This is a genomic window from Rhodopseudomonas palustris (genome assembly GCF_003031265.1).
GTDB classification, from domain to species: domain Bacteria; phylum Pseudomonadota; class Alphaproteobacteria; order Rhizobiales; family Xanthobacteraceae; genus Rhodopseudomonas; species Rhodopseudomonas palustris_H.
In genome coordinates this window covers 3469376-3527046 of sequence record NZ_CP019966.1, presented here as the reverse complement: position 1 = coordinate 3527046, position 57671 = coordinate 3469376, and the positions used below count along the sequence as shown (strand labels likewise).

The following is a 57671-nucleotide window of genomic DNA, read 5'->3' as shown; positions in this document are numbered from 1 at the left end:
CGGCGCGTTGTGCGCATCGGTCTGGCCCGGGGGCGGCGGTGAGGTCTGGGTCGCGACCGAGGGATTGTTCGGATCGGTCGACGGTCCACTCATGCCATAGAACACGGCGGCGAACGCCAGCACGATGGCGACGGCGAACAGCGCGAGCCGGCCGGACGTCACCGGGCCTTCGCGCATCTCCGGATCGGCCTGCAACTGCGCATCGAGCTGCGACGGCGTGCGGGGATCGTCGGGCGCCGTGTCGCGCCGGTAGGGATCGTCAGGATTGCGTTGCGCCATGGAGTCCTCCTTTCGGCTTCCTCCACCAATCCATCGCCTAACCTTCCGTTCCCGCGCCGGCCTTGGTTCCCCGGCCGAATCAAGATCACCACCGGTGGAACGTGTTGCGGTGCACCGGACATGATCGTTCGCCGAGCCGCGACGTGGCGGCACTTCATGCAAGCGGGATGCGGCTTTTGAGACATCAAAATGCGAACAGGCGGAATGCCTTGAACGCGCGGCTTTTTGTGGTGCGCGAGGCGGAAAAACCAGCTTAGACTGTTTCGAAACAGAGACCGCTTCAGCGGCCGAATGGCCCTTGCGGTCCAATGCCTTTCGCGAGGGCCGGATGGGAATCGACCAGGGACCGATCAGTCTCGATCAGAAATACACGCAGCACTCAGGACACGTCTTCCTCACCGGCATCCAGGCGCTGGTGCGGCTGCCGATGGCGCAGGTCCGGCGCGACCGCGCGGCCGGCCTCAACACCGCCGGCTTCGTCACCGGCTATCGCGGCTCGCCGCTCGGCGGCTACGATCAGCAGCTCGTCGCCGCGCGCCATCATCTCGAACAGTACAACGTCAAATTCCAGCCGGGCGTGAACGAAGACCTCGCCGCCACCGCGATCTGGGGCACGCAGCAGCTCAATTTGTCGCCCGGCGCCAAGTACGACGGCATCACCGGCATTTGGTACGGCAAGGGCCCAGGCGTCGACCGCTGCGGCGACGTGTTCCGCCATGCCAACGCCGCGGGCTCGGCCAAGCACGGCGGCGTGCTGTGCCTCGCCGGCGACGATCACGGCGCCAAGTCGTCGACCGTGCCGCATCAGTCCGACCACGCCTTCATCGCCGCCTTGATGCCGTATCTCTACCCGTCCTCGATCCACGAGATGATCGAGATGGGTCTGCTCGGCATCGCGATGTCGCGCTACTCCGGCTGCTGGGTCGGCATGAAGGTGATCACCGAGACGGTGGAGACCACCGCGGAGATCAATCTCGCCGACGAGATGAAGCCGTTCGTGATTCCGACCGACTTCGAGATGCCGCCGGGCGGACTCAATCTGCGCTGGCCCGACGACCGCTACGATCAGGACCGCCGGCTGCAGGACTACAAGGGCTTCGCCGCGATCGCGTTCGCCCGTGCCAATAAGGTCAACCGCATCACCATGGATTCGCCGAACGCGCGGTTCGGCATCATGGCGTCGGGCAAGAGCTACGAGGACGTGCGCCAGGCGCTGCGCGAGCTCGGTGTCGACGAGCAGGTCGCCGCCCGCATCGGCCTGCGGCTGTACAAGATCGGCATGCCGTGGCCGCTGGAGCCCGAAGGCGTGCAGGAATTCGCCCGCGGGCTCGAAGAGATCTTCGTCGTCGAAGAGCGCCGCGAGATTGTCGAGAACCAGGTCAAGCAGCTGCTGTTCGGGATGCGCGAGCGGCCGCGCGTGATCGGCAAGATGGACGACCGCAACCATCGCTTCCTGCCGTTTGCCGAGGAGCTGAGCGTCGCCAAGGTCGCGACCTCGATGGTCGACCGGCTGCTGGCGATGGAGATCGATCCGACGATCGCCGAGATGCTGCGCGCCAAGGCCGACTGGTTCCACGGCCGCGACGCCTCGCAGGTCCAGGCGGTGGTGCCGATCGCGCGCACGCCGTATTTCTGCTCAGGCTGTCCGCACAACACCTCGACCAAGGTGCCGGAAGGCAGCCGCGCGCTCGCCGGAATCGGCTGTCACTTCATGTCGCTGTGGATGGATCGCTCGACCGAGACCTTCACCCACATGGGCGGCGAGGGCGTGCCGTGGGTCGGTATCGCGCCGTTCACCGACGAGAAGCACATCTTCGCCAATATCGGCGACGGCACCTACTTCCATTCCGGCAGCCTCGCGATCCGGCAGTCGATCGCCTCGAAGGCGAACATCACTTACAAAATCCTTTACAACGACGCGGTGGCGATGACCGGTGGTCAGCGTCACGACGGTGATCTGTCGCCGCAGCAGATCACCTACCAGCTGCATTCCGAAGGCATCCGCGAGATCTATCTGGTCTCCGAAAATCCCGAGGCCTATCCGGCCGACAGCATTGCGCCGGGCGTGCATCTGCGCCACCGCGACGAGCTCGACGCGGTGATGAAGGAATGCCGTGAGATCAAGGGCGCGTCCGCGATCGTGTTCGTGCAGACCTGCGCGGCCGAGAAGCGCCGCCGCCGCAAGCGCGGCCTGATGGAGGATCCGGCGCGCCGGGTGATGATCAACGCCGCGGTGTGCGAAGGCTGCGGCGATTGTTCCGTGCAGTCGAACTGCATTTCGGTCGAGCCGCTCGAGACCGAGCTGGGCCGCAAGCGCGCCATCAACCAGTCGACCTGCAACAAGGACTACTCCTGCCTCAAGGGCTTCTGCCCGTCCTTCATCACCATCGACGGCGGCAAGCTGCGCAAGCGCGCGGCGGTCGATCTTGGCGACCTGGGCGCGTTGCCTGAGCCGGCGACCCGGCCGGGGCTGGATAAGCCGTACAACGTCGCGGTCGGCGGCGTCGCCGCCGGCGGCGTGCTGACGATCGGCGCGCTGCTCGGCATGGCGGCGCATATCGAAGGCAAGGCGTCGATGATCCTCGACATGTCGGGCCTGGCGCAGAAGGGCGGCGCGGTGCTCAGCCACGTCCGGCTGTCGGACAAGCCGGAGGACGTCACTTGTTCGCGGATCGTCACCGGCACCGCGGACGTGCTGATCGTCGCCGACGAGGTGATGGCGATCTCCAAGGAGACGCTGTCGCTGTGCGAAGCCGGCCGCACCCACGGCGTCGTCAACACCCATCTGATCCCGATCGCCGACTTCATCCGTAACCGCGACTTCGATTTCCAGACGCGCAAGGTCAACAGCGTGCTCGAAGCGGCGCTGCGCAAGGATTCGGCGTTCCTGGACTTCACCAAGGCGGCCGAGACGCTGCTCGGCGACTCGATCGCCACCAACATGATGATGATGGGCTTCGCCTATCAGCAGGGTCTGCTGCCGCTGTCGGCGAAAGCGATCGAGCAGGCGATCGAACTCAACGGCGTGTCGATCAAGATGAACACCCAGGCGTTCCGGCTCGGCCGGCTCGCCGCCGCCGATCCGGCGCGGCTGGCCTCGCTGCTGCACGGCGCCGATCATGCGACGGTCGGCAAGACCCAGGGCGAGATGTCGCTTGACGAGATCATCGCGCATCGCAGCGCGCTGCTCACCTCGTATCAGGGCAAGCGGCTCGCCAAGCGCTACGCCGATTTGGTCGCCAAGGTGCGCAGCGCCGCGGAGGCCGGCGGCTACGGCGAAGCGCTGCCGCGCGCGGTGGCGCTGAACTACGCCAAGCTGCTCGCCTACAAGGACGAGTACGAAGTGGCACGGCTGCTGACCGAGCCGGGCTTCGAACAGCAGATTCGCGACCAATTCGAAGGCGACTACAAGATCAGCTTCAACCTCGCGCCGCCGATCCTGCCCGGCATCGATCTCACCGGCCGGCCGAAGAAGCGGCAGTTCGGCGAGGCGATGCGGCCGGTTTTCCGGACGATGGCGAAATTCAGCTTCCTGCGCGGCACGCCGCTCGATCCGTTCGGCTATCATCCCGAGCGCAAGCTGGAGCGAAAACTGATCGCCGACTACGAGGCGGACGTCGCCAGCGTGCTGCAGCATCTGTCGCCGGCGACGATCGACACCGCGGTCGAGCTGCTCGCGATGCCGGACCGGATTCGCGGCTACGGCCCGATCAAGCAGAAGTCGGTGGACGACACCGCGCCGCGCTTCGCCGAACTCCGCGCCAATCTGCGCGACCCGCAACCCGCTCCGCCGCGGCAGATGGCGGCGGAGTAGGTCGGCCAACATCCTCTCCACGTCATTGCGAGGAGCGCAGCGACGAAGCAATCCAGGAGCCCAGTTCATGGAGCCCCTGGATTGCTTCGCTTCGCTCGCAATGACGGAGAGGTCTTTCCCTCTGGCTCACTGTGACGATGTGGCCTCAAGACATTCCGCGACGTGGTAATTGTCCCCGCGCGCGAACACGCTTGCCAAGGTCGCTTGGAGCGGTCACAAAAACCGTCCGACCAAACGCCAGCGGAGAACTGCGTTGACAATAAGAGGCAAGGCTTACATTGCCGGCATCTACGAACATCCCACGCGCCACGCGCCCGATAAATCCATCGCCCAGCTCCACGCCGAAGTCGCCAAAGGTGCGCTCGACGACGCCGGCCTGACCAAGGCCGACATCGACGGCTACTTCTGCGCCGGCGACGCGCCCGGCGGCGTGATGGCGATGGTCGATTATCTCGGCCTCAAGGTTCGCCATTTCGATTCGACCGACACCGGCGGCTGCTCCTATCTGGTGCATCTCGGCCATGCCGCGGAAGCGATCGCCGCCGGCCGCTGCTCGGTCGCGCTGATCACGCTGGCCGGCAAGCCGCGGACCGGCGCGCTGCCGCCGCGTCCGGTCGGCGCCGAAGGTGACTTCGAACTGGCCTATGGCGCCACCACGCACAACGTCTATGCGATGTGCGCCGCGCGTCACATGCACCAGTACGGCACCACGTCCGAACAGCTCGCCTGGATCAAGGTCGCGGCCTCGCATCATGCGCAGTACAATGAGCACGCGATGCTCCGCGACGTCGTCACCGTCGAGGACGTGCTGAACTCGCCGCTGATCGCCGATCCGCTGCACCGGATGGATTGCTGCGTCGTCACCGACGGCGGCGGTGCGCTGATCGTCACCACCGAGGAGATCGCGCGCAGCCTGAAGAAGCCGCTGGTGCGGATGATCGGCGCCGGCGAGGCGATCAAGGGGCCGCGCGGTGGCCACAACCTCGACCTGACCTATTCGGCCGGCGTGTGGTCCGCGCCGCCGGCGTTCGAGATGGCCGGCGTCACGCCGAAGGACATCAAGTACGCCTCGATCTACGACAGCTTCACCATCACGGTGCTGATGCAGCTCGAAGATCTCGGCTTCTGCGAAAAGGGGCAGGGCGGCAAGTTCGTCGCCGACGGCAACCTGATCTCGGGCGTCGGCAAGCTGCCGTTCAACACCGATGGCGGCGGTCTGTGCAGCAACCACCCGGTCAATCGCGGCGGCATGACCAAGCTGCTCGAAGCGGTGCGGCAGCTCCGCGGTGAGGCGCATCCCAAGGTGCAGGTGCCGAACTGCGACCTCGCGATCGCCCATGGCACCGGCGGCATGCTCGGCATCCGCCACGCCGCCTCGACCTGCATTTTGGAGCGCGTGTGATGAGCAGCCCCGTGAAATATCCCGCGCCTCAGGGCAACGCCGAAACCAAGCCGTTCTGGGATGCTGCGACCGAAGGCAAGCTGCTGATCAAGCGGTGCACCGCTTGCGGCGAAGCGCATTACTTCCCGCGCGCGCTGTGCCCGTTCTGCTTCTCCGACCAGACGGTGTGGGAAGAGAGCAAGGGCGAGGGTGAGATCTACAGCTACAGCCTGATGCGCAAGTCGCCGACCGGTCCTTACGCGATCGGCTACGTCACGCTGAAGGAAGGCCCGTCGGTGCTGACCAACTTCGTCGACTGCGATTTCGCGTCGCTGAAGATCGGCACCAAGGTCAAGGTGGTGTTCAAGCCCAGCGACGGCGGCGCGCCGCTGCCGTTCTTTACGGTGGCCTAGCCGCGTCATTGCGAGCGAAGCGAAGCAATCCAGCGCCCGCGTATGGCGTATGTGGATTGCTTCGTCGCTTCGCTCCTCGCAATGACGGGGAGGCCGGTTTTTTCGTCAAAGAGATAAAACAAAGGAGAAGCCGATGTCGGCCCGCTATGACGAACTGATGGCGCTGAAGAGTGTCGGCCAGAAATACGCCTACACCGACCGCGATGTGATGCTGTACGCCTATGGCATCGGCATCGGCGCCGATCCGATGGACGAGAAGGAGCTCGGCTTCGTCAACGAGGCGACCTACACCGAGCGTCCGTTGAAGGTGGTGCCGACATTTGCGTCGGTCGCGGCCTGGGGCGCGGGGCCAGGCGAGATGAATCTCAACCGGCTTCTGGTGGTCGATGGCGAGCGTGACATCACGTTCCACCGGCCGATGCCGGTGGCGGCGAACATCACCGCCGATTCCAGCGTCGTCGAAGTGTACGACAAGGGCAAGGACAAGGGCGTGGTGATCCGTCACCAGACCATCCTGCGCGACGAGGCCGGCGAGGCCCTGGCGACGCTGCTGGCGTCGCGCTTCGCCCGCGGCGACGGCGGCTTCGGCGGCCCGGCGCTGGAGCAGCCCGAGCCGCACAAGATGCCGGACCGCGCGCCCGATCGCAGCGTCGACATCTCGACCCGGCCGGATCAGGCGTTGATCTACCGGCTGTGCGGCGACCGTAATCCGCTGCATTCCGATCCGGAGTTCGCCCAGAAGGCCGGTTTCCCGCGCCCGATCCTGCACGGCATGTGCACCTACGGCCTGACCTGCCGCGGCGTGCTGCAGACCTACGCCGATTACGACGCGTCGGCGTTCCGGCAGCATGCGGTGCGGTTCTCCTCGCCGGTGTATCCGGGCGAGACCGTCACCATGGACATGTGGAAGGACGGCAACGTGATCTCGTTCGAAGCGCGGGTGAAAGCGCGCAACGTCACGGTGATCAAGAGCGGCCGGACGGTGCTGGGCTGAGTGGAGAACGACGCTTATTCCGAGTGATGCGTCATGCCCGGACATGATCCCGGCATCCGTCGCTTCGAACAAGATGGATTGCCGGGTCGAGCCCGGCAATGACGACAACAGACGCGGTCAGCGCGCAGCAACAACGGGAGGACGCGATGGGATTGCTCGACGGCAAGGTGGCGTTGATCACCGGGGCGGGCGGCGGGCTGGGTGAGGCCTACGCCAAGCTGTTCGCGCGCGAAGGCGCCGCGGTGGTGGTCAACGATCTCGGCGGACCGCGCGACGGTTCGGGCTCCGACGCCGGCATGGCGCAGCAGGTGGTCGATGCCATCAAGGCTGCGGGCGGCCGCGCCGTCGCCAACACCGCCGACATTTCGACGATGGCCGGCGGGCAGTCGGTGTTCGAGGACGCCATCAAGCATTTCGGCCGCGCCGACATCCTGGTCAACAATGCCGGCATCCTGCTCGACCAGACCTTCGCCAAGGTCTCGGAGGCGAACTGGGACAAGGTGATGAAGGTGCACCTCAAGGGCACGTTCTGCGTCACCCAGCCGGTGTTCAAATGGATGAAGGACAATGGCGGCGGCGTCATCGTCAACACCTCGTCGACCTCGGGCCTGCTCGGCAATTTCGGCCAGAGCAACTATGGCGCGGCGAAGGGCGGCATCTGGGGCCTCTCCAACGTGCTGGCGATCGAAGGCCGCAAATACAACATCCGGATCTGGACGCTGGCGCCGGGCGCGCTGACCCGGATGACCGAGGACCTGCCGCGCTACCGCGAGAATCCGGGCGCGGCGCTGACGCCGGAAGGGATCGCTCCGGCGGTGCTGTACATGGTCTCCGGCCTGTCCGGCGACCAGACCGGCAAGGTGCTCGGCGTCTCCGGCCCGCGCGGGGTGCGCGAGATGAAGCTGATGGAGATGGAAGGCTGGAAGCCGCCGCACGACGCCTGGTCGGCGGAGGACATTGTGACCCACGCCGGCGAGATTTTCTTTTCGGAAGAGGCTATCAAGGCGGCCGGGCGCCCGCGCTGAACGGGCGCCGTGCGGCGCCGCCGGGAAATACCCGGCGGCGAGCGCCGGTGCTGCGCAGTTCGATCTGCCGGCATCGGTGAAACCCATCGAAAGGCCCACTTCATGAAGCTCACCCCGGAAGCCGCAGGCACCTTTGCCATCGCGCCGACCCCGTTCCACGACGATGGCAAGATCGACGACGTTTCGATCGACCGTCTGACCGATTTCTACGCGGAGGTCGGCTGTGAGGGCGTCACCGTGCTCGGCATTCTCGGTGAGGCGCCGAAGCTCGATGCGGCCGAGGCCGAGGCGGTGGCGACCCGCTTCATCAAGCGCGCCAAGTCGATGCAGACGATCGTCGGCGTCTCGGCGCCGGGCTTCGCCGCGATGCGCCGGCTGGCGCGGCTGTCGATGGATGCGGGCGCGGCCGGCGTCATGATCGCGCCGCCGCCATCGCTGCGCACCGACGAGCAGATCACCACCTATTTCCGCCAGGCCACCGAGGCGATCGGCGATGACGTGCCCTGGGTGCTGCAGGATTATCCGCTGACGCTGTCGGTGGTGATGACCCCGAAGGTGATCCGGCAGATCGTCATGGACAGCGCATCCTGCGTGATGCTGAAGCACGAGGACTGGCCGGGGCTCGAGAAGATCACCACGCTGCGCGGCTTCCAGAAGGACGGATCGCTGCGCCCGCTGTCGATCCTGTGCGGCAATGGCGGCCTGTTCCTCGATTTCGAGATGGAGCGCGGCGCCGACGGCGCGATGACCGGCTACTGCTTCCCGGACATGCTCGTGGACGTCGTCAAGCTGTCGAAGGCAGGCCAGCGCGATCTCGCCCATAACCTGTTCGACGCGCATCTGCCGTTGATCCGCTACGAGCATCAGCAGGGCGTCGGGCTGTCGGTTCGCAAATACGTGCTGAAGAAGCGCGGGCTGTTGTCGTCGAGCGCACAGCGCAAGCCGGGCGCGAGCCTGACCGACACGGCACGCGAAGAAGTCGATTATCTGCTGTCGCGGCTGGCGCGGGTCGACAAACGCGCCGATCTCGAACCGCGCAGCAAAGCTGCGGAGTAACACCATGACCGTTGAAGCTGCCGCGCGTCCCGCATCGACCATCGTGCTGTTGCGTCAGGCCGCGGCGGGCTTCGACGTGTTCATGATGGTCCGGAATTATCAGGTCGAGTTTGCCTCCGGGGCGCTGGTGTTCCCCGGTGGCAGCGTCGATGCCGGCGACCGCGACATCGTCGGGCGGCCGGAGCTGTATGCCGGCGTCGACGGATCGGTCGGCCCGGCGCTGGAATTCCGGATCGCAGCGATCCGCGAGACCTTCGAGGAAAGCGGCATCCTGCTGGCGCGGCCGCGTGGCAGCGACGCGCTTGTCGCCGCCAGCCGCGCCGCCGAGATCGAAACGGCGCATCGCAAGGCGCTGTGCGACGGCAGCCTCGCGTTTGCGCAGATCCTGGCCGACAACGAGCTGGTGCTGGCGCTCGATCTGCTGGTGCCTTACGCGCACTGGATCACGCCGGAAAAACTGCCGAAGCGGTTCGACACCTGGTTCTTCCTGGCCGAAGCGCCGCCCGAACAGCTCGGCATGCACGATGGCGGGGAGACCACCGATTCGATCTGGCTGTCGCCGCGCGAGGCGCTCGACGGTGGCGACAGCGGCCGCTTCACACTGCCGTTTCCGACCACCCGCAATCTGATCCGGCTGGGCCAGCAGCCGAGCGTCGCCGCAGCGCTCGATCACGCACGTGCACAGAGCATCGTGACCGTGCTGCCGATCATGACCAAGGACGGCGACAAGCGTTTGCTGCGGATTCCGGCCGAAGCCGGTTACGACGGCGAGCTGTTCGAATTCTCCGGCGCGTAGTTCGCAGCCGCGGCATCGCAATGCAGCGCGCGGCGCATTGCATTGCGAGATAATAACTGCGTCTGCATCTCGTCCGCATTCTGGTTGACGCTCTCTCGACTGCGCGCAACACTTCCGCTCGGCCCGGCAAGAGGCCGTGTAGGGAGCGAATGCATGAGGAAGCCTGCTGACGCGGTGCGGACTGCGCACCGACCTGTCCAACATCCAGCGATACGATTAGCTGCGAGGCGTCTCGGCGCCGCGGCGCTGATGGCCGCGCTGCTGTCGCCGGCAATCGCCGTCGCGCAAGACGCCAAAGGCTCCGCCGCGCATATCCGCGCGGTGACAGGTGCGGTCGACAGCGCGGCGATCGTCGCCAACGCCAAGACCACCAAGGACTGGCCGAGCTACGGGCTCGACTACGCCGAGACCCGCTTCAGCAAGCTCGACCAGATCAATGCCGACAACGTCAAACAGCTCGGCCTGCAATGGAGCTATAGCCTCGGCTCCGAGCGCGGCGTCGAAGCGACGCCGGTGGTGGTCGACGGCATCATGTACGTCACGGCGTCGTGGAGCGTCGTGCATGCGATCGACACCCGCACCGGCAAGAAGCTGTGGACCTTCGATCCCAAGGTCGATCACTCAAAGGGGTATCGCGGTTGCTGCGACGTCGTGAACCGCGGTGTCGCGCTGTACAAGGGTAAGGTGTTCGTCGGTGCCTATGACGGCCGGCTGATCGCGCTCGATGCCGCGACCGGCAACAAGGCGTGGGAGATCGACACGCTGATCGACCACGAACATTCGTACACCATCACCGGCGCTCCGCGGGTGTTCAACGGCAAGGTGGTGATCGGCAATGGCGGCGCCGAATACGGCGCGCGCGGTTACGTCACCGCTTATGATGCGGAGACCGGCAAGCAGGCGTGGCGCTGGTTCACGGTGCCGGGCGATCCGAGCAAGCCGTTCGAAGACGAGTCGATGGAGAAGGCCGCCAAGACCTGGGACCCGGCCGGCAAATGGTGGGAGAATGGCGGCGGCGGCACGGCGTGGGACACCATCACGTTCGATCCAGATCTCAACCTGATCTATGTCGGCACCGGCAACGGCTCGCCATGGAATCGCAACCTGCGCAGCCCGGCGGGCGGCGACAATCTGTATCTGGCGTCGATCGTCGCGCTGAATGCCGACACCGGCAAATACGTCTGGCACTATCAGGAGACGCCCGGCGACAACTGGGACTACACCTCGACCCAGCCGATGATCCTCGCGGACATTCCGATCGACGGCAAGCCGCGCAAGGTGATCCTGCACGCGCCGAAGAATGGCTTCTTCTTCGTGATCGACCGCACCAACGGTCAATTCATCTCGGCGAAGAACTTCGTCGATGTGAACTGGGCGACCGGCTATGACTCCAATGGCCGTCCGATCGAAGTGCCGGAGGCGCGCTCTGCGGACAAATCGTTCGACGCGATCCCGGGGCCGTATGGTGCGCACAACTGGCACCCGATGTCGTTCAATCCGCAGACCGGCCTGGTGTACTTGCCGGCGCAGGGCGTGCCGGTCAATCTCACCGGCGAGAAGGCGCTGACCCAGAACAAGATGGAGCCGTTCAAGTTCGGCTCGACCACGGGCTGGAACGTCGGCTTCACGCTGAACGCGGTGCCGCCGAAGAACCTGCCGTTCGGCCGGCTGGTGGCGTGGGATCCGGTGCAGCAGAAGGAAGCCTGGCGCGCCGAATACGTCTCGCCGTGGAATGGCGGCACGCTGACCACCGCGGGCAACCTCGTATTCCAGGGTACGGCTGACGGCCGCTTCGTCGCCTACAACGCCAAGACCGGCGAGAAGCTGTGGGAGAGCCCGCTCGGCACCGGCGCGGTGGCAGCGCCTGCGACCTACATGGTCGACGGCGTGCAATACGTCTCGATCGCGGTCGGCTGGGGCGGCGTATTCGGCATCAGCGCCCGTGCCACCGAGACCGAGGCGCCAGGCACGGTGTACACCTTCGCGGTCGGCGGCAAGGCCAAGATGCCGGAGTTCGCCAAGTATCAGATGGGCAATCTGCTCACCGGCATCGAATACGATCCGAAGGACGTGGCCGAGGGGACGGCGATCTACGTCGCCGCCTGCGCCACCTGCCACGGCGTGCCCGGCGTCGACCGCGGTGGCAACGTCAAGAACCTCGGCTACTCGACCACCGAGCGGATCGCCCACCTCAAGGACATCGTGTTCAAGGGGCCGTTCCGCGACAAGGGCATGCCGGACTTCACCGGCAAGCTGACCGAAGCCGACGTGGTGAAAATCCAGGCCTTCATCCAAGGCACCGCGGACGCGATCCGGCCGAAGAAATAGCCGTCGACACATTGCTGCCGCCCGGCTGATCCCGGGCGGCGATCGCTTCCACCACAACCTGAAGACCCCGGCAGCCCGGGGCTGCTTCGGCGATTGTTGACAGCGCACCGACGCTGTACTGTCGGCGGCGCAAGTGCGGGAGGAGGACGCCCGCACAGGGAGCGCCGGTCTCGTCAGCATGCTAAACGCTGTTTCATCGTTCATCCAGAGCGTGAGGACACGCACGCTCTCGATCGGACAGATGACGTTCGGCAGCTTCCTGTTGCTGCTGACGATCATCGCGGCCACCTCGATCGGCAGCGTGGTGGCAATCCGGCATATCGACCGCACCTTCGGCGAATTGCAGCGGCTGCAGAGCGTCGGCGATCTCGCCGAAGAGATCGAGCGGCGGATGAGCGATCTGCGCTTCGCCGCGCGCCAGGCGGTGACGGAGCCCGGGGCGCAGCCGGCCAGCAAAGTGTTCACCGCCGCATCTGCACTCACCGAACTCCTGAAGAAGACCCGCCTGGAGCTGGCGCCGGATCAGCAGGAGATGCTCGACGGCGTCACCGAGCGGCTGACCAATTATCGCGACGGGCTGCAGCGCATCACCGAGTTGATGCAGCGCCGTGGCGAGCTGGTGGCGAAGATCCCGGCGCTGCGCGAGGCGTTCGAGGCGACGATCGCCGGCCTGTCCGATCGCAAGCTCGCCGGCGAACTGCATTCGGCTCAGATCAAGGTCGGGGCCGCGCTGCTGTCGCGCGACCTGATGGGCGCCAGCGACGCGGCGCGGCGGATGCGCGCGCTGCCGATCGGCGATGCGACTGCGGCCCGGTCGGTGCGCGACTACGCCGAGCTGATCGCCGCGACCGCGGCGGTGGAGCAGGAGATCGCCGATCTCGACCGCGACGTACTCGGTACCGAGGGGCGGTTGATCGGCAAGGTGACCGAACTGCTGCGCGATGCCGCCGCGCGTCGCGGGCGGGTGCTGTCGCGCGATCTCGCCCGCACGCTGGCCGAAGACAAGTGGCAGAGCATCGTGCTCGGCATCGCCGGCGTGTTGCTCGGCTGGATGGCGGCGGCCTTCGTGGTCCGCCGCACCGTCGGACCGCTGACGGCGATTACCCGGGCGATCCGCTCGCTGGCGGCGGGACAGCAATTCACTGCGATTCCGGCGACCGACGTGAAGAACGAAATCGGCGACATCGCCCGTGCCGCCGAAGTGTTTCGCCGTACCCTGGTCGAGGCCGACAACGCCCGCGAAGCCGCGGTGCGGGCGCTCGCCGAGCAGCGGCTCGCCGAAGAGAGCTATCGCAAGTTGTTCGAAGGCTCGATCGACGGCATTTATGTGACGACGCCCGATGGTGCGCTGCTCAACGCCAATCCGGCGCTGGCGCGGATGATGGGCTACGACAGCCCGGCCGAACTGATCCGCGCCACTGCCGACGTCACCACCACGATCTACATCGATCCGGCCAAGCGCGAGCAATATCGCGAGCTGATGCAGCGTGACGGCATGGTGCGCGAATTCGAGTATCAGGCGCGCAAACGCAACGGCGACGAGCTGTGGCTGTCGGACAGCGCCGGTGCGGTCCGCGACGAGGCCGGCAACGTCATCCGCTATGAAGGCGCGGTACGCGATATCACCGATCAGAAGCGCGCCGAGCAGGCGGTCGCCGAAAGCCGGCTGCTGCTGCAGCAGGTCATCGACACCGTTCCGGCGGTGATCAACGTTAAGGATACCGAGCTGCGCTACGTGCTGATGAACCGCTATATGGCTGGCGTGTTCGGCATTCATCCGCGCGACGCGATCGGCCACACCACCGCGGAGCTGATGTCGCGGTTCGGCTCGCACAAGACCGACGCCAACGACAAACGCGTGCTGGAGACCGGCGAGGGGCTCGGCTTCTATGAGGAGGAGTATCGCGACGCCACCGGCGCGGTGCGGCAGTGGCTGGTCAACAAGATGCCGTTGAAGGATGCCGACGGTCAGATCGAGCGGATCGTCACGGTGGCGCTCGATATCGGCGAACGCAAGCGCGGCGAACTCGAGATGCGCCAGGCCAAGGACGCGGCCGAGGCGGCGCTGCGCAACCTGCGCGAGACCCAGCAGTCGCTGATCGAAGCCGAAAAGCTCGCCGCGCTCGGCCGGCTGGTCGCCGGCGTCGCGCACGAGGTCAACAATCCGGTCGGCATCAGCCTGACGGTGGCCTCGGCGCTGGAGCGCAAGGCCGCGGTGTTCGCCACCGAGGTGGCGCGCGGCGAGCTGAAGCGGTCGCGCCTCAACGAGTTTCTGGAGACAACGCGCGATGCCTCGTCGCAGCTGGTCGCCAATCTCAACCGCGCCGCCGAGCTGATCCAGTCGTTCAAGCAGGTCGCAGCCGACCGCAACTACTCGGACCAGCGCCTGTTCGATCTCGGCGATCTCACCGAGCAGGTGGTGATGAGCCTGCGGCCGGGCCTGCGCAAACACAATCTGACGCTGAACGTCGAGTGCCAGCCCGGGCTGATGATGAATTCCTATCCGGGCCCTTATGGCCAGGTGCTGACCAACCTGTTCCTGAATTCGGTGGCGCACGCGTTCCCGAACGGCCGTGCCGGCACGGTCGAGATCCAGGTGCGGGCGGCGGGCAACGATCACGTCGTGGTGGCGTATTCCGACGACGGCTGCGGCATGAGCCTCGACGTCCGCCGCCGCGCGTTCGATCCGTTCTTCACCACGCGGCGCGACCAGGGCGGCACCGGCCTCGGTCTGCATATCGTCTACAACATCATCACCAACCGGCTCGGCGGCCGGCTCGAACTCGACTCCGAGCCGGGGAACGGCACCCGCATCCTGATGACGCTGCCGCGGACCGCGCCGCAGGAGCGCGCCGAGCTGTCGGCGGCTTCGGCCTCATAGGGAAGGGCGCGGACGACCGCCGCTGCGGCGCGTCAGTCGGCGGGCGCGAGCCAGCGCAGCGTGGCGCGAAACAGCTGGCTGGATTTTCCGACCAGCGCGGTGCCGGTCATCACCGCGGATTTTCCGTCCGACGTGCCGGTGACGCCGACCCCGACCGGCTCCTTCTGGCCGCCGAACAGCGGATTGGCGTCGGGGCTCGGGGTGTGCTGGGTGACGGTGACCTCGCCCTTGAAGCTGTCGCCCGAGACCACGTAGCTGCCGACGTAGTACAGATAAGCGTCGCCGCCGAGGATCTTGCCGTCGCGAAACAGCGCCACGCCGCTGCCCTTGCCGGAGCGGCCGTCGAGCAGATCAACGTGGAGCGAATACAGCCCGTTTTTCATCACGTTCCCCGCTGCGCCCACAACTGATCGGACGCACCGTCCCGTTATGCCAAAGCGGGTGAACGGGCGTCAACGTGACAGGATATCCGGTGCCCGCCGGCGAGCCGGCGAGCCTCCTCGCGGATGGAGCCCTCGGCTCGGGGCGCCGAGGGCAGGGGGCGGTGATCAGGCCGCCCGGACGGTGTTGAGGAACTTGGAGACTTCGGTCTTGAGCCGGTTGCTGTCGGCGGACAGCGACTGGGCCGCGGTCAGCACCTGCGACGAGGCCGAGCCGGTCTCGCTCGCCCCGCGCTGCACGTCGGTGATGTTCGATGACACCTGGTGCGTCCCTTGCGCCGCCTGCTGGACGTTGCGGGAGATCTCCAGGGTGGCTGCGCCTTGCTCTTCCACTGCCGAGGCGATGGTGGAGGAGATTTCAGACAGCTTCTCGATGGTCGCGCTGATGTCCCTGATCGCGTTCACCGACTCGTTGGTGGCGCCCTGGATGCTGGAGATCTGCTGACTGATATCACCGGTGGCCTTGGCGGTCTGCTCGGCCAGGGCTTTGACTTCCGACGCCACCACGGCGAAGCCGCGTCCGGCCTCGCCGGCACGCGCCGCTTCAATCGTGGCATTGAGCGCGAGCAGGTTGGTCTGGCCGGCAATGGTGTTGATCAGTTCGACCACGTCGCCGATCCGTGCGGCAGCCTTCGACAGTTCGCTGACGCGGTCGTTGGTCAGGCGCGCCTGGCTGACGGCGTCGTTGGCGATCCGGGCCGAGTCTTGCACCTGGCGGCTGATCTCGTTGACCGACGACGACAGCTCCTCGGTGGCGGAGGCCACCGACTGGACGTTGGTCGAGGCTTCTTCCGAGGCTGCGGCCACCATCGTGGTGAGCTCCTGGGCGCGCTCGGCCGTGCTCGTCAGCGTCGTTGCGGACGCTTCGAGTTCGGTCGAGGCCGACGACACGGTATCGACGATTTCGCCGACCGCGGCTTCGAAGCCGTCCGCGAGTTGGATCATCTCCTGCTTGCGCCGCTGCGCCGCGATCTGCTCTTGTCGGGCCTGGGCTTCGGCTTCCTCGCGCGCCTTCTGTTCGGCATTCTTGCTGATCACCACCACGGTCTTGGCGATGTCGCCGACTTCGTCGCCGCGTGTCGCGCCGGGAATCTCGGTGTTGAGCTGGCCGTCTGCAATGCGGCCGAGCGCGCCGTTCAGACGGGTCAGCGGGCGGGCGACGCCGACGAAGGTGAAGATCACCGACCCGATCAGCGCCAGCATCACGATGATCGCGACCGCGAAGCTGACCCGGTTCGCCTGCACCAGCACCGCATCGGCCTCTTCCTTGGCGGTGCGATAATTCTTGCTGGATTCGTCCACCGCCGCCCGCATCAGTTCAGCCGACCGGTTGGCGATCCCGAGCGCTGCGGCCGCGATCTCGAGCTTGCCGGATTCCAATTTCAGAGCGCTCGCTGTCAGTTCGTTGAACGATTTGCCCGCGTCGGCGAGCTGATCGATCTCGTCGCTCAGCGATTTGTCGGTGACGACGCTGCGCAGCCGGCCCAGCGTATCGTTCAGCTCGTTGCCCCGCGTATCGATCGCCTTCTTTTGGCCGTCCTCGCCGGTGACGCTGAAGCGCCAGGTCGCTGCGCGGATGGCGTTGAAGTGCGAATCCGCTTCGTACAGGATCCGTTCGGCTTCGAGGCGATTGGCGGCGGTCGCGGGCGCGGTCCGGATCGCATCGAGCGCGGTACGCCATTCGCCGCCCAGCGCGTTGCGCTTGCCCGTAATGTCGAAGATCTGCCTGATCGTTTTGACCAGCTCCGTTCCCTGCTTCTCGTAGTCCTTGTTGAGCGCGGCGATCTGGAGCAGGCGGTCCTTGTTCTCCTGCTTCACCGTGCGCTGGGCGGCGTTGTCGATTTCCTTCGCCATCCGTGCCGTCATGTCCGTGAGCGACGCGATCGGCTTGTCGAGATCGCCCGGAGCCTTCGCCAGCCGGATATCGCGGACGGCGAGCTGCATGCGGCGCAGCGCGATATTGGCCTCGAGGGTGTGCTCGTTGATGTACTGCTGCCCGTCGGCAAGCGCATTGGCAGCCTCGATCTTGCGCTCGGCGACGAACTGATTGGCGAGCATGCCGCCGGCGAGGATGACGCCGAGAAGGCCTGCAGCACCGAGCTTGTTACCAATGCGATCGAACTTCATCGTGACACTACCTAATTCGTGGTTGTGTCCGCAAACTGATCGCGGGGCGATTATCAAATGGTGAAAATAGGTTCCAGTAGAACTACCAACCTCGATCTGAATCGTGATGCCGTGCGGCGACGCACGATGCGGCGATGAGTTGAGCGCCACCGTTTCCTGCTCGCTCCGCGAACATCGCGTACGCCTTGTGGATGAAGGGCATAACGTTACTTGGGGGGAGAGGCGCGACCGGGCTGATCCCGTCGGTATTCGCTCATACCAAGGTCGTGTCGCGGGAAGGCGCCAGGGATGTCCCTGCGCGAATTTATCGCATGTGCCGAACGGCAACTTGCGGCGACCCGACCGATCCCGGCGGTCGCGTTTCATCGAAATTCATAGATGGGACGGCGGAGGCGGCCGCCGCATGGAGCGGGGGCGGGAGGGTGTCGGTGGCGCGCTAATCAGAACAAAACTGCGAACTCATATGTTATTGAAATTAAAATGTAGTTTGTGATCATAATTTCGGTTATGACGCCAAGCTCTGTCCCCACATATGCAGTTTTTGGAGAGGTGCCGCTGCATGTCATGCGCCGTCGCCCCCTGGGGGGCTCGGCTTCGCTGTTGTACTGATCCGGATCCAACGGCAAGGAAGCTGGGGCACACTTTTGACTGTTGATCCGGTGCAGAAGCTGATTTTGGTAATGGTGATGCAGCGGCGCCTAGACGGCCCTCGTGCGCTAAAATTGGGTGGGATACAGGCACCTACACCCCCACAAAGATGCCCTGCCGTCAGCGGCAAACGCGAACGCGCCAGCATGAAGGGGCTATCGACGCTCAAAGAAGCAAGAGGAGTGTGGGTATTCTTTCTCTTCAGTTCACAGCCGCCGGAACGCCTTGATCAGCAACAGATCCCGCATCCGTGTTTTTGCTAGTGCGCAGCTTCCGTCCAATATCCCGCCTCACATTTTGAAGCGCGTCGGCGAAGTCGTCCGCTGCCATGCTCAAGCTTTCCGGTGACGACGCTACTTCAAGCGCCTTTTGATCCCATTCCTTGCTGAGCTGCTTTGCCAGCGCATAAACAACGGTTCGGCCGACGCGCAAGATCATCGTGCGCTCCGCATGCTGCTTGACGAGTGTCCGCATCACTTCGGGATCAGGCGCGTCAGCATATTCCGCTTCAAGGATGGACTTGATTTCCGTAATTGACGGGTAGTTCATGTTGATAAAGAGTTGATTAGGCTCCATGACAAAGCGGGCCGCGCGGCCCTTGATACCGTTGTCTTCAATTTCCTGCTCGTCGTGGAGCAAGATGATTTCAGGGGCGCGCTCGACATTCTTAAAGAGATCGGCTCGCTTTGCCCCGTTTGGCAACACGGAAAGATCGGTCGGCTTCTGACGGCTGGCGTTGCCGCCGTCCTTTTGCGAACCCACTGGATCTGGCTCGACTGCCGAGCCACTGCCATTGGCGACGTTGGTCGAGCCATTCAGAGTGATCCGCGGCGAGAGGCGGCGAACGCGAAGGTTGTTCAGGAGATTTTGAAGCTCGTTACGAATGTCATCGCTGCTCGCGCTATCGGGCGCAAGCGATCTGATGAGTTCAATGAGCCATTCGGGGCGATTGTCGCGCACGATCTCCGCGAAGTCCGTTGCGAGAACATTCGGCTGCTCTCCCTGCGCATAGCGGAGAAATTGGCGATAGCCGTCCGGGACGATCGGATAACCGTCGGGCAGTTCGATGTGAACAGAGATATGACGGGGGCCGAACGGAATACCGAAGATCGGCGCGTCAAAAGTCCAATTCTTGCCTTTGCGAAGGTCGTACATCTCATCTTTATAGATAACGGCGCATGTGCTGACGGCTGACGCGACAGCGCCACTAATCGAGTTGTTGTGGCCAGTGCCGGCATAGGGAGCGTCATACAGGTAGTGGATTTTGATGCCGTTTGCGCAGGTTACAGTTTCGTGGCGCTCGAAAAAATTCAAGCGGCCGGAGATCGGTAAGAAGGCGCGATTGCCGTCGAGTTTATGTGTGCCCTTCAGCAGCGTGACCCTGACACCATCGGGCAAGCGATAAAAACGATGATAGAGGTACGTCGCAAGCCATTGTGCGTCCTGTTCGGGATCGCCGTTGTATGGGTCTTTCGCCGTATCCTGATCTTCCTCGTTGCCGTGCAACAGCACTTCCGTCCAATCCTCTGACAATGCGCGACCTTCTGTCATCGCGATGTCGGTGACGTCAGCCACTTCAACATACTCGCCGGTCTCAGGATCGTGTCGCCGCAAGATACCGTACACGCCATCAAGCTTGCACAGGATCACTTCATGGACTGCACCGTTCCTGCAGGAGCGATAGCGCATGCCGCGCTGATTTGACGGCAGAGACGCGACCTTGGCGCCCATGCCGAAATTTCCGTGCAGGCTCTTTTCCTTGCGGAGCGACGACGCGATGTTGCAAATTCGTTGAAGCTCGACGGCATCCAAGCCGGGGCCAGTATTCCAAATCGTCAGCTTCGGCGTCCCATTCACGGGCGTGGCGCTGATTTCCACCAGCCTGCGCCCTTCCGGCGCGTATCGCGCTGCTTCCAGCGCATTCATCATCAATTCGCGGATCATTGCCGTCTTCGGGCAACGCTCAATCAGGCTTGCAACGAGAAAGGGCTCGTCAACAACCTCCAACGCCTTAACGGTCGCGCTCATATCAACTCCTCAAAATTTGAGTCATCCCAGCTTTTGCGCGTAGCGACGCAAATTATCGCCGCACGCTCGGAGGGGCTTTTCCTCCGAGCGCAGGCAGATCGAGCTACGCGACCGCTTTTGAGCGATGCTTGATCAGTGCCTTTTCAAATTCGCCAACGGCAAACTCGTGGCTAGCTTCATTTTTAGACAACTTTTGAGGATCGAAGCGCGCCATGTCGAGAACCAACCGGTAAGCACCCGCGATGTCATTCAGATAGCGGTCGAGGAAGAGAAAAGGATCAGTCGACCAGACGACACGATCACCTTCAATCTTCATCAACCCTTTGAGGCCATACACGAGCGGCATGATAAGGCCGTCGGGATAGCGGTAGCTGACTTTCAGTCCGAGGTAGTGAGTGAGCGGCTGGCTCACCACGAACCCGCTTTTGTCTTTGGCTGCAGACCGCCGCGCCGGATCGTAGATCTTGACAATACTAGTCGCGCCGAACCGATAACCGTGGGAGTTGTATGCCTCTGGGAAGTCAGCGTAGATTTTGTCGTAAAGCTTCGGCAGATCTTTCAAAATGTCAAAGCAGCTTGCGACAGTCGCGTTGATCAACTCGTGAACCGGCCCATCGGTGCGCCTCGTCACTTCAGGGTTGACCATCAGCTTGTCAAATAGCTTCGAGCACTCGCCCTTGTTGCGATAGATGTTCTGCGGCGCGACTGAATGGCCCGGTGGAAGCAGCCTCTCTTCGCTAGCCTTGTTGAGCGGGATCCAAGCCAAGGCAAGCAAGTCGCGCACCTTGATGGGGCGGCTTTCGTTGCTTTCCCACTCGTTACTTTTCCACTCAACGCGATCGGCAATCTCTTTGTCCAACCTGCTCTGGATCTCCGCATAAAGACCCATCTTATTCGACTTGGTTTCCTGTGTCAGTTGCGCGTTATTATTGCGAGCCGCACAGATGTCCAAGACGGACATTTCGAACTGCTGGACGTTGAACTCGTCGTCGACGTTCGCTGGCACGATAAGTTCGACCGGCACGAGAAAATCGAACTTCTCTTTCATGCCTTCGAGTTCGCTGCGGTGAGCGTCCCACTGCTCCTTCATGTCTTCCCAAAGTGTAATTCTCCCCAGTTCGGCTTCGTCCAAAACATGTGAAAGCATGTGGATGCCGATACCGAGCATGTTGTGTCCGCCATCCAAAATACCTTCAGTCGAAGGATCTTCGAAATGCAAGTCGAACCGGCTGCGTTGCAACGCCTCATAGTTCGACGTGCCAAGAAGAATACCTTTCGACTTGAAAGGAAATAGTTCGGGCGTCGTTTCGAGAGAATGCAGGATGGCGTCGGTAACGCTGCCGGTCTTTGCCGCACGAGGATTGGCTTCGAGTGAGACGTTATCGAAAAGGGGAAACAAATCTCGCCCGCGCACGAAACCGATATACCGCTTAATTCCGGCAATAGAAGTCTCGACCTGAACGTGGCTCAGGCGATCCTCGTCACGCGTGTTGGGCTGCTCTGCTAAGATAGCAAAGCGCAAGATCAGCCTAGGTGATGCGGAGGGGGGCATAATAAACCAGTCCTTCTGTATGAAGAGACTGGCTTCAGCTGCGCTGTTCCTAACGAACAAGACACGGCCGGCACTGCCGAACGGGTTGGTCGCTTTCCAGCAACCGCTCAACTGAAACCATCTCAGGTTTCTTTTCAGCCTCCATCCGGAGGCGGGACATACTTTGAGCGAATCTTCTGAAAATGCAACCCCCGACTTCGGGGAGCGGGCACAGCCGCGTCAAAACGGCCAGCCATGGGAGCGCGCTCACGGGCCACTTCTGGACTTCTGTGGAGGTGCCCCCGGGAAGAGATTGAACTTCTGTCGGAATTCGGTGCCGTCGGGCGCTTGGTGGAAAGGGACGCGCGTCTACTTCTCGTACCGCATTGGTAAGACGCTGCCGCAGCTGTCGTCGTTCATCGAAAGCAAAGCTGCTGGCAAGAATTTCACCCGCACAAGAATCTTGGGCTATCGGGCAGGGTTGCAGCCTGCCCACCAAACGACGACGGGACCCCACCACGACGTCGGCGGCCCTTCGCAATTTCCCTATTTTGCGGCAAAGGACTTTTAGGCGATCGCGCTTCTTCACTACGCATCATCGTGGGGCAGGCCCTTACTCGATGTCGGATGCTCGGACTGGAAGCTACTGACGCTTACGTTAGTTGCACTTCATCTCCGACGGATTGTCCTTGGTTTTATTCCGAATGGTGGCAGTTTGGCGCGCTCGGAAGGATTCGAACCTCCGACCCTCGGAATCGAAATCCGATGCTCTATCCAGCTGAGCTACGAGCGCGGGGCCGGGGTGGGGCTTGCCGCCCGGCGAGGGCTTTCGAATACCCCACTTTTGCAGGCGCTTACAAGGGGGAGGGGGCCCCCATGATTTCGCCGGAATGTGCGCATTAACGTCGCGCAAACCAAACTCGGCCAAAGTGCCGGTGCCGGCCGAGGCCGGCCCGCTCCCCTTGTCGCCACGGGTTTCGACCGAACCATGCGTACGCTGTTCTCGTCGCTGTTATTGCCGCTGATGCTGCTGGCCACGCCGGCACGCGCCGATCTCCACATCACCCGGGATCACGGCGGCTATGTCGAGGAGTACAAGGCCAAGTACCAGCGGATCCGGGATCGCCGCGAGCGGGTCATCATCGACGGCATCTGCAATTCGGCCTGCACCCTGGTGTTCGGGATCGTGCCGCTGAACAAGATCTGCGTCACCCCGCGCGCCAGCTTGGGCTTCCATCAGGCCTATTACGACAAGGCCTTCACGTTCGGCATCAAGGTCACCAGCCTCGAGGGCACCTCGGAGCTGATGTCGTATTATCCGCAGCCGGTGAAGGACTGGATCGCCCGCAACGGCGGCCTGACCACCGAGATGAAGAAGATCAAGAACGGCGTCGATCTGTGGAAGATCGTCGATCCCTGCCCGGAAGAGTATTGAGCCCATCGGCGGTCTGACGGCCGAAGGCCGAGCGCCGGTCCAGCCTTTTCGGCCTCATGTCAGGCCGATCGTTCCCGCCATCACCGCCACGCATTGTCCGCCGATCGCGGTGGTGGTGACTTCGCCCCCGCGCTTCTCCGCGCTGGCGAACAGCAGGCTCGGGCGGCCCATCTCGAACCCTTGCAGGATGGTTTTCGACAGCGTCAGATCGGCTTCGGGGCGCAGCTTCGCCAACAGGCCGATCAGCGCGACATTGGCGCTACCGGTGGCCGGGTCCTCGGGGACCTTGTTCAGCGGCGCGAACATCCGGGCGCGGATGTCGATGGTGTCCTCCGCGGTCTGCACATAGAGCAGGACCTTTGACGTCGGGTAGCCGGCGATGTGGTCGCCGAAGAGGTCGGCGCGTGGGCTGGCGGCGGCGAGGGCGGTGCGGCTCTTCACCTCCGCGATGATGAAGCCGGTGCCGCAGGATGCGATGCACGCCCGGTGGTTGGCGATCTCGATGTCGCCCTCGCTGAGCGAGCAGGCCGCCGCGATGACATCGGGGGCAATCTCGTCGGTCACCGACAGGGTCTGCGGCGACGTCAGGCGCGCGCCGGTGACGGCGCCGCCGTCCTTGATCAGTTGGATCGGGACGAGCCCGGCCTTCTCTTCGAACACCACGCGATCGCCGGCAATGCTGCGGCCGTAGCTCTGCCCGATGCGGGCCAGCACGAAGGCGGTGCCGACATTCGGATGGCCGGCGAACGGCAGTTCGCCGTTGGGCGTGAAGATCCGAACCTGCGCGGTGTGGGCGGGGTCTTGCGGCGGCAGCACGAAGGTCGTCTCCGACAGATTGAACTCGCCGGCGATCGCCTGCATCTGCGCACTCGACAGCTCTTCCGCGTTGAGCACCACGGCGAGGGGATTGCCGCTGAACTGCTCGGAGGTGAACACGTCGACGGTTTCGAACTGCAGGCGCATGGCGGCTCCGGACGATGACGAACGCGCGGTGAGGGAAGGGCGGCGCGTTGATGATGACGATCCGTGCTGGTCGCGGCGGTTGCGGCATGGCATGGACGTTGCGCCATCGGGCGCTTGCCCGTCACCATACGATCGGGCCCTCGGGGAAACAATGAACCGTAACGCAGAGCATCTCGCTGGCCGCGCCGCGCCCGCTGTGTTTGTCGTGCTGTGGAGCACCGGCTTCATTGGCACCAAATACGCGCTAGCCGGTGCGGAGCCGCTGACCTACCTGTCGATCCGGATGATCGCGGTGGTGACGCTGATTGCGGTGATCGCCGCGATCGCGCGGCCGCGCTGGCCGAACCTTGCCGGCGTCGGCCACAGCATCGTCGCCGGACTGCTGGTGCACGGCGTGTATCTGGCCGGCACCTCGATCGCGATCGCGCATTCGGTGCCGGCGGGCCTGTCGGCCTTGATCCCGGGCCTCCAGCCGATCCTGACCTCGACGCTCGCCAATCGCTGGCTCGGCGAGCGCGTCACGCCGCTGCAATGGCTGGGGCTTGGGCTCGGTCTCGGCGGCACGCTGTTGATCCTGCACAGCCGCAGCCTGACCGGCGACATCGGCTGGGGCTGGCTCGCCTCGGCCTGTTCGCTGATCGGCATCACCATCGGCACGCTGTACCAAAAGCGGTTCTGCACCGGCATCGACTGGCGCGCCGGCAACATCATCCAATTCCTCGCCGCGCTCGCGCTGTTCGCGGTCGGCGCCCTGCTGTTCGAAACCCGGGTGGTGAACTGGACCACCGAGTTCGTGCTGGCGGTGGGCTGGCTGGTGGTGGTGCTGTCGATCGGATCGATCGGGCTATTGTACTGGTTGATCCGGCATTCCGCCGCGACCTCGGTCGCCAGCCTGTTCTACCTGGTGCCCGGCACCACCGCGCTGATGGCCTATGTGCTGTTCGGTGAAAAGCTGGACGTGGTGTCGATCGTCGGCATGGTGATCTGCGCGGCGGCGGTGTTTCTGGTCAACCGCGCCAAGGCGTAGAGGCGCAGGGCAGGCCGCACTCGCTTGCGCTCTGCGCGCAGCAAAAAGCCTCCGGGCAGGTGCTCCGGAGGCTTTCGCAGGCCGACGCGGATGAACCGCTCAGCGCTTGGATTTCTTGGCCTTCTTCGCCTTCTTCGGCGCCGCCTTCTTGGCCTTCTTCACGGTCTTCTTGGCTGCCTTTTTGGCCTTCTTGGGCGCCTTCTTGGCCTTCTTGGCGGCCTTCTTCGGAGCTTTCTTGGCTGCCTTTTTGGCGGCCTTCTTGCCTGCCTTCTTGGTCGCCTTCGCGGCCTTCTTGGCGCCGGCCTTCACCTTCTTGGCGACTTTCTTGGCCGCCTTGCGCGCCTTCTTGACCACGGTCTTGGCTGCATCGGTGGCCTCGGTGATCACCTCGCCCACCTGCTCGATAATCGGCTTGTCGTCGTCCATATTGATCCCCCAAGGGTTTGCAGATAACCGCGACGATAGCCGATTCGCGCAATTAGTAACGCTGCTAAGCGAAGTTGTTCAACGCTGACGCAGCTCGGCATAGGCCGAAAGCGCCCGCTGCCGGCCGGTTTTGTGGTCGACGATCGGCCGCGGATAGTTGCCGCCGAGCTCGATGCCGGCGGCGGCGAGTTCGAGCGGCGTTGCGGTCCACGGCTGGTGGATCAGGTTGTCGGGCAGGCCTGCCAGCTCGGGGACCCAGCGCCGGCTGTAGCTGCCACCCGCGTCGAACTTCTCGCTCTGCAGCAACGGGTTGAACACCCGGAAATACGGCGCCGCGTCGGCGCCGCAGCCCGCAACCCACTGCCAGTTACCGGGATTGCTGCCGGGATCGGCGTCGACCAGCGTGTCCCAGAACCACTGCTCGCCGAGCCGCCAGTCGATCAGCAAGTGCTTGACCAGGAACGAGCCGACGACCATGCGGACGCGATTGTGCATCACCCCGGAGTGCCACAGCTCGCGCATTCCGGCGTCGACGATCGGGTAGCCGGTGCGGCCGCGCTGCCAGGCGCTCAGCGCCGCCTCGTCGCTGTGCCACGGGAAGGCGTCGAACGCCGGCTGCAGATTGCGGGTCGCCAGATCCGGATGGTCGAACAGCAGATGCCGGCAGAACTCGCGCCAGCCGAGCTCGCTCAGGAATTTGTCGATGTCGGGCGCGATCGCCGGCCGCTCGGCGGCGGCAAAGCGCGCGGCGTACCAGACCTGGCGCGGACTGATTTCGCCGAACCGCAGATGCGGCGACAGGCCGGAGGTGACGTGCCGATCCGGATAGTCGCGCCCGTCCGCATAGCCGGGCAGGCCCGCGAGGAAGTCGGACAGCCGCGCCTGCGCGGCGGCTTCGCCCGGCGTCCAGGTTTGGCGGAGGCCGCCGGCCCAGTCCGGCGCCGTCGGCTCGAGCTGCCAGTCGCCGAGCTGATCACTCGGCGGAGCCGGCGCCGGCCGCAGCGCCTTCGGGCGGGGCAGGGGCTGTGGTGGATCGCCGAGGCTGAGCACCCGCCGCCAGAACGGCGTGAACACCCGCATGCCGCGGCCATCCTTGCTGCGGATCGCACTCGGCGCCACCAGCGTGTCGCCAGGGTGGCGGTGATATGCGATGCCGGCCACCGTGAGGGCATCGGCCAGCGCATCGGCGACAGCCCGATGCGGAGCGATCTCGATCTCGTTCCAATGCACCGCCGCCGCATCGCTCTGCTGCGCCAGTTCGGCCAGCACCGCGGCCGCCGGCCCGCGCCGCAGGATCAGCGGCGCACCGGCCACAGCAAGCTCGGCCTCGAGCGAGCGCAGCGATTGCCCCAGCCACCACCGCGCTGCGCCGCCAAGGGGGCGCACATCGTCGCTCACCTCATCGAGCACATAAACGCCCAGCACAGCCGCACCCGATTGCGCAGCAGCCTGCAACGCCGGATGATCGGCAAGACGGAGATCGTCGCGAAACCAGACGATGACGGGACGGGAGCTGGCGGTTGTCAGCACGTGGGCTCATCCTGGATACGAGGCTGCGATTTTGCGCCGCTGTCCGGCTGCGTCTGCAACCATCGACGAGGCGTTCCGTATTTGACAGGATGCATTCTGCTTTGTTCAGGAGGACGATTTGAAGCGCTACGGTCTGCTCTATCTGGCAACATTCATTGTCCTGATTCCGCTCGACTTTCTGTTCCTCGGCACGATCGCCAAGAGCTTCTTCCAGTCGCAGGTCGGCGAGATGCTCGGCGAGGTGAGGCTGTTGCCGGCTGTGCTGTTCTACCTGCTCTACGTCGTCGGCATCGTCATCTTCGTCAACGGCTCGGCGAACGCGACTTGGCAATCCTCGTTGTTGTACGGGGCGCTGTTCGGGCTGTTCTGCTACGCGACCTTCGAGCTGACGTCGCTGGCGCTGCTGAAGCACTGGACCTGGCCGGTGGTGGCGGTCGACATCTCGTGGGGGGCGTTCATCACAGCGGTATCGGGAACGCTCGGCCTGCTGCTCGCCGACTGGTGGTCGCCGCGCTGACCGCCGACGGCTCGACACTTAAGACGCTGAAGGACTGCTGAATGACCGGTGCGGCCAAATGGCCGCCCGGCAAAGCCGCTTTGCCGCAATTGCGCCGCCAGTGCGCCCAACCGCCGCCGGAGCGGCTTGCGAATTGAGCCGGCGAGACCGCTGCTGCGACAAATCGGCAACCCTGTTTCGAAACATCGTGGGTAATTCCGATCGAATCGAGCGCAGGAGCGAAGTCTTAACCAAGCGTTTACGCCAGCGTGGAAATGCTGGCCCAGAGCCAGAAAAACGAGTGAAAGCAATGACTGCCGTCGCCACCGCCGAACTGTTCGGCATCGACCCTCTCAACGTTTCGGATCGTTATACCGCCGCGCAAGCGCTCGGGGTCGTGCGGGATGGGATCATCACCGGCGAAGGCCCGACCACCCGCGGTCGGGTGCATTTCTCCCGCACCCTCGACGCCGCCGACACCGCGTGGTGCATGGGTATCCTGACCGCGTCCGCGGTCGACAATCAGCCGATCAGCCGGGCCGAGGCCGAAGCGCTGTTCGAGATCAACGATGCTGCTGCCGAGCGTGTCGATGGCGGCCGGTTTGATGATCTGTTCGCCAAGGCCGTCGCCCATCACGCCGCGGCCGCCTCCGGCCTGCCGGTGCCGGCGCGCAGCGTCGCACTGTCGCCGGACGTCGCGATCGAGTCCTGGGCTCCGACCCAGGCGGTCGGCGTCAACACCGAAGTCCTGGAGTGGATCTCGCGCCAGATGCGCGGCACCCGGCGCAGCAATCACACGCTGATGCGGCTGGTCGCCACGCTGGTCGGCGTCGCGACGCTGCCGCTGATCAGCCAGGTCCCGCAGATTTTCGATCTCGGCGTCTGATCGTCCGAAGCCAAGTTCTGCAAGCAAGCGGCGGGGTTATTTCCCCGCCGCTTTTTGTTTGGAGGTCTCGCCGTCGAGGCCGAGGGTGCGGCCCGGGAAGCCGGCGGCATCGAAATAGCGCTGCTCGCCGACGCGCTGCATCGCCAGCACGGTGCGCAGCCCGTTGGCGGCGTATTTCGAGCGCACCGTCTCCTGGGTGGCTTTCGGCACAGCGCCGTTCGGCATCGCCTCGGTCATCACCCGGCCGATCAGCTTGCCCTTGGTGGTCGGATCGAGCCCCATCAGCTTCGCCGCGGTGAACCCGACGTCGGCGTTGCTCACCGGCAGCGGGTCGGCGAAGCTGGCTTTGAAGTCCGGGCCGGTCGCCGCCATGAAGTTCATGGTATCGCCGCGGCTGAACGAGCCGTGCATGCCCTGGCCCTGGCGCAGCACGGTGTCGGCGACCTGCACCGAGCACTGCGTCTGCTCGGCGCAGCCGGACGCGTAGGACCGGAAGTTGACCACGATCGTTGGCGTCGGCGTCGCGGCCTTGCCCTTCAGGTTGAGCGCCGACAGCGGCAGCGCGCCGGGGAAGCTGCCGAGCGAGTCATCGACGAACAGCCCGCTGACGTAGTCCTGCTCGAGCAGGGCCCGGATGGTGCGGCCGGCGAGCTTCTTGTCGCCGGTCGGCAGGTAGATCAGGTCCGAGCCGCCATTGGTCGCAACCACCAGATCCGGCTTGGCCGTATCCTTGCCGAGCACGCCGTTGCCGGCCTTGGGGTGGGCGTTGTCGCCGACCGGCGCGTTGCCGTTGTTGGGATCGAACAGCGGCAGCTTCAGCGCCTTCGCCAGATCGATGGCGAGGAAGCCCATCGGCAGGAAGCCGGCCGGGGTGTCGTCGTAGCTCGCCTTGGCAGACGGCGAGGTCTTGCTCTGCTTCGAGATCGTCGAGAAGCCGTGGTCGGCCGAGACGATGATGTTGGTCGAGGCGGAGAGCCCGAGCTCATCCAGAGCTTTGCGCAATTGCGCGAGGTTGTTGTCCGCATTGCGAATTCCGGCCAGCGAGGTCGGCCCGTTAATGCCGGGTGTCAGCTCGTTCAGGCTATCGCCTTGATTGTGCTGGCTTCCATCCGGATCGCGGGACCAGAACACCAGCACGAAAGGCTTGCCGCGCTGCTTGAACAGCGGCAACACCGCCTTGGCGGCGACGTCGGCGAAATAGGCCTGCTGCACGACGTTTGCGACCAGTGTGCCGGGCGTCTTGGCGTCGCCGGCCTTGGCGTTCTCGCCGCGGGCCGGTGGCTTCTGCGGCAGCCCGAGCTTGTCGAGCTCGGCCTTGAAGTCGTCAGGCAGGGGCACGCCCTTCGGCGAACCGGTCGCATCATCGATCACGATCGAATGCGGACCCGGCTTGTCGGCCCGGTCGGTGTGGTCGAACAGCAGGGTCGGGCCGAGCTTGCCGATCGCCGCGGTGCTCAGCCCCTTGTCGCGGGCGAGCTTCAGCAGGCTTTCCTCGTTGAGGTAATTGCCGTCGAAATGATTATCGATGTCGCCGACGACGTCATCGTTCTCGATGAACGGAACCACGGTATTACCGGCCGGCGGAACGCTGTAGCCGGTATAGATGGTGTTGCTGAAGGTGCCGGTGTCGCCGAGATAATGCCCAGTCGCCATCGCCGAACCGTTCGCCATGGTGAAGGTCGGAAACAGCGAATGCGGATTCTTGAAATTGACGCCCTGATCGCGGAGCGCGGCCATCGCCGGGGCGGTCTCCGGGCTGACGGACTTCGCCCGCAGGCCGTCGGGAATGAACAGAATCAGGTTGCGGGGCGGAGTGTTCTGGGCGAAAGCGGTGGAGACGGACAGCAGGCAGAGGCCCGCGGACAGTAGGGCGAGTGTGCGGCGCATGACAGGGCCTTGGGTTGATTGGGGCCCACGCTGGGGACCCCTTCGCAATATCTAGTTTTCCCCGGCGACAGAATTGTTACAAGCACACCCGCAATGCCCCGTCGCTGCCCCGCCCGGGACAGCAGAACCATCCAAGGTTGCAAGAAAAAGAGCATGTTCAAACGAATTCTGATCGCCAACCGCGGCGAGATCGCCTGCCGGGTCATCAAGACCGCGCGTCGTATGGGTATCGAGACGGTCGCCGTCTATTCCGAGGCGGACCGCGACGCGCTGCACGTCGAAATGGCCGATGAAGCGGTGCTGATCGGCCCCCCGGCGGCGGCCGAGAGCTATCTGGTGATCGAGAAGATCGTCGAGGCCTGCAAGAAGACCGGCGCCGAGGCGGTGCATCCGGGCTACGGTTTCCTGTCCGAGCGTGAGGCGTTCGCTAAGGCGCTGGCCGAGGCCGGCATCGTGTTCATCGGCCCGAACCCCGGCGCGATCGCCGCGATGGGCGACAAGATCGAGTCGAAGAAGGCCGCCGCGCAGGCCAAGGTTTCGACCGTGCCTGGCTTCCTCGGCGTGATCGAGGACGACAAGCACGCGGTGAAGATCGCCGACGAGATCGGCTACCCGGTGATGATCAAGGCCTCCGCCGGCGGTGGCGGCAAGGGCATGCGCATCGCGCACTCGCGGGCGGAAGTCGCCGAAGGCTTCAACCTCGCCAAGGCCGAGGCCAAGGCCTCGTTCGGTGACGACCGGGTCTTCATCGAGAAGTTCATCGTCGATCCGCGCCACATCGAAATCCAGGTGCTCGGCGACAAGCACGGCAACGTCATCTATCTCGGCGAGCGTGAGTGCTCGATCCAGCGCCGCAATCAGAAGGTGATCGAAGAAGCGCCGAGCCCGCTGCTCGACGAAGTCACCCGCCGCAAGATGGGCGAGCAGGCGGTCGCGCTGGCCAAGGCCGTGAACTACGACTCCGCCGGCACCGTCGAATTCGTCGCCGGCCAAGACAAGAGCTTCTACTTCCTCGAAATGAACACCCGCCTGCAGGTCGAACATCCGGTCACCGAAATGGTCACCGGCATCGACCTGGTCGAGCAGATGATCCGCGTGGCGGCCGGCGAGAAGCTGGCGTTGGCGCAAAAGGACGTCACGCTGAAGGGCTGGGCGATCGAGTCCCGCGTCTATGCGGAAGATCCGTTCCGCAACTTCCTGCCGTCGATCGGCCGCCTGGTGAAGTATCGCCCGCCGGCCGAGAGCGCGGCTTCCGGCATCACGGTGCGCAACGACACCGGCGTGCAGGAGGGCGGCGAGATCTCGATGTTCTATGACCCGATGATCGCCAAGCTGGTGACGCACGGGCCGTCGCGCGCCGCGGCGATCGAGGCGCAGACCCACGCGCTCGACGCGTTCTACGTCGACGGCATCCGCCATAACATTCCGTTCCTCTCGGCGCTGATGACGCATCCGCGCTGGCGCGAGGGCAATTTGTCGACCGGCTTCATCGCCGAGGAATTCCCGCAAGGCTTCCATCCGCGGGTGCCGGAGGGTGAAGTCGCCCGCCGCATCGCTGCGGTCGGCGCGGCGATCGACCGGGTGATTGGCGAGCGCAAGCGCAAGATCTCGGGCCAGATGATCGGCCGCGCGGTGATCCGCGAGCGCCGCCGCTGTGTCTGGCTGGAGCGCAGCGAAGTGCCGCTCGACGTGATCCGCGAAGGTGAGGCGTTCGTCGTCCGCTTCGCCAATGCTGACGGTTCGCTCGGTCAGCCGCACCAGTTGCTGTCGTCCTGGATGCCGGGCGATCCGGTGTGGGAAGGCACCATCGACGGCCATCCGGTCGCGGTGCAGGTCCGCGCGATCCCGAACGGCTTCAAGCTGGCGCATCACGGCTACGAAGTGTCGGTCAACGTTTTCACCGAGCGTGAAGCCGCGGCCGCGCGCTGGATGAAGGAAGCCGATAAGGCTGACACCGGCAAGAAGGTGCTGTGCCCGATGCCGGGCCTGATCGTGTCGATCGCGGTGACCGAAGGCCAGGAGGTCAAGGCCGGCGAGACGCTGGCGGTGGTCGAGGCGATGAAGATGCAGAACGTGCTGCGCGCCGAGCGCGACGGCACCGTCAAGAAGATCCACGCCGCGGCCGGAGCGACGCTCGCGGTCGATGCGCTGATCCTCGAGTTCGCGTAAGCCGCCGTGGCTTGGCGCGACCGCCGCAGCGCATTGCGGGCAATCCTCACCGGATCCGCCTGCGTGCGCCCGGCGTCGGTGTACGATGCCATCTCGATCCGGATCGCCGACGACCTCGGCTTTCCGTTCGGGATGTTCGGCGGCTCGGTGGCCTCGCTGGCGATCCTCGGCGATCCCGACATCGCGCTGATCACGTTGACCGAGCTTGCCGAGCAGGTGCGGCGGATGAGCCGCGCCGCGGCCCTGCCGGTGGTGGTCGACGCCGACCACGGCTACGGCAATGCGCTCAACGTTCGCCGCACCGTCGAAGAACTCGAAGCGGCGGGCGCCGCGGGTCTCACCATTGAAGACACGCTGCTGCCGCAGGCTTACGGCGAGGCCAAGCCGCAGCTTGTGTCGCGCGAGGAGGGGCTCGGCAAGATCAAGGCCGCGCTCGATGCGCGGCACGATCCCAACCTAGTTATTTTCGGCCGCACCGGTGCCTGCTCAATCACCTCGCTCGATGATGCGATCGAACGCGCGCTGGCCTATGAGGCCGCTGGCGTCGATGCGTTGTTCTTCACCGGCGTGAAGACCCGCGCGCAGCTCGAAGCGATCAGCGCCGCAACCACGCTGCCGCTGGCGCTCGGTAGTCCGCCGGCCGAGCTCGGCGACTTCGATCATCTTGCGGGCAGGCGTGTCCGCATTGCGGTGCAGGGCCATGCGCCGATCGCTGCTGCGACCGAGGCGGTGTTCAAAACGTTGTCGGCGATCAAAGCCGGCGCCACGCCGAAGCAATTGACCGGGCTCGCCGGCGCCGACCTGATGGACAAGGTGACGCGCGCCGACGTCGTCACCGATCGGGGCGAACACTTCCTCGGTGTGAAGCGCTGATGAGCGAGATCATCCGGCAGGTGACGATCCGCGGCCGGGTGCAGGGCGTCGGCTATCGGACCTGGCTCGCTCACACCGCCGAGGCCATGGGTCTGCAAGGGTGGGTCCGTAATCGCCGTGACGGCAGCGTCGAAGCCACTCTGGCCGGTGGCGACCACGTCGTCAGCGAGATGATCGCGCGATGCCAGCACGGCCCATCGGCGGCGCGGGTCGAAGCGGTGGTGGCAGAGACCGCACAGCCTGACGTCCTGAACCTGCGTCAGCCGGGCGAGCGTTTTTCGATCCTGTCGACCCTGTGAGACTGGCGCGACGCTGGCTTAGCCTGCGATCTGCCTGAATGTCGCCGCCAAAGTCCGGAGCGCCGCGCGCCGGCTCGCATCGCTGACGCGGGAGTGCAGCACGACCGGCGACGCAGGCAGGCGTGGCAGCTTCAGTTTGGCACCGACATCGACGAGTCCGGGCGGCGCGATGCGTTTGGCCAGCGGTGCGACGGCGAGGCCGGCGAGCGCCGCGGCGACCACCGCACTGACGCCGCCGCCGACGAACACTTCGGTCCATGACACCCTGGCCTTGTCGAGCGCTCGCACCGCGGTTGCCCGTACGCCGCACGGCGCAGCGAGCGAGGCCAGCGCAACGGGCGCGCCGTGGACGAGATCGAAATCGGGCGCTGCGAACCAGCCGAATTCATCGCGCAGCAAGGTCTCCCCACCGCGTCGCCCCGCGCTTTCGCGGATGCAGATCGCATCCAGCTCTGCGCGATCGAACGCGTCGACTAAGTCGCGCGAGAACCCAATGTTGACTTCGATCCGCAGGTCGGAGCGCCCTCGGCCAAGCCGGGCCAGCAGCGGCACCAAATCCGGCCCGGCGACGTGGTCGCTGATTCCAAGCCGGAGTGACTGAACGATCACGCGCTCGCTGGCGACCGCGCGATCGTTCGTCTCGATCAGCGCGCGGGCCCGATCCAGAAATGCCGAGCCTTCTGCGGTCAGCCCGACCGAGCGCGGCGAGCGCTCCAGCAGTCGTCGTTCGAGCAGCGCCTCCAGGCGCTGCAGCCGCATGCTGACCGCGGCCTGGGTGGTGCCGAGCGCTTCGGCGGCCCGCGTGAAGCTGCGCAGGTCGGCGACGTGGACGAAGGCGCGTACCGCGGCGATGTCGAGGTCGATCATCTCATCATCAGAAATCGTTATGATTGAAACGCAGATTGATACTGTAGCGTGATCTATGGGCGGGGTCTAGCTTCTGCGGCATCGAACACTTGTTGAGAGGAGCTACCGATGCCGCTGATCACCGTGCATTATTCGACGCCGCGCCCGACCTCGGACCTGAAGCCGCGGATCGCCGCCGCGGCCAGCGATCTCGCCGCCACCATCCTGCACAAGGATCCCAAGGTGACGGCGGTGATCGTGGAGCAGGTCGATCCGGACGACTGGTTCGCGGCCGGTGCCTCGCTGGCGGATCAGAACCTCGCCAGCTTCTGGCTCGACATCCGGATCGTCGACAGCAGCAACACTAAGGACGAGAAAGCGGAGTTCATTGCTGCGACCTACGCCCGCATGGGCGAGTTGCTCGGACCGCTGCATTCGGAGAGCTATGTCCACGTCAACGGCGTGCGGGCCGACGGCTATGGCTTCGGTGGTCTGACCCAGGAGCAGCGCTATATCGCGCGCAAGCTCGCAGCCACACCGCGATCGGCAGCCGTGGCGTAAGCGCGCGCAAACGCGGTGGCGGTTAGTTCCGCCGCCGCGTGGCAGTGAACGGCGCCGGCCGGTCATCCGTGCTCGTCGGGCTAATGCGCTCCATCATGGTGCCGGCGCGGGAGGCGCTGTAGCCGAGCAGCCATTGCTCGAACGCAGCCGGCGCCAGTGCTGGCGCATACAGGAAGCCCTGGGCGACGTCGCAACCGAGCTCGCTCAGGAGCTGGAATTGAGCGGGGGTCTCGACGCCTTCGGCGACGACGCTGAGGGCGAGGCTCTGGCCGACCCGCACCACGGTGGTGACGACGGCGCGGGCGGTGGGGCTGGTCTCAAATTCGCTCATGAAGCCGCGATCGATCTTGAGCTCGCGGATCGGCAATTGCGCCAGCCGGTTGAGATTGGAATAGCCGGTGCCGAAATCGTCGAGCGACAGCCCGACCCCGATCCGGCGCAGCGCCATCATCGTCTCGTGCGCGGTCGAGCGGTTGTCCTGGGCGACGCCTTCGGTGACTTCGAGCATCAGAGCTTCGGGCGGCAGGTGATAGGTCGCGAGCGTGTCGGCCACCAGTGTCGGCAGCGCTGGATTCTCGAAGTTGATCGGCGACAGATTGACGGCGACGCTCGGCACCTCGAGTCCCTGGTCGCGCCATGCCCGCATCTGCCGGCAGGCCTCGCGGATCGACCAGCACGCGATCTGGTCGATCAGGCCGCACTCTTCGGCGAGCGGAATGAATTTTGTCGGCGGCACCGGACCGAGCGCCGGATCGTTCCAGCGCGCCATGGCTTCGACGCCGTGCAGCGCGCCATCGCCGGTGCGGATCTGCGGCTGGTAATGCAATTCGAGGCGGCTGTTCGCTAGCGCCGAGCGTAGCGCGGCCGCATAGGCCATCCGCTGCTCCGCCGCGCCGTGCATGTCGCAATTGAACAGCCGGTAGGTCGAGCGGCCCGAACGCTTGGCGCGATACATCGCGGTGTCGGCCTGGTTGATCAGCGTGTCGAGGTCGGTGGCGTTGTCGGGATACAGGCTGACGCCGATGCTGGCCGACATCGGCACCTGGCTGTTGCACAGCGCGAACGGTACCATCAGCGCCTCGCTGATCCGAGCCACCACCGGTTCAATCTCAGCCGGCTCCCGGTTCGGAAGCACGACGACGAATTCGTCACCGCCGAGCCGGCCCACAACGTCGCCGGGCTGAACCTGATCGCGCAGCCTTCGGGCGAACTCGATCAGGAATTCGTCGCCGGCGGCATGGCCCAGCGTGTCATTGATGTCCTTGAAGTTGTCGACGTCGAGAAACGCCAGCGCAACGTTGCGGCCTCGCGGGCAGGCTGCGGTCGCTTCGCCGATCAGATCGCGCAGCCGCGCCCGGTTGGGCAGGCCGGTCAGCATGTCGAAATAGGCAAGGCGCGCGATCTGCGCCCGCGACTCCATGCGCTCGATCGCGAGCGCGCCGAGATGCAGGCAGGCATCGACGATGCGGTGATGCCAATGGCTCGGCGGACGGGAGGCACGGAAATAGAACGCGAAGGTGCCGATCACACGGCCGTCCTTGGCCTTGATCGGCGACGACCAGCAGGCGCGCAGCCCGATTTCCAACAGCCGCTTCTTGAACGGCTCCCAGCGCGGATCGGTGTCGATGTCGAGCGCCAGCACCGGTTCGCCGTAATACGCCGCGGTGCCACACGCGCCGACCTGCGGGCCGATCGACACGCCGTCGAGCGCGCGCGAGTAATCCTCGGGCAGGCTCGGGCCACCGAGCGGGTGCAACAGCCCCTGCGCGTCGACGTGCAGGATGGTGGAGACCACGTCCGGCGCGATTTTCTCGACAAAGCGGCACATCCGGTCGGCGACGTCGGTGATCGGAATCTCGTCCGCGAGTGCGCTGAGCGTCAGCTGCTGCAGCATACGCAATTGCCGGGTTTCCGAGATGTCGGTCAGCAGTGCGAAGACCTGCGTGATCCTGCCTTGCGGATTGCGCAGCGCTTTCACGTCGGCCGAGATCCAGATCTCGTCACCATTGTGATCGTAAACCAGGATCTCTTCTTCGCCGCCCTCGGTATCGGCGATCCATCGTTTCAGGCTGGCGATCGTCCGGCGATTGGTGTGGTTGCCGGCGAGGAGATCGATGACATTGCGGCCTTTGACATCCGTGGCGCCGTAGCCGAACAGGCTGGTGAACGCGGCGTTGGTGTAGAGCAGCCTCAGATCGGCATCTGTAACCAGCACCGCACGGGTGGTGCGGTCAGCGATCGAGGTGAGTAGTTCGATGCCTTTGCGGCGCTCCATCTCGGGCGTGATATCGCGCGCGGTGACGAGAGTGTAGTTGTGGCCGTACGTGCTGATCGTCGATTGCGTGAGCTCGGCGCTGATGACTTGGCCGTCCGGTCGTGGGATTTCGAGAATGGCGACGCCGTTCGATGTAGCGTGCGGGAAGAAGACACCGGAAGTTGGCTTCGAGGTCGTTCCGGCGAGGCCGATGACCTCGGCGTGACGTCCGACGATGTCCGTGCGACAGATCCCCCAGATCCGTTCTGCGGCTCGGTTGAAAAGGCAGACATTGCCAGCATCATCGATAACGACAGCAGCATCGCGCGTCTGGTCGAGCGCGGCGCGCCACAGCGACTGATTATCGGGAGAACTGGTGGGGCGTTGGATCATTCTTCAAACGAGGTACTAGGACAACTACGAGGGTGGCGCGGCCGCGGCTAATGAGACCGTCGCTGATCTATCCTTGCTAACGTGACGAAAGCGTTGTCAGTGCCGCGCGGCGGGAACCGAGCGGTTTCATCCTTACAATTCCGTTGCTGGAGTCTGTGACTCGACGCGACGGCCGCTGGCCAAATCGAGCTTTACGGCTGATTGTGACTGTCGCGGTTCCGGCGAGTCATCCCTTCATGCGCGCGGATCGATGCCGGCGGAGGAGGTCAGGCGGTCTCGGTTGTTGTCGAGCGGGTTTCGCCGAAGATGGTCTCGAACGCCGCGCGGAGAGCGATATCCACGTCGGTCATCACCACGGGCAGGCCGAGGTCGACGAGGCTGGTGACGCCATAGCGCGGATCGCTGATGCCGCAGGGGACGATCGCCTTGAAATGCGACAGGTCGGGTTCGACGTTGATGGCGATGCCGTGCAGCGACACCCAGCGTTTCAGCCGGACGCCGATCGCCGCGATCTTGTCCTCGTAGCCGTCGCCTTTATCCGGGCGGCGGACCCAGACGCCGACCCGATCCTCGCGACGCTCGCCGCGGATGTTGAAGGCATCGAGGGTGGCGATGATCCATTGTTCGAGCGCTGCCACATAGGCGCGCACGTCCGGGCGCCGGCGCTTCAGGTCGAGCATCACATAGGCCACGCGTTGGCCGGGGCCATGATAGGTCAGCTGGCCGCCGCGGCCGGTGGTGAACAGCGGGAAGCGTTCCTCCAGCAGGTCGGTGGCATGGCCGCTGGTGCCTGCGGTGTAGAGCGGCGGGTGCTCCAGCAGCCAGACCAGCTCGGGCGCGTCGCCCGCAGCGATCGCCGCGGCCCGTGCCTCCATGGTCGCCACCGCCTCCGGATAGTCGACCGGCGAATCGGAAATCTGCCATTCCACCGCCGGCGAGCCGTCGGCCGGCTTTAGAGCGGTCCAATCCAGCGTCTGGCGGGGGGAAGTGGGGGCGTTAATCATTGGATAACCATAACGTGGTGTCGTCGACCACGTCTTCGTTCCTCAGGCAAGTCAGTCCGGGTTCCAGTGCCGACACTCGATAAAGTTTCCGTCGATCTGATGGTGGTTCTCGGGACCACCTCAATGCCGATCCACCAAGTGCTGCGGCTGAGCCGCGGCGCCATCATCGAACTGGACGCCACCGAAGCCGACGAGGTCAAGATCCTCGCCAACAACATGCCGATCGCTTCCGGCATGGTTTTGGTCGATCGCAACCGAATTGCGGTCGAGGTCAAACAGATGTTGCCGCGATCCCCAGATCGAAGGTGATCTGGCCTTGTGGCCTCATCATTGTTTTGTTAAATGGGCGCCGTCGATCCGGTCGGCGATGCCCGAAACCGGTCCCAAGCGCTCGTGGCGGAATTGGTAGACGCGCTGCCTTGAGGTGGCAGTGAGTAAAATCGTGGGGGTTCGAGTCCCTCCGAGCGCACCACTTCCGCGCCGGCCGGCAGTTCGGCGCACCCCTCCCAAACAACCTGACGACCTGATCTCGCGCATAAGAACTGCGAGAACGTTGGCATTGGATGCCAAAGCCCGATCGTCAGAACAGGCGGGGATCGAGGGTGAACGGCTCGATGTCTGCGATTCTGATCCGGTCGGCGCCAGGATGCCGGTGGTTGATCAGAACGTTCAGATCGGGTGATCCGTCGATCGGGACGATCGCGGATGGGACCCGCAGCAGCGGGGCCGAGAGCGAGGCGTGCCACGCATTACCGCGCTGCTGCGTCCAGCTTTCTCGACGTCGCCAATCGGTCGGAAGGGCGGAAAGTGGCACGTCGTCGACGGACAAGTCGTCCGGTGCTTCGTAGCGCACCATCGTCAGCTCAGGCAGCAGCAGCGGGTCTTCGACGTGCACCAGCTTCTCCAGCACACAGAGAGCGGGCGATGTCGCGCAGTAGGTGACGGGCCGGCCGACGGTGTTCCAACGGCCGTCGAAGAGCAGTCCATAACCACCGTCGAACGTCTGCGCATGACGGGCGAGAGACAGTCGCCACAGGCGCATCAGGCGGCTGCGCCCCAAGCAATCTTGCCGAGCACCATCTCGATCAGCCTGGCGCCAGCCTCGGTTTGCGCGACGGTGAGGGGTGTTTCGCCGTTGAGCTCAGCCAGAGGGCGGCGAAGCCAGGGGCTGGCCTTGTCCACGCCGAAGGTGTCCTCGGCGAGGCTCTGAATGCGCAGCAGGCGGACAGCCCGATCGGATTCGTCGATCGTGAGTGGCTGATTGCGCTCGGCGCGGTGTCGGCGTGTCCGCTGCGGGATGACGAACTGCTCGATTTCCTGATCGCTCAGTCCGGCGCGGCTCAATCCCTGGAGGGCGGCGAGGGGGAGCCGGTTGCGGACCACCATGGCCAGGTCTGCCTGGGACCGAACCGTTGCACCGAGTACCGGCTTGCCGCCGAGCTTATCCGCGACCGTTTCAATGATGGACATCGTTTGCCCCACCTATAGCGTCGGCAATATGCCATCAATTTAATGGCAAATTGCCGGACGGCAAGGGGCGGGTGCGGTAACCGGATCAGTGATTGAGCGGGCGAGGGCGGCTGCCGGTGTCGAGCGGGGCGCGCTGCAGGCCTTCGGGGGCGATTCCGACGCTGCCGGCGATCGGGCGGGCGGCGGCGCCGATATCGATCGACATCGTGCGGCCATTGGCTTGGCGGACCTGCGGCGCCGCTTCGTGGGCGGCCCGATCGGCTTTTACCGAGACCATGGCGCGGATCATCGGGGCGGTCCGTTCGGGAAGCGCGAACAGGCTCGGTGACGGGACCGGCAGGGTGATCAGGCTGTCGGTCGATTCGACCAGAGTCTGCCGCGGCCACGGCGCGTGCTGCGGCGTCGGCACTTGGCCGCGCGCCAGGCGATTCGACCGGATCGGCGCGCTGCCTGGAATCAGGCGGTCGCGATCGAGGCCGATGTCGGCGAGTTCGGGGGCCGGCAGCATCTCCTCATTGGCGAACACGAAGCGCGGCACCTTCGGCCAGCGCACCTTCGCCACCGTCTCGGAAGCCGGATGCAGCCGCCACTCCTGCGGTTCGGTCGGCGTCTTCGGCAGCTCCGGCGTCGCCGCGACCACGTGCACGATCTTGTAGCCGCCCGCCTTCAGCGCCTGAAGGATGCGCGGCAGCGCCGCCACGGTGCGCGGCTGGATGTCATGCAGCAGTAGGATACCCTTGCCCTTCGCGGCCAGCCGGCTCATCGCCAGATGGAACACGGTGTCGGGCGAGACGTGGCGCCAGTCGTCGGCCGGGAAGTCGGCGCTCCACGCCTGGATGCCGCGGGAGGCAAGGTATCCTTCAACCGCTTCGGCCCGCAGCAGGCCGGGAATGCGGAAGAACGGCGACAGCGCGGCGCGGTCGCCACCGAGCGCGGCGAGCGTCGAGGCGATGCCTTCGTCGACCTCCTGCTGGGCCTGCTCCACCGACATCCGGTTGAAGCTCAGCGGATGATTCTGGCTGTGGGTGCCGATGGTGTGGCCGGCGTCGCGCAGCTTGCGCACGCCGGCGGGAAACGTCGTCGCCATCCGCCCGACGACGAAGAACGTCGCCTTGACGCAGTCCTTGGCCAGGATGTCGAGAACCTGATTGCTTTCGCGCGGCAGCGGGCCGTCGTCGAAGGTCAGCACCACCTCGTGGTCGCGCAGCGGCAGCGTCTCGCTGTATTGCATCGTGCCGATGCGCGGATGCTCGCGCGGATCGACGACCAGCGTGCGCGATGTGCCGAGCGCATCGGGATTGCCGGGGCAGCTTGCCGCGCGGGCCTGTTGGGGCGGGAGGGTGAGAGCGGCGGCGACGCAGGCCGCACCAACGAGAGACGAAATTCGCAACGAACGTTCAGACAACAGTGCACCGCCTTCACGCGACCGACAGCGCGGTTCACGACGCCCGAATCCCAACCCGGACCGAAAAATAAAACCGCGTCATGAACGGCTGCTTAACCGTTCAAAGTTCCATGGCGATTCTGGGACGCGGGGCCGGCTCAGCGCGCAGTGCGGCCATGCGTATCCGACGCCACCGCGTGACCGGCTTCGTCGGAGGGCACCACGTGCACGACGCGGTAGTGGTTTTCGCGCAGCCAGCGCAGGAAGGCCGGCATCATCTCGGCGGTCTGCTTGCGCGGATCGTGAAACAGGATGATGCCGCGGCCGGTTGCTGTCAGCCGCTCGGTGATCAGCTTGAGCTGTTCGTCGGGCGTCATCGGATTCCAGTCGCTGGCCCACAGATCGGCGCCGAAAACCGGAATGCCGCGCGCCTGCAGATCATCCAGCAGCGCGGGGGTGGATTCGAAATACGGGAAGCGGAAGAACCGGGTGGTCGCCACCGGAATGCCCTTGGCGCGCATCACCGCTTCGTCGGCCGCGATGCCGCGGTCGATCTCGGTCAGCGCGTCGGCATGGCTCAGCGCCGACAGATGCTGATGGGTGTAGGTGTGGTGGCCGATGGTGTGACCGCCGGCCGCGATCCGCCGCACCATGTCGCCCATTTCGGACGCGGGTTTGCCGACCAGGAAGAACGTGGCGCGGACGCACTCGTCGGCGAGCGCCTTCAGCACCGTCGGGGTCGTGGCGGCTGGACCGTCATCGAACGTCAGCACGACTTCGCGATCAGCAAGCGGCAGGGTTTGCGGGAAGCTCTTGAGGCCGACGCGCGGAGAGGTCGCCGGATCGACGGTGAGCACCCGCGAGGTGCCGAGCGTGCCGGGGCGGGGGCACTCGGCGGCGTGAGCAGTCCCGCCGAGGGCGGCGAGGGCGACAAAAGCAGCTGCGGTGCGCGCGATGATCACGACACCCTCCGGGTTGGCGGATTGTTGGTGGGTGTCACGAATATCATTGCGCTTTGCTTCACCGATTGGTTATTGCCACGGGCATTCGCGCCGCCGTTCGACAGTGCATCTTGCCCGACGGCGCCCGATTTCTGCAACCAGTAAAACCCGCGGGAGCCCCCATGACCGACGACGTGGATGCGGTCGTGCGGCCCGATCTGGCCGCTCTCGATCCTGTGGCAATGCGGGATGACCATGGCGATCTCCGGGCCGAGTTCGTCGAGGCGGTGTCTCACGCCATCGCTGCCGAGGACGCGGGTTCGCTGCGGGCCGTGGTGTCCGAACTCCACGAGGCCGACCTCGGCGACCTGATCAAGGCGCTGGATTCCGACGAGCGGGTCCGGCTGGTGGAACTGACCGGGGCCGATTTCGACTTCTCTGCGCTCAACGAAGTCGACGAAACCGTCCGCGAGGAGATCCTCGAAGAGCTCGAGCCGGCGACCGTCGCCGAGGGTGTCCGCGAACTGGATTCCGACGACGCCGTCGAGCTGCTGCAGGTGCTCGACGAAGAGGATCAGGATGAGATCCTCGATAAGCTGCCGCCCTCCGAACGCGATGCGCTCGAGCGCAGCCTCGACTATCCGGAAAGCTCCGCCGGCCGGCGGATGCAGACCGATTTCATCGCCGTGCCGCGGGACTGGACCGTCGGCGAAGCGATCGACTTCATGCGCGAGACCGCCGAGCTGCCGGATCGTTTCTACGAGATCTACGTCGTCGACGGCGTCAATCACTGGCAGGGCGCGGTGTCGCTGGATCGGCTGCTGCGGTCGCATCGCAATGTGCCGCTGCCTGAACTGGTCGACGAGGACCGCCGCAAGGTGTCGGTGGACGACGATCAGGAGGAGGTCGCCCGGCTGTTCGGCAAGTACAACCTCGTCGCCGCCCCCGTGGTCGACGGCCAGAAGCGCCTGGTCGGCGTCATCACCATCGACGACGTCGTCGACGTGATCGAGGAAGAAGCCGACGAAGACCTCAAGGCGCTGGGCGGCGTCACCAGCGATGAAGAACTGTCCGACCGGATGTGGACGATCGCGCGCGGCCGGTTCAACTGGCTGCTGGTCAACCTCGCCACCGCGTTCCTGGCGTCCTCGGTGCTCGGCCTGTTCGAGGATCAGCTACAGCAGATGGTGGCGCTGGCGGTGCTGGCGCCGATCGTCGCCAGCCAGGGCGGCAACGCCGCGACCCAGACCATGACGGTGGCGGTGCGGGCGTTGGCCACCCGTGAACTCGGCGCCTGGAATGCGGTTCGGGTGGTGATGCGCGAGGCGCTAGTCGGCCTCGTCAATGGTGTCGCGTTTGCGCTGATCACCGGCATCGCGGCCTACGCCTGGTTCAGGGTGCCGGGCCTCGGCGTGGTGATCGGGCTGGCGATGATCTGCAATCTGGTCGCCGGCGCGCTCGGTGGTATCCTGATCCCGATGGCGCTGGAAAAAATGCGGGCCGACCCGGCCGTGGCCTCAGGCACCTTCGTCACCACCGTCACCGACGTGGTCGGCTTCTTCGCCTTCCTCGGTATCGCAACGCTGTGGTTCGGACTGAAGTAATCCTCTTCACGGGCTGTTAACGCTGTTGGCGGACGATTCCGTCCATGACCCAGATACAGCGGCTGCGGCTCAAGGCGGACGGACGGATCGTCGAACTACGCGACGGCCACGAGTTTCCGCTCGTGCCCAATGGTGCCGAATCCGCCGGGCGCGGATCGGAGCCTGAGCCGAAGGTGCGCGACCTGCGGCGGCGGGCGGGCCTGACCCAGACCGAATTCGCCGCGCGTCTTGGCGTTCCGGTCGAGACCATCCGGAACTGGGAGCAGGGCAAGCGCAGCCCGCGGGGACCTGCGCGTGCGCTGCTGACCGTGATCGCCCATACGCCCGATGTGGTGTTTGCGGCTTTGGCCGGTCGGCGGGAAGAAATTAGTAAGCTCGTCGCAGCGCCAGCGATTGGCAGCGAGTGCTGATCGGTTCATACTACTTCTGATCAGTCTGCGTACCCAAAATGCGGGACGATCGTCATGCAGACCGCCGACGCGCACTTCGTCGAGGCCCATGGGGCGAAGATTCCCCCAATCGGGCTCGGGACCTGGGAACTGAGCGGCCATAGCTGCGCGCGGATCGTCGAGCAGGCGCTCCGCCTCGGCTATCGCCATATCGACACCGCCCAGATCTACGAGAACGAGCGCGAGGTCGGTGAGGGCATTCGCAACTCCCACATCCGCCGCGATCAGCTGTTCGTCACCACCAAGGTCTGGACCACGCATTTCGCGCCCAATGACCTCATTCGCTCGGCCAAGGAGAGCCTGGTCAAGCTGCGGCTGTCCGAGGTCGATCTGCTGCTGTTGCACTGGCCGAACGCGCATGTGCCGCTGGCGGAAACCCTCGGTGCTCTGTCGCAGGCCCGCGCGCTCGGCCTGACGCGGCATATCGGTGTTTCGAACTTCACGGTCGCGCTGCTCGCGGAGGCGGTCGCGGTCTGTCCGGCGCCGCTGGTGTGCAATCAGGTCGAGTACCACCCGTTTCTCGATCAGCAGAAGGTGCTCGCCGCCTGCGCGCTGTACGGCATGGCGCTGGTCGCCTACAGCCCGATCGCCCGCGGCAACGCCAAGAAAAGCGAAGTTCTCACCAGGATCGGCACCGTGCACGGCAAGACCGCGGCGCAGGTCTGCCTGCGCTGGCTGATCCAGCAGAACGTCGCGGCAATTCCGCGCAGTTCGCGGCTCGAGCGGCTGGCGCAGAACATCGACGTGTTCGACTTCGAATTATCGGAAGCCGAAATGCAGGAGATCTTCACCCTCGGCAGTCCGAAGGGACGGCTCACCACGATGGCGACCGCCCCGGTGTGGGACTGAGCGCTACCCGCCGTTGACCTCGCTGCCGGAATAACGCACGTCGCTGAGACGACCTTCAGCGTTCCGGTGACCGATGTTCTTCCTGCTCTCCAAGATCCTCGGCTTCTTCGTCCATCCGTCCAACACGATCGCGATGATCTGTGTGGCGGGCCTGGTGCTTATGCTGACGCGGTGGTGGCGGGCCGGGCGGGCGCTCTTGATCGGCGGCGTCGTGCTGCTGCTGATCGCCGGTTACTCGCCGCTCGGCAACGTGCTGCTGCTGTCGCTGTCGGAGCGGTTTCCGCCCTGGCACGAGGCCGGGCGCGCGCCGGATGGCATCATCGTGCTCGGCGGAGCGATCGATTCCGAACTCAGCGCGGCTCGTAACACCCTCGAACTCGACGCCTCGGCCGAGCGTGTCCTTGCTACGCTGGATCTGGCGCGGCGCTATCCGAAGGCGCGGATCGTGTATAGCGGCGGCAGCGGCAATCTGATCCAGCGCTCGGTCGCCGAAGCGCCGCTCGCCGGCGAACTGCTGGAGCGGTTCGGTCTGGCGTCGGATCGCGTGGTGCTGGAGGACAAGTCGCGGACGACCGCCGAGAACGCCGCCTATACGCGTGCTCTGGTGTCGCCGAAGCCCGGCGAACTCTGGCTGCTGGTGACGTCGGCGTTTCACATGCCGCGGTCGATCATCGCATTCCGTGCTGCCGGCTTCGACGTCGTGCCGTATCCGGTCGATTGGCGAACGCGCGGCAGCGAGGACGCGGCACGCACGTTCTCGACGCTCGCAGCCGGGCTCGCCCGCACCGACATCGCCGTGCATGAATGGGCGGGGCTGCTTGCCTATCGGCTCGGCGGCAAGACGACGTCGCTGCTGCCGTCGCCGTAAGCCACTCAGTCGTGGCGCGGCAGGCCGAGCCGGTACACGCCGCGGAAGTCGTTCGGATCCGCCGGCTTGCCCTTGCGGTAGATCACCAGTCGGCCGTCCAGCGCCAGCGCCACGGCCGCGCGCCGGATCGGCATCAGCAGGCCATGCCAGTCACCTTCGGGGCGAAGCGCGTGAGCGATCTCCGGCGCGCTGAGCGTGCCGTGGCCGGCTTTATTCAGCACGGCGAGGATGTCGTCTTCGAGGGCGGAGACAGGCGAGGCGGGGGCAGGCGCCGAATCGTGAGGGGTCATGGCAATGCAGTGCCGCAATGGCCGGCGCGCCGCAACCTCGACCGATTGACAGTCGCAGCGGCCGTGGATTGATTGCCGAGGGACGCATCGCTGCGGGGATGAAGGGAGTTTTCGGCCATGGCGCGGACGCTGGTGATCGGCAACAAGAACTACTCGTCATGGTCGATGCGGCCGTGGATCGCGCTGAAGGCCACCGGCGTCACATTCGATGAGGTGGTGATCCCGCTCTACACCGGCGATGCCGACAAGCGCCGCATCCTCGCCTTCACGCCGGCCGGCAAGGTGCCGGTGCTGGTCGACGGCGACGTCTCGATCTGGGATTCACTGGCGATCATCGAATACGCTGCCGAGCGCTTTCCCAAGGCCCAGCTCTGGCCCGACGATGTCGCCGCGCGGGCTCACGCGCGGTCGGTTGCGGCTGAGATGCACTCCGGCTTCGTCGCGCTCCGCACCGAGTGCGGCATGAACATCCATCGGCCGGTCGGCGCCAAGCCGCTGTCGGATGCGGCGCGTGCGGACATCGCGCGGGTGCAGGAGATCTGGACCGACTGCCGTCACCGCTACGGCCGTTTCGGGCCGTATCTGTTCGGCCGCTTCAGTGGCGTCGATGCGATGTTCGCGCCCGTCGTGCACCGGTTTCGCACCTATGCGGTCGAGGTCGACCCGATCGCGCAGGGCTACATGGAAGTGATGATGGCGCTGCCGGCATTCCAGGAATGGACTCAGGCAGCCCTGGCCGAGACCTGGATCATCGACAAATTCGAGACCGATTGACCTGCGGAAGGGGATTCATTCCCAAGCCCCTCCGGTTCCTCGCTTTCAGGCGCCTAGATCGCTGAAAAACAAGCAAAATCGGGGCGCCAGCCATGCGTGATTCACTGGCCAGGAGAGCGTCTCGCGTGCTATAAGCGCGCGGGGTTTGGGGGGAGCCGATCACACCCGGCAACAGGGATCGGATCGGTATTCAAGTGGCGCAGGAGTTGAGCGTTGAAGCACAAGTTCGTGGTAGGTGAATCCGTCTATTTTACCGCCAGCAACGTTGCCCGTCCGGCAGCCAGCGGTATGTACGAAATCGTCCGGCTGCTCCCGACCGATGGGTCTGATTGCCAGTATCGTATCAAGAATATCTCCGAGGCGTTCGAACGAGTCGCCAAGGAGAGCCAGCTCAGCATCTGCTGAGCCCCGCATCGTCTTTCTTCCAAAGACATACCAGCCTCTGAGATCATCATCGCTGTCCTGACGTCCCTTCGGGGGCAGGGGACAGCGATCTCGGGGCCGCGTTTCGCCAAGTCTTGCGCCCATTTTGGTCGTAAAGCCGGTGTTGAGTAGCCGGATCGGCGCTCAGGGGACAACGCGCATGGATTGGGCTGCTTGGTCGACTTGGCTCGACCAGATTCTGCATTCACCAAATTTTCCGATGTGGGCCACCGTCGCGGTTGCGGCATTCGTGGCGCTGCTGGTGCTGATCACGTTGCTGCGGGCCGACAAGTCGGTCGCTAACGGCGCGCTGGTGGCGATCACCATCGGCGCGATCGGTCTGGCCGGCTATTCGGCGTTTCGCGGCTTTGGCAGCTCGGGGAACGGGCAGGCCTCCGGAGAGGCACGCGATCCGATCGCCAAGGCGATGCCGGCACTGGCCTGCGTCGACGACCTTGCCGGCGATATGGTTCTGGCAGCCTGCGAGAAGGCGCTGTTCAGTTCGCCCGAGACCGTCGCGGCCGCGGTGTCCTATGCGTCGGCCCGGCTGGCGCGGCTGACCGCCCTCGGTGACGTCGCCGCCGCCGACAAGCAGATGACGCCGGAGCTGGCCCGGCTGCGCCGCGCGATCGAGCGCGACCGCTATGGGCTGATTGCCTATGTGCTGTCGTCGCAGGACCGCTGCCAGCCGACCGACTGCGCGGCATTCCGGTCGCTCACCGATTCCAGCCGGATCGCGGCGAATATCGGCGACCATCTCTACGAGACCACCCTAACCCGTTACGCGCCGAGCTGGGGCGGACTGCCGATGACCGCGGCCGGCGCAGGGCCGATCCCGGCAGCTCCTGCTGGGGCTGCGCTCCCGGTGCCGGGCGCCACGCCGGCGCTTGCAGGCGTTACCGAAGCGCCGAGCGGCAAGCCGACCGACATCGACTTTCCGACCTCGGCCTCAATTCCGCCCGTCAGCATCATGACGGAGCCCGCGCCGGCAAAGCCGGCGGCGGCTGCCGCTGCCGCTGCCCACGGCGCAGCCGCCAACGCCAAGAGCGCCCCGGCGGCCAAGAAGCCCCCGGCGCCGCCGGCTGCGGCCCAGGCGTCGGCCACCCACAATGCTGCCGGTGCGGCTGCCGCCAATCCTCCGCCCGCCAAGAGGCCGCCCGCTCCACCGAAACCTAAGCAGCCCGCGCCGGTCCAGCTTGCGCCGGAAGAGGCACCCGCGGAAAACTGACGGCGGCATTCTTCAGGAAGCGAGACAGTCGACCTCAATGGCTCTGCATTTGATCAAGCTCGCGGTGGGCTGCGAGTCGGTGAAGGATCTGACCGAGCGGGTGGCGGAGCGCGCCAGATCGGGTGGGCGGCATATCCACATCACCCGCATGGTGCCGAAGCGCGATGCGGAGTTGCTCGACGGCGGCTCGCTGTATTGGGTGATCCGCGGTGAAATCGCGGCGCGCGAAAGGCTGATTGCAATCGAGCCGTTTCGCGACGGCGACGGCATCAGCCGTTGCCGCCTGGTGCTGGAGCCGGAGGTGCACCCGGTCAGCCCGCGGCCGATGCGGGCGTTCCAGGGCTGGCGCTATCTCACCGCATCCGATGCGCCGCAGGACCTCGGCAAGGCCGCCGAGGGGATCGCGGCGATGCCGGAAACGATGCGCCGCGAGCTGCGCGAACTCGGGCTGCTGTAGGCGCGGCTATCCGCTTTAAACCGCGATATTATCGATCAGCCGGGTTTTGCCGAGCTTGGCGGCGACCAGCAGCCGGATCGGACCTTGCTTGGGCGATTTGATCGGCGCCAGCGTCTCGGCGTGGCGCGCTTCCAGGTAGTCGAGCACGAAGCCTGCTTCGGTGATCAACTCGGCGCCCGCGGTCAGCGACGACTCGATGCTCTTGCCCGCCTTGATCCGCTTCGCGACCTCTTTCATCGCCCGGTACAGCGTCGGCGCAACCGCGCGCTCCTCGGCCGACAGATAGACGTTACGGGACGACATCGCGAGGCCGTCGCGCTCGCGCACCGTCGGCGCGCCGATCACCTTGACGCCGAGGTCGAGATCGGCGGCCATCCGCGTCACCACGCGGAGCTGCTGGAAGTCCTTCGAGCCGAAGATCGCGACGTCCGGCCGGCACTGGATGAACAGCTTGCCGACCACGGTGGTGACGCCGCCGAAGAAGTGCGGGCGGAAGCGGTCTTCGAGGCCGGCGACGGCGGGGCCTTCGGTCGAGATCTTGGAGGCGAAGCCGTCCGGGTACATCACCTTGACGTCGGGATTCCAGATGAGGTCGACGTTCTCTCCCGCGAGCTTGGAGGCATCAGCCTTGAAGGTCCGCGGATACGAGCCGAAGTCCTCGTGTGGGGCAAACTGCGTCGGGTTCACGAACACCGAGACCACCACCTTGTCGGCGCGCCGCTTTGCCAAGCGAACCAGCGACAGGTGCCCGTCGTGCAGCGCGCCCATGGTCGGTACCAATGCCACGCTGGCGTTGCGCTTGCGCAGCTCGGCAAGCGCGCGGCGAAGGGCGGGGAGAGTGCGGGCGACAACGGGAGGACGGGACATCGAAGGCTCGATCGCGGTCAGCGGAGACAAGCCGCTCCAGGCGGCGGCGGAAAGGAATCCGATCTTATCAAGCCCCGGCGCTGACCGCCACCGGGGCGGCCTGCTGCGGAGGCAGCACGTTAAGCTTGATCGCGACCATCAGGCGCGCCGCGGATTCATGATGAAGCGCGAAGCCGCTTCCGTCACGGCCCATCTTACGCAATTTGCTTGACCCTCGACATGGCCGATTTGAAGATCGGCGACGAAAGGGAGATCGATGCTGATTGAGGCCCCCGAAAGTCAGTCCGGCTCGGCGCGCGTGATTGTGCTCGGCAACGAGAAGGGCGGCTCCGGAAAATCGACGCTGGCGCTGCACATCGCGGTGGCGCTGCTGAAGGCGGGGCAGCGGGTCGCAACCATCGATCTCGATTGCCGGCAGCGCAGCTTCACCCGCTACATCGCCAATCGCCAGGCGTGGTCGCAGCACGCGCGGCTCGATCTCGAACTGCCGGACCATTGCTGCCTGACCCTCGGCGAGACCATGCAGGTCGCCGACAATGAAGCCGACGAGTTTCAGCAATTCGCCGACGCCGTCGCAGCCGTCGAACACGATCACGACTTCATCGTGATCGATACGCCGGGCTCGGATAGTTATCTGATGCGGCTGGCGCATTCGATGGCCGATACGCTGGTCACGCCGATCAACGACAGCTTCCTCGATTTCGATGTCCTCGGCGGTGTCGATCCCACGACCTTCGAAGTCACCGGCGCAAGTCACTACGCGGAGATGGTGATCGATGCGCGGCGCCGGCGTCGCCAGCTCGACGGCTCGGACACCGACTGGATCGTGGTGCGCAATCGTCTGTCGACGATCGGGTCGCGAAATAACCGGATGGTCGCCGCCGGCCTGAAAGAGCTGGCGATGCGGATCGGCTTTCGGCCGCTCGACGGATTTGCCGAACGGGTGGTGTATCGCGAGTTCTTTCCGCGCGGCCTGACGGCGCTCGACAACCTCGATGCCGCGACGCTCGGGACGCGTCCGAGCATGGGGCACGTCACCGCGCGCGAGGAGGTGACGGATCTGCTGCGCCGGCTGAAGCTGCCGCTCGACGAGCGCGGCCGCCGTCGTGCCGCCAACCGCGCCGAGTGGTTCGCTCAGGCGGGGACGCCGCTCGAACTGCATGACATCGTCGGCGTGTAGTTCAAATTTTACCCAATCCTCTTCATTCTTTGGTCGGACATCAAAGCGGCACGCGCAGTGATCCGATGTCGCTGCCGCACCCTCCGGAGAAATTTCGAATTCGTACAACCCATTGAACGGCGAAAACTATTCCGATCGGCCGCGGCTTTGTGCAGTTGCACAAGGAGGGGGCGCAGATCCGCTAATCTTTGATCTTCCTGTCATATGACTGTGATTTATAGTCGTATGGTCGATCATCCTGGGCATGGGGCTACTGATCGACTCAGGATGGATGATGACCCGCGGAATAACAGTTCTGCTGGCGCTGTGCCTCGTCTCGGCCGTCGCTTACTTCACCGCCTCGAAATGGGCGATCCGGCATCAGACGCTGACGTTATACGATGCTTCGCGTCAGCGGCCGGTCGAGATCGACATCGCAGTTCGCCGTGACAAGGAGATGCAGGCCGAAGGCGGCCTCGCGGAGCTCCCGGTTGCGGTGCTCAATCACGGCAACACCGTCAAGTTTACCGAGTACTCGTTCCTTGCCAATCTGTTCGCCGCGCGTGGCTATCTGGCGATCAGCATTCAGCACGATCTGCCGACTGACGGTCCGCTGGTAACCAAGGTCGGAGAGCCTTATGTCGGCCGGCTGCCGGTGTATGAGAAGGGCGTCGCCAATATCGACTTCGCCGTTACGCAGCTGAAGACCATTCTGCCGAACGCCGACTATCACCACCTCACCATGGTCGGGCATTCCAACGGCGGCGACATTTCGATGTACTACGCCCATCTGCATCCCGAGCTGATCCGGCGGGTGGTGACGCTGGATAATCTGCGGGTGCCGTTCATGATCGACGGCAAGTTCAAGACGCTGACGTTCCGGTCCGAAGATCCGGTGTTCAAGACCGACCCCGGCGTGGTGCCGGCTCAGGAGGTCTGCGACAAGGCCGGCATCACGGTGGTCAACACCCAGTTTCAGCACACCGAGATGAGCGATCGCGGGCCGACGAGCGTCAAAAATGCGATCGCGGAGTCGCTCGATCGCTTCCTCGACGATGGCACCGCATCGATTAAGCCGAAGCCGGTGCCGCGCGGCCCGAGCGCGGTGGCCTCGGCCAAATAGGGAAGCCACCGCTGGCGGGCGTTGACGCTCGATCCCGCCGTCTCCACATAGGTCTCGCTGTTCCAGAGCGAGCCGTGATGTCCCGCGAGCCGACCTCAACTCCATCCCAGACGACCGTCCGCGACAACGGCACGGCGACGCCTGCGCCGTCGTCGTCCGCGGAGATTGCCGCCTTCGTCGCGAAGGCGCGCCAGATGGCGCCGAATGCCGCCGGAGCCCGCGGTCGCCTGGTGTTCGCGCTCGATGCCACGATGAGCCGGCAGCCGACCTGGGACATGGCCTGCGCGCTGCAGGCCGACATGTTCCGTGAGGCAGAGGCGATCGGCAGTCTCGATATTCGCCTGGTGTATTATCGCGGCTTCAACGAATGCCGGGCCTCGACCTGGATCTCGTCGAGCGCCGAACTGGCGCGGCTGATGGGCAAGATCGATTGCCGCGGCGGGCATACCCAGATCGGCCGCGTGCTAGCCGACGCCCGCAAGGAGGCGATCGCCGCCGGAGTCCGCGCCATCGTGTTCGTCGGCGACGCCATGGAAGAGCAGGCCGACGATCTCTGCGCCAAGGCGGGCGAGCTCGGCATGCTCAAGGTCCCGGTGTTCGTGTTCCAGGAAGGCGTCGACCCGGTCGCCGAGCAGACGTTTCGCGAGATCGCGCGGCTGAGCGGTGGGGCGTGGTGTCGCTTCGACCCGGGCGCTGCGGCGCAGCTCCGCGAGCTGCTGCGCGCCGCTGCTGCGTATGCGGCCGGCGGGCGGGAGGCGCTGCAGCGGCTGGCCGCGAGCGGCGGCGGCGCCGCGCTGCTGCTCGGGCAGATGCGATAGCCGCGCGCAATCCGGCGGCGGTGCTTTTTCTCGACGACCAACTTATATTCCGGCCATGCCTACGTTGATTGCCGGCGCTATCGCCGTTTTCGTGCTCTACACGCTGCTGCAGATGTTCCGGTCGGCCAATCCGGCGGTGCTGGCGCGGGCGCTAAAAATCGCCGGCGGGATCGTCACCCTGGCGGCTGCCCTGTTTACCGGCGTCAAAGGCGAGCTCGCGGTCGCAATCCCGCTCGGCCTGTTCGGCGCCGGGCTGCTTGGCTGGACGCCGCTGCAGAATGCCGGCTTCGGCAATCTCGGCGGGTTGTTCGGAGGGCTCGGCGGGCGCTCGCGGGGACAGGCCTCGACGGTGCGGTCGCAGTATCTGGAAATGGTGCTGGACCACGACAGCGGTTCGATGACCGGGCGGATCCTGGCCGGCCCCAATGCCGGCCGCTCGCTCGACGAATTCGACCTCGGCCAGCTGGCAGCGATGCTGGCCGGCTTCGATGCCGAGAGCTGTGCGCTACTTGAAAGCTATCTGGACCGCCGGTTTCCCGCTTGGCGTCAGAACGCGCATGGAGATGCGGCAGGGGGGCAGCGTAGCCAGGCGTCGGGCAGCAAAATGACGACCGAGGAAGCCTATGAGATCCTTGGCCTGCAGCCGGGAGCGGGGCCGGACGAGATCGGACGCGCCCACCGCACCCTCATGAAGAAATTGCATCCCGACCAAGGGGGGTCGACGTACCTTGCCGCCCGGGTAAACGCGGCCAAGGATACCTTGCTTCGAACGCATCGCAGCTAACTCCAGCAACGCAACTTTACGCTACAGACTGCGAGTGCCCTGATCCCGAATTGACGCCTCGGGTTGCCCGCCGCTTCGGCGTGGCTGTTGATTCAACTTTTATCGATCAATCCTTGACGAGTGGTTTCGCCGTGTTCCCGTCGTGCGCGATCGTTCGGTTCGATGCCGGCGCGGCGTTGGAGAGCATGGGCTCCGCATCTTCCGCCACGTCTTCAGCGGCGCTGTGAGGCCAAACGAAAAACGCGGCCGGGAGGGCCCGGCCGCGTTCGTGTTCTTCGAGATATCGGAAAGATCAGTTTTTGATGGTGAAGCAGGAGATGTCGGAGCGCTTCAGCTTGCGGCACACCGCTTCGGCTTCATCACGTTCCAGGCCAGCGAAGCGGGCGCGATACAGCTTGCGGTCGCCTCGGGTCGTCACGGTCTCGGTGAACGGATCGGCCTTGCCGAGCAGGCCACTGGCGTGCTCGCGGGCCGCCTCGAGGCGCTTGCGGGCTTCCGGCTCGCTTTCCAGCGCGCCGACCTGGATGATCCAGCCGCTGTGGGCGACAGTCTTGATCGCGCCGTTCTGCTGAACCGCCGGAGCAGCTGGGGTCGGAGCCGCCGGGGTGGGGTCGGCATAGGCCATCGCCTGCGAGTGCTTCGGCGCCATGTTGCCGGGCAGCACGCCGAGGATGCCCTGGCCGGTGCCGTGGCCGGCTGGCTGCTGGATCGCTTCGGGGCGGGCTTCGACACGGGCGACCGCGGCGTTGGAAGTTTCGGCCGGATCCTGGCGGGGCGACGGGATGGCGTTGGTGACGGGCGGGGCGGCGACGGCGGAGGCGAGCTTGATCGGGGCGGATTTGACCTGGACGGTCTTGACCCGGACCGGCTTCATCGGCTCGGCCGAGCCGGGAATGATCTGCAGCGGCTTGGATTCCAGGCTGCCGCTGTTGAACGGGCCGGGCTCCGGCTTGGCTTCCGCTTTCGGCTCAGGCGCAGCGACCGAGCGGGTCATCGGCGCGGCGGGGCGGGGGACTGGGACAACGGCGGCTTCCGGCGCGGCGGAGGCGACCTGAACGGCGCCCTGCACCTGAACCGCCGGCGCCGGACGGGTATCCTCGGCGACCTCGGTCTCGTCCGAGCCGGGCGAGCGCTCGCTGATGGCGGCAACGGTGCGGCGAGTCGCGCCCTTTTCCAGATTCTCGGCCAGCAGGTTGCGCATGATGGCGTCACGCGAGCCGCCGCTGCGGCCGCCGAGCACGACGCCGACCAGGAAGCGGTTGCCGCGGTGCATTGAGGTGACGAGGTTGAAGCCGGAGGCGCGGGTGTAGCCGGTCTTGATGCCGTCGACGCCTTCGACATTGCCGAGCAGCCGATTGTGATTGCGGATGGCGTGGCCGCGATAGTTGAAGACGGAGGTCGCGAAGTAGCGGTAGTAGCGCGGGAAGCGGTCCTGGATCGCGCGGCCGAGGATCGACTGGTCCCGGGCGGTGGTGACCTGCTCGTCGTTCGGCAGGCCGGAGGCGTTACGGTACACGGTGCGTGACATGCCGAGCGCCCGCGCCTTGCGGGTCATCAGCTTGGCGAAGTCGGACTCGCTGCCGCCGACGGTCTCGGCGTTCACCACGGCGGCGTCGTTGGCCGAACGCGTCACCAGGCCCTTGATGGCGTCCTCGACCCGCAGCGTCGAGCCGGGGCGCAAGCCGAGCTTGGTCGGCGCCTGCTCGGAGGCGTGCTCGGAGACTTCCATCTCGCTGTCGAGGCTGAGTTTGCCCTGTTCGAGCTTCTCGAACAGCAGGTACAGCGTCATGATCTTGGTGAGCGACGCCGGGTGACGAAGGCTGTCGGGGTTGGTGGCGGTGAGTACCGCACCGGTGTTGCCGTCGACGATGATCGAGGCGAAGGCGGGGTTGTAGCTGTTGCGCTCGACGTGATGGCGGGCGTGATGATGACGATGCCGCTTCCGGGCGTCGGCTGTGTCGGTTGTAAAGATCACCGCGGCTGAGATCGTCGCCAAGCCGAGCACGCAAACTCGCAGCGCGCGCGAGCTGAAGGAAATATTGCGGTGCATGAACGTCCCCGTCCGATCTTTCATCATTCACCGGGCCGTGAGGCAAAATTAAGCCCGTGCGGTCCGGTGACGTTGGAATCCAGCGTTGGAATCACTCGCTTGCCCGGCACCAGCGGCAGCTCCCGATCGATCGGGTAAGCGGCTGAATTGACGCGGCTTTTCGTGGCGAGCGCAAATGTTTAGGGATTCAGGTTAGGAGCGGGCGGTTTCGAAAAGGTTAAGCATCTGTTGCGTTGATGCCGAGGATTCGCCGGATTGGTATCGCAATGCAGCATATTCCGCCACCCCGGGCTCGGCTCGGGGTGGTGGATGGATGATGCCGGACTCTGGATGAGCGGCGGGCCGGATCGGCCGCGGCTTACTTGGCGACGCGGAGCTTGGAGAGCGAGGAGCCGATCTGGGCGAAAGCGGTCCCGATGCCGCTGGACGTCGTGGTCGAAAAGAAGCTCCCACTGTCGGCGCAGTATTTCAATACCGCTGATTCCGGGTCGCCATCGGTGTTCACCTGGATGGTGTAGATCAGCACCGGGTTGGTGTTGGTGGCCGACGCCCGAATGTTGTCGCACAGAATCCGCTGACGTGCGTCGATCTGGCCGTAGTATTGCACTTGCCCGTTCCCGTAGCTGGGCCAGCGGTCCATCGTGTTCAGGCCGTCCGACAGCAGAATGATCGCATCGGTGTACTTATAGTTGGCGTCCTTCGCCGGGGTGTTCAGCGGAACTCCCGACTGCAGCGAGAGCCAAGCCCAGTGCATGCCGATCGGCTGATTGGTGCCGCCGCCTGCAGTGAACGCATCGATCTTGTTCTTCAGCGTCGTCGCATTCCCCGATGAGTAGACCGACGTCATCGGCGTGATCTCGGGAGGGCAAACCGATGAATTGAGCAACTGGTATCGAGCCGGAAAGCGCGTCGCATCGCTTGTCGGTGCGTCCTTGGTGGTGTCTGCGGGTTGATCGCGGTCGGCCACGCACCCCTTCCAGATGTTGGTGCTGTTATAGGGTGTCCATGTCCGGCCGTTATTCCGGCAATCCGTTTTGCTGTAGTACGTGATGTTCGACCACCAGACTGTGCTGCAGCTGCCTTCATATTCCGGCCAGTCGTCCCATTTCAGCCAAGTCGCGTTCTTGTTGCTGAGGCCGACGTTGACCATGTGCGCGAACGGCACGATCGAGACGTACACGTCGTCCGCCGACTGAGCGCTGGCGCGGAGCGTATCAATGAGACTCTTCGCGGCCGTCTTCATGGCGTCGAGTTTGCCGTCATCGGCCATCGATCCGGTGACGTCGAGCGCCATCGCGACGCGGAGGCGGGTGCCGCCCCAGGTCGTCGTGGTCGACGATCCG

General features: G+C 65.1%; 50 protein-coding genes and 2 tRNA genes (2 of these 52 running past the window's edge). 31 read left to right on the top strand and 21 right to left on the bottom strand.

Annotation, left to right across the window (positions count from 1 at the left end; genetic code table 11):
• Positions 1-279, bottom strand: the 5' portion of a protein-coding gene (locus RPPS3_RS16445; protein ID WP_107345042.1) for a hypothetical protein. The gene continues 123 nt to the left of window position 1, outside the view; 279 of the gene's 402 nt are visible here — the first part of the coding sequence; the start codon lies at positions 277-279; its stop codon lies beyond the left edge, outside the window.
• A gap of 328 nt (positions 280-607) precedes the next feature.
• Here RPPS3_RS16445 and RPPS3_RS16440 point away from each other — a divergent pair, with 328 nt between their 5' ends.
• From RPPS3_RS16440 to RPPS3_RS16400, 9 genes are all read left to right on the top strand, one after another.
• Positions 608-4093, top strand: a complete 3486-nt coding sequence (locus RPPS3_RS16440; protein WP_107345041.1) for an indolepyruvate ferredoxin oxidoreductase family protein — start codon at positions 608-610, stop codon at positions 4091-4093.
• A 253-nt stretch (positions 4094-4346) separates the two neighbouring features.
• A complete protein-coding gene (locus tag RPPS3_RS16435; protein WP_011158739.1) occupies positions 4347-5495 on the top strand; it encodes a thiolase domain-containing protein in 1149 nt (382 codons plus the stop codon).
• Entirely contained in the window at positions 5495-5887 is a 393-nt protein-coding gene (locus tag RPPS3_RS16430) for a Zn-ribbon domain-containing OB-fold protein (protein WP_107345040.1), read from the top strand. Before RPPS3_RS16435 ends, RPPS3_RS16430 begins: the two co-directional genes overlap by 1 nt.
• Positions 5888-6020: 133 nt before the next feature.
• Complete coding sequence (locus RPPS3_RS16425) at positions 6021-6881, top strand: MaoC family dehydratase (protein ID WP_107345039.1); 861 nt, start codon at positions 6021-6023, stop codon at positions 6879-6881.
• A gap of 146 nt (positions 6882-7027) precedes the next feature.
• Positions 7028-7906, top strand: coding sequence for an SDR family oxidoreductase (locus tag RPPS3_RS16420; protein WP_107345038.1), 879 nt, complete (start codon positions 7028-7030; stop codon positions 7904-7906).
• Positions 7907-8008: 102 nt separating this feature from the next.
• Positions 8009-8962, top strand: coding sequence for a dihydrodipicolinate synthase family protein (locus RPPS3_RS16415; protein WP_107345037.1), 954 nt, complete (start codon positions 8009-8011; stop codon positions 8960-8962).
• A gap of 4 nt (positions 8963-8966) precedes the next feature.
• Positions 8967-9758 carry an NUDIX hydrolase gene (locus RPPS3_RS16410; RefSeq protein WP_107345036.1) on the top strand — a complete coding sequence of 264 codons (792 nt, stop codon included), beginning with the start codon at positions 8967-8969 and terminating at the stop codon, positions 9756-9758.
• A gap of 153 nt (positions 9759-9911) precedes the next feature.
• Positions 9912-12086 (top strand): PQQ-dependent dehydrogenase, methanol/ethanol family, encoded by a 2175-nt coding sequence (locus RPPS3_RS16405; protein ID WP_107345035.1) that lies wholly within the window; start codon positions 9912-9914, stop codon positions 12084-12086.
• A 178-nt stretch (positions 12087-12264) separates the two neighbouring features.
• Entirely contained in the window at positions 12265-14967 is a 2703-nt protein-coding gene (locus tag RPPS3_RS16400; RefSeq protein WP_107345034.1) for a PAS domain S-box protein, read from the top strand.
• Positions 14968-14999: 32 nt separating this feature from the next.
• On the opposite strand, the gene RPPS3_RS16395 is transcribed toward RPPS3_RS16400, so the two are convergent.
• The 5 genes from RPPS3_RS16395 to RPPS3_RS16375 form a co-directional block, all read right to left on the bottom strand.
• Positions 15000-15350, bottom strand: coding sequence for a GrlR family regulatory protein (locus RPPS3_RS16395; RefSeq protein WP_107345033.1), 351 nt, complete (start codon positions 15348-15350; stop codon positions 15000-15002).
• A 165-nt stretch (positions 15351-15515) separates the two neighbouring features.
• Positions 15516-17534 carry a methyl-accepting chemotaxis protein gene (locus tag RPPS3_RS16390; protein ID WP_107345032.1) on the bottom strand — a complete coding sequence of 673 codons (2019 nt, stop codon included), beginning with the start codon at positions 17532-17534 and terminating at the stop codon, positions 15516-15518.
• 849 nt (positions 17535-18383) lie between these two features.
• Positions 18384-20210, bottom strand: a complete 1827-nt coding sequence (locus RPPS3_RS16385; protein ID WP_107345031.1) for an ATP-binding protein — start codon at positions 20208-20210, stop codon at positions 18384-18386.
• A 103-nt stretch (positions 20211-20313) separates the two neighbouring features.
• The gene (locus tag RPPS3_RS16380) at positions 20314-21762 is read right to left on the bottom strand and encodes a hypothetical protein (protein ID WP_107346645.1); all 1449 of its coding nucleotides are present in this window, start codon (positions 21760-21762) and stop codon (positions 20314-20316) included.
• Between the two features lie 695 nt (positions 21763-22457).
• Positions 22458-22534: transfer RNA gene (locus RPPS3_RS16375), tRNA-Arg, on the bottom strand.
• Positions 22535-22729: 195 nt separating this feature from the next.
• Here RPPS3_RS16375 and RPPS3_RS16370 point away from each other — a divergent pair.
• Positions 22730-23176, top strand: a complete 447-nt coding sequence (locus RPPS3_RS16370) for a hypothetical protein (RefSeq protein ID WP_011158728.1) — start codon at positions 22730-22732, stop codon at positions 23174-23176.
• Positions 23177-23230: 54 nt separating this feature from the next.
• Here the strand turns inward: RPPS3_RS16370 and RPPS3_RS16365 are convergent, their stop codons facing one another.
• On the bottom strand, positions 23231-24139 hold the full coding sequence (locus tag RPPS3_RS16365) for a PhzF family phenazine biosynthesis protein (protein ID WP_107345030.1): 909 nt from the start codon (positions 24137-24139) through the stop codon (positions 23231-23233).
• Between the two features lie 151 nt (positions 24140-24290).
• On the opposite strand from RPPS3_RS16365, the gene RPPS3_RS16360 reads away from it, so the two are divergent.
• On the top strand, positions 24291-25166 hold the full coding sequence (locus RPPS3_RS16360) for a DMT family transporter (RefSeq protein WP_107345029.1): 876 nt from the start codon (positions 24291-24293) through the stop codon (positions 25164-25166).
• A gap of 99 nt (positions 25167-25265) precedes the next feature.
• On the opposite strand, the gene RPPS3_RS16355 is transcribed toward RPPS3_RS16360, so the two are convergent.
• Positions 25266-25592 (bottom strand): histone, encoded by a 327-nt coding sequence (locus RPPS3_RS16355; protein ID WP_107345028.1) that lies wholly within the window; start codon positions 25590-25592, stop codon positions 25266-25268.
• A 78-nt stretch (positions 25593-25670) separates the two neighbouring features.
• Positions 25671-27122 (bottom strand): cryptochrome/photolyase family protein, encoded by a 1452-nt coding sequence (locus RPPS3_RS16350; RefSeq protein ID WP_107345027.1) that lies wholly within the window; start codon positions 27120-27122, stop codon positions 25671-25673.
• A gap of 118 nt (positions 27123-27240) precedes the next feature.
• On the opposite strand from RPPS3_RS16350, the gene RPPS3_RS16345 reads away from it, so the two are divergent.
• Complete coding sequence (locus RPPS3_RS16345) at positions 27241-27639, top strand: DUF2177 family protein (protein WP_107345026.1); 399 nt, start codon at positions 27241-27243, stop codon at positions 27637-27639.
• A gap of 289 nt (positions 27640-27928) precedes the next feature.
• The gene (locus RPPS3_RS16340) at positions 27929-28504 is read left to right on the top strand and encodes a hypothetical protein (RefSeq protein WP_107345025.1); all 576 of its coding nucleotides are present in this window, start codon (positions 27929-27931) and stop codon (positions 28502-28504) included.
• Between the two features lie 36 nt (positions 28505-28540).
• Here RPPS3_RS16340 and RPPS3_RS16335 read toward each other — a convergent pair whose 3' ends face one another.
• A complete protein-coding gene (locus tag RPPS3_RS16335; RefSeq protein ID WP_107345024.1) occupies positions 28541-30391 on the bottom strand; it encodes a nucleotide pyrophosphatase/phosphodiesterase family protein in 1851 nt (616 codons plus the stop codon).
• A gap of 153 nt (positions 30392-30544) precedes the next feature.
• Between RPPS3_RS16335 and RPPS3_RS16330 the strand changes: the two genes are divergently transcribed.
• From RPPS3_RS16330 to RPPS3_RS16320, 3 genes are read left to right on the top strand one after another with little or no spacing between them, the layout of a single operon-like run.
• A complete protein-coding gene (locus RPPS3_RS16330) occupies positions 30545-32560 on the top strand; it encodes an acetyl-CoA carboxylase biotin carboxylase subunit (RefSeq protein ID WP_107345023.1) in 2016 nt (671 codons plus the stop codon).
• A 6-nt stretch (positions 32561-32566) separates the two neighbouring features.
• Positions 32567-33433 (top strand): isocitrate lyase/PEP mutase family protein, encoded by an 867-nt coding sequence (locus tag RPPS3_RS16325; RefSeq protein ID WP_107345022.1) that lies wholly within the window; start codon positions 32567-32569, stop codon positions 33431-33433.
• Positions 33433-33732: an acylphosphatase gene (locus RPPS3_RS16320; protein ID WP_107345021.1), complete on the top strand. Its 300-nt coding sequence runs from the start codon at positions 33433-33435 to the stop codon at positions 33730-33732. The genes RPPS3_RS16325 and RPPS3_RS16320 overlap by 1 nt, the downstream gene beginning before the upstream one ends.
• Positions 33733-33750: 18 nt before the next feature.
• Here the strand turns inward: RPPS3_RS16320 and RPPS3_RS16315 are convergent, their stop codons facing one another.
• Positions 33751-34599, bottom strand: a complete 849-nt coding sequence (locus RPPS3_RS16315; protein WP_107345020.1) for a LysR family transcriptional regulator — start codon at positions 34597-34599, stop codon at positions 33751-33753.
• 108 nt (positions 34600-34707) lie between these two features.
• Between RPPS3_RS16315 and RPPS3_RS16310 the strand changes: the two genes are divergently transcribed.
• On the top strand, positions 34708-35139 hold the full coding sequence (locus RPPS3_RS16310) for a tautomerase family protein (RefSeq protein WP_107345019.1): 432 nt from the start codon (positions 34708-34710) through the stop codon (positions 35137-35139).
• A gap of 22 nt (positions 35140-35161) precedes the next feature.
• On the opposite strand, the gene RPPS3_RS16305 is transcribed toward RPPS3_RS16310, so the two are convergent.
• Positions 35162-37786, bottom strand: coding sequence for an EAL domain-containing protein (locus RPPS3_RS16305; protein WP_434006760.1), 2625 nt, complete (start codon positions 37784-37786; stop codon positions 35162-35164).
• A 266-nt stretch (positions 37787-38052) separates the two neighbouring features.
• Positions 38053-38790, bottom strand: a complete 738-nt coding sequence (gene lipB / locus RPPS3_RS16300; RefSeq protein ID WP_107345018.1) for a lipoyl(octanoyl) transferase LipB — start codon at positions 38788-38790, stop codon at positions 38053-38055.
• 66 nt (positions 38791-38856) lie between these two features.
• Here lipB and RPPS3_RS16295 point away from each other — a divergent pair, with 66 nt between their 5' ends.
• Both RPPS3_RS16295 and RPPS3_RS16290 read left to right on the top strand, forming a co-directional pair.
• A complete protein-coding gene (locus tag RPPS3_RS16295) occupies positions 38857-39099 on the top strand; it encodes a FliM/FliN family flagellar motor switch protein (protein ID WP_011158713.1) in 243 nt (80 codons plus the stop codon).
• Positions 39100-39177: 78 nt separating this feature from the next.
• Positions 39178-39262, top strand: a tRNA-Leu gene (locus RPPS3_RS16290).
• A 108-nt stretch (positions 39263-39370) separates the two neighbouring features.
• Here the strand turns inward: RPPS3_RS16290 and RPPS3_RS16285 are convergent.
• The 4 genes from RPPS3_RS16285 to RPPS3_RS16270 all read right to left on the bottom strand — a co-directional run bounded on the left by RPPS3_RS16285 (position 39371) and on the right by RPPS3_RS16270 (position 42606).
• Positions 39371-39832 carry an RES family NAD+ phosphorylase gene (locus tag RPPS3_RS16285; RefSeq protein ID WP_107345017.1) on the bottom strand — a complete coding sequence of 154 codons (462 nt, stop codon included), beginning with the start codon at positions 39830-39832 and terminating at the stop codon, positions 39371-39373.
• Positions 39832-40260, bottom strand: a complete 429-nt coding sequence (locus tag RPPS3_RS16280; RefSeq protein WP_107346643.1) for an antitoxin Xre/MbcA/ParS toxin-binding domain-containing protein — start codon at positions 40258-40260, stop codon at positions 39832-39834. Before RPPS3_RS16280 ends, RPPS3_RS16285 begins: the two co-directional genes overlap by 1 nt.
• Positions 40261-40345: 85 nt before the next feature.
• Positions 40346-41665 carry a polysaccharide deacetylase family protein gene (locus RPPS3_RS16275; protein ID WP_107345016.1) on the bottom strand — a complete coding sequence of 440 codons (1320 nt, stop codon included), beginning with the start codon at positions 41663-41665 and terminating at the stop codon, positions 40346-40348.
• Positions 41666-41802: 137 nt separating this feature from the next.
• On the bottom strand, positions 41803-42606 hold the full coding sequence (locus RPPS3_RS16270; protein WP_107345015.1) for a polysaccharide deacetylase family protein: 804 nt from the start codon (positions 42604-42606) through the stop codon (positions 41803-41805).
• Positions 42607-42767: 161 nt separating this feature from the next.
• On the opposite strand from RPPS3_RS16270, the gene mgtE reads away from it, so the two are divergent.
• The 4 genes from mgtE to RPPS3_RS16250 all read left to right on the top strand — a co-directional run bounded on the left by mgtE (position 42768) and on the right by RPPS3_RS16250 (position 46355).
• Positions 42768-44189: a magnesium transporter gene (mgtE, locus tag RPPS3_RS16265; RefSeq protein WP_107345014.1), complete on the top strand. Its 1422-nt coding sequence runs from the start codon at positions 42768-42770 to the stop codon at positions 44187-44189.
• 53 nt (positions 44190-44242) lie between these two features.
• Positions 44243-44599 (top strand): helix-turn-helix domain-containing protein, encoded by a 357-nt coding sequence (locus RPPS3_RS16260; protein ID WP_234820243.1) that lies wholly within the window; start codon positions 44243-44245, stop codon positions 44597-44599.
• A gap of 54 nt (positions 44600-44653) precedes the next feature.
• Entirely contained in the window at positions 44654-45487 is an 834-nt protein-coding gene (locus RPPS3_RS16255; protein WP_107345012.1) for an aldo/keto reductase, read from the top strand.
• A 73-nt stretch (positions 45488-45560) separates the two neighbouring features.
• A complete protein-coding gene (locus tag RPPS3_RS16250) occupies positions 45561-46355 on the top strand; it encodes a YdcF family protein (protein ID WP_107345011.1) in 795 nt (264 codons plus the stop codon).
• 5 nt (positions 46356-46360) lie between these two features.
• Here RPPS3_RS16250 and RPPS3_RS16245 read toward each other — a convergent pair whose 3' ends face one another.
• Complete coding sequence (locus RPPS3_RS16245; protein WP_107345010.1) at positions 46361-46645, bottom strand: DUF3253 domain-containing protein; 285 nt, start codon at positions 46643-46645, stop codon at positions 46361-46363.
• A gap of 117 nt (positions 46646-46762) precedes the next feature.
• Between RPPS3_RS16245 and RPPS3_RS16240 the strand changes: the two genes are divergently transcribed.
• From RPPS3_RS16240 to RPPS3_RS16225, 4 genes are all read left to right on the top strand, one after another.
• Entirely contained in the window at positions 46763-47419 is a 657-nt protein-coding gene (locus tag RPPS3_RS16240) for a glutathione S-transferase family protein (RefSeq protein ID WP_107345009.1), read from the top strand.
• A gap of 213 nt (positions 47420-47632) precedes the next feature.
• Positions 47633-47824, top strand: coding sequence for a hypothetical protein (locus RPPS3_RS16235; protein WP_107345008.1), 192 nt, complete (start codon positions 47633-47635; stop codon positions 47822-47824).
• A 178-nt stretch (positions 47825-48002) separates the two neighbouring features.
• A complete protein-coding gene (locus RPPS3_RS16230) occupies positions 48003-49070 on the top strand; it encodes a hypothetical protein (protein WP_107345007.1) in 1068 nt (355 codons plus the stop codon).
• 37 nt (positions 49071-49107) lie between these two features.
• Entirely contained in the window at positions 49108-49527 is a 420-nt protein-coding gene (locus RPPS3_RS16225) for a DUF1489 family protein (protein WP_107345006.1), read from the top strand.
• A gap of 15 nt (positions 49528-49542) precedes the next feature.
• Here the strand turns inward: RPPS3_RS16225 and panC are convergent, their stop codons facing one another.
• Positions 49543-50394: a pantoate--beta-alanine ligase gene (panC, locus tag RPPS3_RS16220; RefSeq protein WP_107346642.1), complete on the bottom strand. Its 852-nt coding sequence runs from the start codon at positions 50392-50394 to the stop codon at positions 49543-49545.
• Positions 50395-50650: 256 nt separating this feature from the next.
• Here panC and RPPS3_RS16215 point away from each other — a divergent pair, with 256 nt between their 5' ends.
• The 4 genes from RPPS3_RS16215 to RPPS3_RS16200 all read left to right on the top strand — a co-directional run bounded on the left by RPPS3_RS16215 (position 50651) and on the right by RPPS3_RS16200 (position 54278).
• Positions 50651-51574, top strand: coding sequence for a division plane positioning ATPase MipZ (locus RPPS3_RS16215; protein WP_107345005.1), 924 nt, complete (start codon positions 50651-50653; stop codon positions 51572-51574).
• Positions 51575-51848: 274 nt separating this feature from the next.
• Positions 51849-52676 (top strand): alpha/beta fold hydrolase, encoded by an 828-nt coding sequence (locus RPPS3_RS16210; RefSeq protein WP_107346641.1) that lies wholly within the window; start codon positions 51849-51851, stop codon positions 52674-52676.
• 77 nt (positions 52677-52753) lie between these two features.
• Complete coding sequence (locus RPPS3_RS16205) at positions 52754-53494, top strand: hypothetical protein (protein ID WP_107345004.1); 741 nt, start codon at positions 52754-52756, stop codon at positions 53492-53494.
• Positions 53495-53549: 55 nt separating this feature from the next.
• Positions 53550-54278, top strand: a complete 729-nt coding sequence (locus tag RPPS3_RS16200; RefSeq protein ID WP_107345003.1) for a DnaJ domain-containing protein — start codon at positions 53550-53552, stop codon at positions 54276-54278.
• 292 nt (positions 54279-54570) lie between these two features.
• On the opposite strand, the gene RPPS3_RS16195 is transcribed toward RPPS3_RS16200, so the two are convergent.
• On the bottom strand, positions 54571-56328 hold the full coding sequence (locus RPPS3_RS16195; protein ID WP_107345002.1) for a serine hydrolase: 1758 nt from the start codon (positions 56326-56328) through the stop codon (positions 54571-54573).
• A 358-nt stretch (positions 56329-56686) separates the two neighbouring features.
• On the bottom strand, positions 56687-57671 hold the 3' portion of the coding sequence (locus tag RPPS3_RS16190; RefSeq protein WP_107345001.1) for a pilus assembly protein. The gene runs 422 nt beyond the window's last position; the window shows 985 of its 1407 coding nt (coding positions 423-1407); its start codon lies off the right edge, out of view; its stop codon occupies positions 56687-56689.

Coding starts and splice junctions, on each gene's coding strand:
- RPPS3_RS16440 (WP_107345041.1), top strand. CDS start 608: ATGGGAATCGACCAGGGACCGATCAGTCTCGATCAGAAATACACGCAG.
- RPPS3_RS16430 (WP_107345040.1), top strand. CDS start 5,495: ATGAGCAGCCCCGTGAAATATCCCGCGCCTCAGGGCAACGCCGAAACC.
- RPPS3_RS16425 (WP_107345039.1), top strand. CDS start 6,021: ATGTCGGCCCGCTATGACGAACTGATGGCGCTGAAGAGTGTCGGCCAG.
- RPPS3_RS16420 (WP_107345038.1), top strand. CDS start 7,028: ATGGGATTGCTCGACGGCAAGGTGGCGTTGATCACCGGGGCGGGCGGC.
- RPPS3_RS16415 (WP_107345037.1), top strand. CDS start 8,009: ATGAAGCTCACCCCGGAAGCCGCAGGCACCTTTGCCATCGCGCCGACC.
- RPPS3_RS16410 (WP_107345036.1), top strand. CDS start 8,967: ATGACCGTTGAAGCTGCCGCGCGTCCCGCATCGACCATCGTGCTGTTG.
- RPPS3_RS16405 (WP_107345035.1), top strand. CDS start 9,912: ATGAGGAAGCCTGCTGACGCGGTGCGGACTGCGCACCGACCTGTCCAA.
- RPPS3_RS16400 (WP_107345034.1), top strand. CDS start 12,265: ATGCTAAACGCTGTTTCATCGTTCATCCAGAGCGTGAGGACACGCACG.
- RPPS3_RS16395 (WP_107345033.1), bottom strand. CDS start 15,350: ATGAAAAACGGGCTGTATTCGCTCCACGTTGATCTGCTCGACGGCCGC.
- RPPS3_RS16390 (WP_107345032.1), bottom strand. CDS start 17,534: ATGAAGTTCGATCGCATTGGTAACAAGCTCGGTGCTGCAGGCCTTCTC.
- RPPS3_RS16385 (WP_107345031.1), bottom strand. CDS start 20,210: ATGAGCGCGACCGTTAAGGCGTTGGAGGTTGTTGACGAGCCCTTTCTC.
- RPPS3_RS16380 (WP_107346645.1), bottom strand. CDS start 21,762: ATGCCCCCCTCCGCATCACCTAGGCTGATCTTGCGCTTTGCTATCTTA.
- RPPS3_RS16370 (WP_011158728.1), top strand. CDS start 22,730: ATGCGTACGCTGTTCTCGTCGCTGTTATTGCCGCTGATGCTGCTGGCC.
- RPPS3_RS16365 (WP_107345030.1), bottom strand. CDS start 24,139: ATGCGCCTGCAGTTCGAAACCGTCGACGTGTTCACCTCCGAGCAGTTC.
- RPPS3_RS16360 (WP_107345029.1), top strand. CDS start 24,291: ATGAACCGTAACGCAGAGCATCTCGCTGGCCGCGCCGCGCCCGCTGTG.
- RPPS3_RS16355 (WP_107345028.1), bottom strand. CDS start 25,592: ATGGACGACGACAAGCCGATTATCGAGCAGGTGGGCGAGGTGATCACC.
- RPPS3_RS16340 (WP_107345025.1), top strand. CDS start 27,929: ATGACTGCCGTCGCCACCGCCGAACTGTTCGGCATCGACCCTCTCAAC.
- RPPS3_RS16335 (WP_107345024.1), bottom strand. CDS start 30,391: ATGCGCCGCACACTCGCCCTACTGTCCGCGGGCCTCTGCCTGCTGTCC.
- RPPS3_RS16330 (WP_107345023.1), top strand. CDS start 30,545: ATGTTCAAACGAATTCTGATCGCCAACCGCGGCGAGATCGCCTGCCGG.
- RPPS3_RS16320 (WP_107345021.1), top strand. CDS start 33,433: ATGAGCGAGATCATCCGGCAGGTGACGATCCGCGGCCGGGTGCAGGGC.
- RPPS3_RS16315 (WP_107345020.1), bottom strand. CDS start 34,599: ATGATCGACCTCGACATCGCCGCGGTACGCGCCTTCGTCCACGTCGCC.
- RPPS3_RS16310 (WP_107345019.1), top strand. CDS start 34,708: ATGCCGCTGATCACCGTGCATTATTCGACGCCGCGCCCGACCTCGGAC.
- RPPS3_RS16305 (WP_434006760.1), bottom strand. CDS start 37,786: ATGATCCAACGCCCCACCAGTTCTCCCGATAATCAGTCGCTGTGGCGC.
- lipB (WP_107345018.1), bottom strand. CDS start 38,790: ATGATTAACGCCCCCACTTCCCCCCGCCAGACGCTGGATTGGACCGCT.
- RPPS3_RS16285 (WP_107345017.1), bottom strand. CDS start 39,832: ATGCGCCTGTGGCGACTGTCTCTCGCCCGTCATGCGCAGACGTTCGAC.
- RPPS3_RS16280 (WP_107346643.1), bottom strand. CDS start 40,260: ATGTCCATCATTGAAACGGTCGCGGATAAGCTCGGCGGCAAGCCGGTA.
- mgtE (WP_107345014.1), top strand. CDS start 42,768: ATGACCGACGACGTGGATGCGGTCGTGCGGCCCGATCTGGCCGCTCTC.
- RPPS3_RS16255 (WP_107345012.1), top strand. CDS start 44,654: ATGCAGACCGCCGACGCGCACTTCGTCGAGGCCCATGGGGCGAAGATT.
- RPPS3_RS16250 (WP_107345011.1), top strand. CDS start 45,561: ATGTTCTTCCTGCTCTCCAAGATCCTCGGCTTCTTCGTCCATCCGTCC.
- RPPS3_RS16245 (WP_107345010.1), bottom strand. CDS start 46,645: ATGACCCCTCACGATTCGGCGCCTGCCCCCGCCTCGCCTGTCTCCGCC.
- RPPS3_RS16240 (WP_107345009.1), top strand. CDS start 46,763: ATGGCGCGGACGCTGGTGATCGGCAACAAGAACTACTCGTCATGGTCG.
- RPPS3_RS16230 (WP_107345007.1), top strand. CDS start 48,003: ATGGATTGGGCTGCTTGGTCGACTTGGCTCGACCAGATTCTGCATTCA.
- RPPS3_RS16225 (WP_107345006.1), top strand. CDS start 49,108: ATGGCTCTGCATTTGATCAAGCTCGCGGTGGGCTGCGAGTCGGTGAAG.
- panC (WP_107346642.1), bottom strand. CDS start 50,394: ATGTCCCGTCCTCCCGTTGTCGCCCGCACTCTCCCCGCCCTTCGCCGC.
- RPPS3_RS16215 (WP_107345005.1), top strand. CDS start 50,651: ATGCTGATTGAGGCCCCCGAAAGTCAGTCCGGCTCGGCGCGCGTGATT.
- RPPS3_RS16210 (WP_107346641.1), top strand. CDS start 51,849: ATGACCCGCGGAATAACAGTTCTGCTGGCGCTGTGCCTCGTCTCGGCC.
- RPPS3_RS16205 (WP_107345004.1), top strand. CDS start 52,754: ATGTCCCGCGAGCCGACCTCAACTCCATCCCAGACGACCGTCCGCGAC.
- RPPS3_RS16200 (WP_107345003.1), top strand. CDS start 53,550: ATGCCTACGTTGATTGCCGGCGCTATCGCCGTTTTCGTGCTCTACACG.
- RPPS3_RS16195 (WP_107345002.1), bottom strand. CDS start 56,328: ATGCACCGCAATATTTCCTTCAGCTCGCGCGCGCTGCGAGTTTGCGTG.